The following is a 50,578-nucleotide window of genomic DNA, read 5'->3' on the forward strand; positions in this document are numbered from 1 at the left end:
GGGCGGGTTTGAGTGCCAGGGTCAGGGGCGGGCGAGAGCCTTGCGGCCGCACCCGCCTGCCGGTGCTACAGGTGCGCTGGCGCGCCGCGCCGGGCTTCGATTTCGCGCAGCACGCGCCGCTGGATCTTGCCGGTGGTGGTCATCGGCAACTGCGCGATGAATTCGATGACCTTGGGATACTCGTACGGCGCAAGCTGGCCGCGCACATGCTGCTGCAGCTCTGCGACCAGCGCGGCGTCGGCCTGCGCCGAACGCACGATCGATGGCACCAGCACGATGAACGCCTTGACCACCGCGCCGCGCTCCGGGTCCGGTGAGGGCACCACCGCGCAGTTCGACACGGCGGGATGCTTGAGCAGGCAGTTCTCGATCTCGCTCGGGCCAATGCGGTAGCCGGAGGATTTGAAGACATCGTCGGCGCGCCCCTGGTACCACAGGTAGCCGTCTTCGTCGATGCGCGCCAGGTCGCCCGTGCGGCACCAGTGCAGGCCGTCGCGCGCCAGGTACTTGCCGGCGGTGGCGTCGTCATTTCGCCAGTAGCCGAGGAAGAACACGGGGTCGGGATGGCCGTGGACGTCGGTGCTGCACACGGCCACCTCGCCGTCCTCGCCAGCCGCGCAGGGCCTGCCCTCGTCATCGACGACGGCGACGCGGTGCCCGGGGTAGGGCCTTCCCATCGAGCCCGGGCGCGCCGGCCAGCCTGGCTGGCCATCGTCGTTTTGCGCGGTGCAGTTGCCCACGATGTAGTTGATCTCGGTCTGGCCGAACATCTCGTTGACGACCACGCCGAGTGCGTCGCGGCACCAGGCGAACACGGTTTCTCCCACGGCCTCGCCCGCGCTCATCAGCGCGCGCAGGTGCAACTGGTAATGCGCGCGCGGGGCGGGGCAGGTCTTCATCATCTGCTTGAGCGCGGTGGGAAACAGGAAGGTATTGGTGACGCGATAACGCGCCATCAGCTCGAAGGCGGTTTGCGCGGAGAACCTGCCCTGGTAGCCCACGATGGTCTTGCCGAAGTACAGCGTGGGCATCAGCGCATCCCACAGCCCGCCGGTCCAGGCCCAGTCCGCCGGGCTCCAGAACACGTCGTCGGCATGGGGGAACCAGTTTTGCGAACAGACGAAGCCGGGGAGATTGCCTATCAGCGCGCGGTGCGGGATCAGGGCGCCCTTGGGCGGGCCGGTGGTGCCGCTGGTGTAGATCAGCACCGCAGCCTCATCGGCCTTGGTCACGACCGCGGTGAACGCCGGCAACTCGGCGGCCAGCAGCGCATCCCAGTCGTGCTCCGCGCGGCCCACGGCGGCACCGGCGCCGATCACCGTGGCCAGAGCCGGACACTCCGCGCGCGCGGCCAGCACGTTGTCGATTGAGGATTCGTCGGCAATCGCCACGCACGCCTCGCTGTGCTGGAGGCGGTACGCCAGGGCTTCCGGGCCGAACAGCATGGACAACGGCATGGCGATGGCGCCGAGCTGATAGATCGCCATATGCGCAATTACCGTCTCGATGCGCTGCGGCATGACGATGCCCACGCGGTCGCCCCGCGCCACACCCAGCGTGCGCAGCGCCCGGCAGAGGCGATCGGCCTCGGCCTGGATGAAGGCGTAGCTGTAGCTGGCGCGGCGCCCGTCCTCGTGCTCGGTGTGGACCGCGATGCGATCCATCGTGGCCGGGTCGCGTGCCCAGCGGCCGCAGCATGCTTCGGCCAGGTTGAAAAACTCGGGCACATGCCAGTGGAATTGCGAGTGTAGCGCGGGATAGTCGTCGCGCCGGCTTGCTGGCAGGGCAGGTGCGGCCATGCTGGGTCTCCTGGGTTGCGTTCGGGATGCGGGCCGGGCCGGCTTGCCGCTATAATCCGCAAACGAACGATCGTTCTATTTTTTTTGGCTTCCCCGTTGCCGCGGGTGAAAGCGTCTGCCACGATCAGGGAAAAGGCACCCGGGGAGACACCATGACAATTAGAGAAACCTCGCGCTCGGAATTTATCACGTTGCGCGGCCTCCATATGCACGTGCGCCACTGGGGCGAGCCCGGTGCGCCCACCTTGTTCCTGCTGCATGGCTGGATGGACGTGGCCGCCTCGTTCCAGTTCATGGTGGACGCGCTGGAACGCGATTGGCACGTGATCGCCCCGGACTGGCGCGGCTTTGGCCAGACCGACTGGCCTACGCGCTATCCCGGCACCGGGTCTTACTGGTTTCCCGACTATGTCGCCGATCTCGAGGCCGTGCTCGACCACTACCAGCCGGACGCGCCGGTGAACCTGGTGGGGCACAGCATGGGCGCCAATGTGGCCTGCTTCTACGCTGGCATCCGCCCCGAGCGGGTGCGCCGCGTGGTCGACCTGGAGGGGTTTGGCATGACCGGTACGCGCGCCGAGCAAGCACCCGGGCGCTATGCGCGCTGGCTCGACGAGTTGCGCGAGCGCCAGCCGTTGCGTTCCTATGACAGCGTAGAGGCGGTGGCGGCACGGCTGCAGAAGACCAATCCGCGCCTGCCCGACGACCGCGCCGCCTTCCTGGCCGAGCACTGGTCAGCGCGCAATGCGCAAGGCCGCTGGGAAATACTGGGCGATGCCGCGCACAAGATGGTCAATCCGGTGCTATACCGGCTCGACGAGGTCATGGCGATCTGGGCGCAGGCCACCGCGCCGGTGTTGCACGTGGAAGCGCGCAATTCGCAGACGCTCAGCCATATCGCAAAGGGCCAGCCGCTGGCGGAGTTCAAGCAGCGCTTCAAGGCGTTTCGCGATTTCCGCGAGGCCATTGTCGATGACGCCGGCCATATGCTGCATCACGACCAGCCGCGCGTGGTGGCCGGGCTGGTCGAGTCTTTCTGCGTCTGATGCTGTGGGCCGTGCATGCCGACGCGCTTTAGAGGCCATTTCAAAAAGATTCTGGCGTCGTTGCGCGGCCTTGCCGTACCAGTTGTACTGTCTGCGGCCGCGCGCCTAGCCAGAACCGCTTCGCTTCATGTTGAAACAGCCTCTTAGGCGCGCGTCAGCTTTTCCTTGAGCGTGGCGTTGTTGCTGGTGTGCACATGGACCAGTGCCTTTTCCGGGAAGGCATAGTGATAGGCGCGCCGCAGGGCCAGGGCTGCCTCGTGGAAGCCGGAGAGGATGAGTTTTTGCTTGTTGGGGTAGAAGGCGATGTCGCCCGCGGCGAAAATGCCGCGGCGGGATGTTTCGTAGGTGGTGGTATCCACCACGATGCGCCCGGCGCGCATGTCGAGATCCCACTGGGCGATCGGGCCGGGTTCGGAGACGAGGCCGTACAGCGCTACGAGTTCGTCGGCAGGCAGGCTGATCGTGTCTTCCCGGGTACGAATGTCGACCCCGGCCAGCGCGTCGCCTTCGGTCTTGAGCGCGCCGAGCATGCCCACCACGAAGTCCATCTCGCCGGCGGCCACGGCCGCGCGCATTTCGGCCACCGCCCCGTCGGCCGCGCGAAAGCCTTCCCGGCGGTGCAGCAACGTAACGCGCGCCGCGGTCTTGCGCAGCGCCAGCGCCCAGTCCAGGGCGGAGTCTCCGCCGCCGGCCACCACCACGCGCTTGCCGGCGAAGCGCGCGGTGTCGCGTACAGCGTAGTGCAGGTGGCGGTCTTCCAGCGCGGCGGCCTCGGGCAGCGCCACGCGTTGCGGGGCGAAAGCGCCGGCGCCGGCGCAGATCAGCACCGCGGCCACGTCGAAGCGCTTGCCGGTGTCGGTTGTGACCAGCAGGCGGTGCGGGTGCTCATGGCCGGCCGTGGCCTGAGGTTCGGGTGGGACCTCGGCCAGGCCGTTGGCGCGCTCGTTGAAATGCATGGGAAAAGCGAACGGCGCGCATTGCTCGAGCAGGCGGTCGACCAGGTCCTGCGCCAGGCAGCCCGGCACCGCGGGGATGTCATAGATCGGCTTTTCCGGGTAGAGCTCGGTGCACTGTCCGCCAGCGCGGTCCAGCACGTCGATGAGCTCGCACTTCAGCCCCAGCACGCCCGCCTGGAAGGCGGCAAACAGGCCGACCGGGCCGGCGCCGACGATCAGCACATCGGTGCGGATCACGTCGGCCGGGACGGTTGGGGTGCGGGAATCAGGCGTGGCGCAAGCAGGGGTTTGGATCGGCATGGCTTGGCGGGCGGCGCGCGTGGCGGCGCCCCGGCAGGAGGGTCATCAGGCCCCAACTATACCGCGCGGGGCCGGTCCCGCCGCCTACGCCAGCGTTGGCGGCAGGGCTATCGGCGCGGATGTGTGGGCCAGCCCACGCGGCGCGCATTGGCGCGGTATTAAAGTCGGATTGAAGGTGGATTAACGCGGAATTATCGCGAGAGTAGAATAGACGCATGCAAAATTCACACGCAATCAACGCAGATCTGCATTGCCATTCCACGGTGTCCGACGGCATGTTGTCCCCCGAGGACGTGGCCGCGCGCGCGCATGCCGGCGGCGTGGCGTTCTGGGCGCTGACGGACCATGACGAGGTCAAGGGCCAGGCCAGGGCGCGGGCCGCGGCCGAGGCGCTTGGCATGCGCTACGTGCCCGGGGTGGAGATCTCGGTGACGTGGGCCGGGCAGACCGTGCATATCGTTGGCTTGCAGATCGACCCCGGCAACCAGGTGCTGGTCAACGGCCTGGCGGCCACGCGCTCCGGGCGGGCCGCCAGGGCGCAGGACATCGGCGAAGCGCTGGCCGCGATCGGCATCGGGGGCGCCTATGAAGGCGCGCTGCGCCATGTCGGCAATCCCGACCTGATCTCGCGCACCCATTTCGCGCGCTGGCTGGTGGAACAAGGGCGGTGCAAGACCATTGGCGAAGTGTTCGACGACTACCTCGGCGAAGGCTGCCCGGGCTATGTCGGGCACCGCTGGGCCAAACTGGCCGATGCGGTGGGCTGGATCCAGGCGGCCGGCGGCATTCCGGTGATGGCACACCCGGGCCGCTACCACTACACGCAACTCCAGCACGATGCGCTGTTCGACGAGTTCAAGCAGCTTGGCGGGGCCGCGGTCGAGGTGGTCACCGGCAGCCATACGCCGGAGCAGTACCGCCAATATGCCAATGTCGCGCATCACTATGGCCTGCTGGGCTCGCGCGGCTCGGACTTCCACGGGCCGGGCGAGGGACGGATCGAGCTGGGCTCGCTGCCGCCGCTGCCGTCGTCGGTCACCCCGGTCTGGCATGACTGGTAAGCCGCGCCGGCCAACGGCCGCCCCGCGCCCAGCCGTCCCGAACCCGCCATGCGTTCCATTCGCTTCTCTCCATCGCAGAACTGGCCCGGAATGCGCGCGGCGTTTGCGCCCATCCCGCGGCCGGTCGCCCCAGGCCCGCACATGTCCCAATACTTCGATATCCATCCGCTCAACCCCCAATCCCGCCTGATCAAGCAGGCCGCGCAGATCATCGGGCAGGGCGGGCTGATTGCCTTGCCCACCGACTCCAGCTACGCGCTGGCCTGCCGCCTTGACGACAAGGCGGCGGTAGAGCGGCTGCGCCGCTTGCGCGGGATCGACGACAAGCACCATCTGACCCTGATGTGCAGCGATTTGTCGGAGCTTGGCAACTTCGCGCGGGTGGACAACCGGCAGTACCGCTGGCTCAAGGGCGCTACGCCCGGGCCCTACGTCTTCATCCTCGAGGCTACCAAGGAAGTGCCGCGCCGGCTTTCGCATCCCGCCCGCAAGACCATTGGCGTGCGGGTGCCCGATCATCCCATTCCGCTGGCGCTGCTGGCCGAAGTGGGCGAGCCGCTGATTTCGGCCACCCTGCAGCTGCCGGGCGACGAAGCCCCGCTCAACGAGCCTGAGGTGATCCGCGCCCGGCTGGAAAAACTGCTGGAACTGGTGATCTGCGGCGGCGCCGCGCCCGCGCAGCCGACCACGGTGATCGACCTGACCGCCGGCGAGCCAGAACTGGTGAGGCAGGGACGTGGTGATATCGAGCGTTTTGGACTGTGATTGCCACCGAACAGTCGCTTTGCCGCGGCCCCGGTACAATAGCGACCCATGGATTCTTCCCTGATTCAGACCCTAGCGGTCTACGCCCTGCCGGTCCTGTTCGCCATCACGCTGCATGAAGCCGCGCACGGCTACGTGGCCAAGCTGTTTGGCGACAACACCGCCTACTCGATGGGCCGCGTCAGCCTTAACCCGGCGCGCCATATCGATCCCATCGGCACCATCGCGGTGCCGCTGCTGCTCTATTTCATGACCAGCGGACAGTTCGTCTTCGGCTACGCCAAGCCGGTGCCGGTCGCCTTCGACCACCTGCGCAATCCGCGCTGGCATGGCATGTGGGTGGCGCTGGCGGGCCCGGGCAGCAATGTGTTGCAGGCCTTCCTGTGGGCGCTGGTGGCAGTCGGCCTGGTGGTCGCCAGGGTGCAGGAGCCCTTCTTCACCCAAATGGCGCAGGCCGGCGTGCTGGTCAACCTGGTGATGGCTGCGTTCAACCTGTTCCCCGTGCCGCCGCTCGACGGCGGCCGCGTCCTGACTGCGTTGTTGCCGCCGCGCATCGCGCAAGCGGTGTCGCGCATCGAGCCCTATGGCATCTTCGTGGTGCTGGCGCTGGTGGCGGCTGGCGTGATTACCAAAGTGTGGATGCAGCCGGTGATGGGGGCGCTCAGGAGCCTGGTGTTGCTGATGCTGCAACCCATCCTGGCGCTGGTGCAGTAAGCCGCGGCGCCGGCGCCCATGCCGGCGCAGACCTCGACCACGCGTACCCGTACCTGCACCGATTCCCACAAATACAGATAGACATGTTCCCCGATCGCGTTCTTTCCGGCATGCGGCCTACCGGCGCGCTGCACCTGGGCCATTATCACGGCGTACTCAAGAACTGGGTCCAGCTCCAGGCCGAATATCCCTGTTTCTTCTTCGTGGCAGACTGGCACGCGCTCACCACGCACTATGAATCGCCGGAGGTGATCGGCGAATCCGTGTGGGAGATGCTGATCGACTGGCTCGCCGCCGGCGTCGATCCTGAACGCGCCACGCTGTTCATCCAGAGCCGCGTGCCCGAGCATGCCGAGCTGTTCCTGCTGCTGTCGATGGGTACGCCGCTGGGCTGGCTGGAGCGGGTGCCGACCTACAAGGACCAGATCGAGAAGCTCAAGGACAAGGATCTCTCCACCTACGGTTTTCTCGGCTATCCGCTGCTGCAGGCCGCCGACATCCTGATCTACCGTGCCGGCCGTGTGCCCGTGGGCGAGGACCAGGTGCCGCACGTAGAGATCACGCGCGAGATCGCGCGCCGCTTCAACTATCTGTACGGGCGCCAGCCAGACTTCGAGGCGCAGGCGCAGGAAGCCGCCAAAAAGCTGGGCGGCAAGCGCACCAAGGCCTATCTGGAACTGCGCCGCGCCTATCAGGAGCAGGGCAAGGCAGAGGCGCTCGAGGAGGGCGGCGCGCTGGTGGCGCAGTCGCAGAGCCTGGCCGCCGAAGACCGCGAGTTGCTGCTGGGCTACCTGGGCGGCTCGCGCAAGACCATCCTGGTCGAGCCGCAGGCGCTGCTGACCGCGGCATCGCGCATGCCCGGGCTGGACGGCCAGAAGATGTCGAAGTCCTATGGCAACACCATCCGCATGCGCGAGGACAAGACGTCGGTGGAAAAGAAGGTGCGTACCATGCCGACCGATCCGGCACGCGTGCGCCGCACCGATGCCGGCGACCCGGCGCGTTGCCCGGTGTGGCAACTGCACCAGGTCTATACGGACGCGCCCACCCGCGAGTGGGTCGAGAAGGGTTGCCGCAGCGCCGGCATCGGCTGCATCGAATGCAAACAGCCGGTGATCGAGGGCATCCTGCGCGAGCAGCAGCCCATGCTGGAGCGGGCACAGAAATACATGGATGATCCCGCGCTGCTGCGCGCCATTGTCGACCACGGCTGCGACCAGGCCCGCCAGGTGGCGCGTGAGACGATGCGCGACGTGCGCGCCGTCATGGGCCTGGGGTACCGGTGAGCACGGCGGCGGGCATCCCCCACGCGCCGCTGGGCGCACCGTCGCCGTGGGTGGCGCGTTGGGCACATTTGGTGCGCCCGGGCGGCCGCGTGCTCGACCTGGCCTGCGGCAATGGCCGGCACGCCATCTGGTTCGCGTGCCGCGGCCATGCGGTGCTGGGCGTCGATCGCGATGCGGCGGCATTGGCCGCGCTGGCGGCTTTGCCCGAAGGCGTGGCCACGCGCCCGGTCGACCTGGAGCAGGGCACGTGGCCGCTGGCGGACGAGCCGGGCTTCGACGCGATCGTGGTCACCAATTACCTGCACAGGCCGCTTTGGGCGCATTTGTTCGCTGCGCTGGCGCCGGGCGGCGTGCTTCTTTATGAAACCTTCGCGGCTGGCAACGAGACCGTGGGCAAGCCTTCGAACCCGGATTTCCTGCTACGGCCGGGTGAGTTGCTGGATGCCGTGCACGGCATCTTGCGCGTGATCGCCTACGAAGATGGCGTGTTGAAAGCGCCTAAAACTGCCTTTGTGCAGCGTATTTGCGCGATTCGCGAAGATATAGGCAAAACGGGCGGCGGAGCGCCGCCGCGGTATCCTTTGCCGGGCTGAAGTGCGGCCCCGGTTATTTGCGGGCCCGGTCGGCGAGACCTGGGCTTCACGCGTTGAACTGCCTTGGGTTTTTCCCGGTCGAAGGTGCGGTCGGAAGGCCTTGGGTATCCGGTACAATCGCGGTATTCGTTTCTCGAATTCTCAAACGTTATGACACAGATTAACGGCAGCATCGTCGCTATCGTGACGCCGATGCAGGAAGATGGCAGCCTGGATTTCCCCGCGCTGCGCGCCCTGGTCGACTGGCACGTGGCCGAGGGCACCGATGGCATCGTGATCGTCGGCACCACCGGCGAGTCGCCCACGGTGAACGTGGATGAGCATTGCGAGCTGATCCGCGTCGCCGTGGAGCAGGCCGACAAGCGCATCCCGATCATCGCCGGCACCGGCGGCAACTCGACCAAGGAAGCAATCGAGCTGACCGCGTTTGCCAAGCAGGTCGGCGCCGATGCGTCGCTGCAGGTGGTGCCCTACTACAACAAGCCCACCCAGGAAGGCATGTATCGCCATTTCCGCACGATCGCGGAAGCGGTGGAGCTGCCTGTCGTGCTGTACAACGTGCCGGGCCGTACCGTGGCCGACATGCAGCACGACACCATCCTGCGCCTGGCGCAGGTGCCGGGCATCATCGGCGTCAAGGAAGCGACCGGCAACATCGACCGTGCCGCGCAACTGATCAAGGATGCGCCGCAGGGCTTCTCCATCTACAGTGGCGACGATCCCACGGCGATTGCCCTGATGCTGCTGGGTGGCCATGGCAATATCTCCGTCACGGCCAACGTGGCGCCGCGCAAGATGCACGAATTGTGCGTGGCTGCCTTGAAGGGCGACGCGATTACCGCGCGTCGCATCCATATGGAACTGGTTGCGCTGAACAAGGCGATGTTCGTCGAGGCCAACCCGATTCCCGTCAAGTGGGCGCTCCAGCAAATGGGCAGAATGCAGGGTGGCATCCGCCTCCCGCTTACTCCGCTGTCACCGGAATACCACGATGTGGTGCGCAAGGCGCTGTCGGCGGCCGGCCTGCTCGGCTGATCGCACTGTGTTTTGCCGTCATCCCTCAACTAGGATTGCGTGTCAATGAAACTCAAGCTTAACCGCCACGGTGCAACGCAAGTTGGCCGTGCCGCCCTGGTCTTGCCCGTGCTAGTGGCAAGCGCGTTGTCCGGTTGCAGCAGCATCAATGACGCGATGGCGCCCGACAAGATCGACTACAAGTCCGCTGCCAAGCGCACCTCCACGCTGGACGTGCCGCCGGACCTGACCAAGATCGAAGGCGACCGCCGCTACTCCGTGCCGGATCAGAACGGCACGTCCACCTTGTCGACCTACAACCAGTCGAACAAGGTCGTGCAGCAGCAGGTGGGCGCCGAGAACGTGCTGCCCTCCACGCAAGGCATCCGCATGGAGCGCGATGGCAACCAGCGCTGGCTGGTGATCAGCAACGGCATGCCGGCGGACAAGCTGTGGCAGTCGATGCGTGAATTCTGGCAGGAGAGCGGTTTCCTGCTGGTGCAGGACTCGCCAGAGACCGGCATCATGGAAACCGACTGGGCCGAGAACCGCGCCAAGATCCCGCAGGATTTCATCCGCAACACGATCGGCAAGGTTTTCGACGGGCTGTACTCGACGTCCGAGCGCGACAAGTTCCGCACGCGCTTGGAGCGCTCGCAGAACGGCAGCCTGGAAGTCTTCATCAGCCACCGTGGCGCGCAGGAGCAACTGACCGGCATCGACAAGTCGACCACGACCTGGACGCCGCGCCCCTCCGATCCCGAGCTGGAGGCCGAATTCCTTTCGCGCTTCGCGCAGCGCCTGGGGGTGCAGAAGGAGCAGGCCGACCGCATGGCCAAGAACCCCGCCTCGCCGGTAGCCGCCGCCGCCGCGGGCGCCACTGCCGCAAAGGGTGCAGCGCCTAGCGCCAATGCCAGCCTGACACAGGTCAATGGCAGCCAGGCACTGCAGTTGTCCGAGCCGTTCGACCGTGCCTGGCGCTCGGTCGGCCTGGCGCTGGACCGCGTGAACTTTACGGTGGAAGACCGGGACCGCGCGCAAGGCCTGTACTACGTGCGCTATGTCGATCCGCGCGACACCGTGGACAACCGCGGTTTCTTCTCCAAGCTGTTCACCAAGACCGGCACCGAGGACAGCAAGAAGGCGAAGAAGTATCGCGTGGCACTGAAGGGTGATGGCACCGGCACGACCGTGACGGTGCAGAACGATGCGGGCCAGCCGGAAGGCACCGAAGTCGGCAAACGCATTCTTTCGCTGCTCGACGAGCAACTGCGCTGACCGGCATGCGGGTCACGCAAACCACCCCGCGGCGCCCGGCCGCGAGGTGGCTCGCCGGGCTGCCAGGGGAGGCGGGCGCATGATGCGCTTTGCCTTCCTCGGTAGCGGCAGCGAGGGCAATTCCCTGTTGATCGAGTCGCAAGAGGGCACCACCACGACCAGGGTGTTGCTCGATTGCGGCTTCGGCATTCGCGAAACCGCGCGGCGGCTGGAGCGGCTCGGCATCACGCCGGATCAGCTCGATGCCGTGCTGGTTACCCACGAGCACGGCGATCATGTCGGCTCGGCTTACGCCTTTGCTTCCCGTCACGACCTGCCGGTACATACCAGCCACGGCACCTGGCTTGCCACCTCGCACATGCGCGGGGCGGACAAGGCCGACGTACGCGTGTGTGGTGCCGACCATCCGTTGGTGATCGGCGGCCTTCACATCCTCCCTTACACCGTGCCGCACGATGCGCGGGAGCCGTTGCAGTTCGTGCTAAGTGACGGCGACGCCCGTCTGGGCGTGCTGACCGATGCCGGCATGGAGACGCCTTACGTTACCGCGCGGCTGGCGGGGGTGCATGCCCTGGTGCTGGAATGTAACCACGATCGGGAGATGCTGCGCAATTCCGCCTACCCGTATTCACTCAAGCAGCGCATTGGCGGCGATTTTGGCCACCTTGCCAATGAAGTGGCGGCCGGCATCCTGGAGCGAGTGGCGCATGCCGGGCTGCAGCGCGTGGTGGCCGCGCACCTGAGCCAACAGAACAATACCCGGGAGCTGGCCACCCAGGCACTGGCCTCGGTGCTGGGGGTGTCGTCAGGCGACATCCTGGTGGCGGACCAGCACGAAGGGCTGGGCTGGCAGCCGGTCAGGGCCTGAGGCGGGGCCGGCAACACGCCGGCGAAGCCTGCAGGCGTAAAAGCTACGGACGTAAAAAAGCCGACCCGAAGGTCGGCTTTTTTATCGGTCGAGACCGATTACTGCTTAGCAGCCGGAGCCGATGCGTCAGCAGCCGGTGCCGAAGCGTCAGCGGCAGCAGCCGGAGCCGATGCGTCAGCAGCGGGAGCAGCAGCCGGAGCCGATGCTTCAGCCGGAGCGGCAGCAGCCGGAGCCGAAGCTTCCGGTGCCGGAGCAGCGGCTTCTTCTTTCTTGCCGCAAGCGGCGAGAGCAACGGCGGCGAGCAGCGATGCGATCAGGAGAGACTTCTTCATTGTTCGTCCTTTAACTTTAATAACAGAAAAACAGGCGATGAATAATTACCGGTAATTATCGCTCTTGAACTGCAAAATAGAGGCTCTCCCGGGTGCCGACAAATGCAGTGGTACACAGTACTAGCCAGCCGGTGATTATATCCGCGTTTTCCCGGCTTGTGTAGCGCTGTCTTTTCCTGTTTTTGGTTGTTACGGATTATTACAGCGAAGCGGGTCCGAATTGCAGCCAGCCCTCCAGCGCCCAGTGATGGAAAGTTTCCATCAGATCCGGCAGATCCGCGCAGGCAGTCACTTCCGCGGCGCTCAGGCAGCGCTGGTCCGCCAGCAGGCGCAGCCAGCGCGCCAGCGCCGAGGGCGGCTCGTATGCTTCGCCATTGATAAAGAAATGGGTGCGGTCATACAACGCAATCGATCCCGGCGCAAGCACGACGCCGTGAGACAGGGCGAGTTTGTTGTATTTCTTCAGCGCGATTTCGGATATTTCCGCAAACTCCACGCTTGGCTTGGGCTCGGAGAGATGCGCACCCAGAAACTCCGAGACCATGCTACCCGACCAACGGAGGGCACTGAGTTTCTCGGTCACCGCTCGCACCATCTGGGCCGGCAGTTGGGCCGGATGTGCCGTTGCCGGCTCACCGGCATCCGCGTAGCGCCCGTTCAGATCCTCGTTGTCCTCGACCGTTTCCGAGAGCCAGGCCAGGAAGTGCCCCGCCAGTTCGCGGTAGGCCGGTGCGCGAAAGCCGATCGAATACGTCATGCACTCGCCGTCAGCCACGCCGTCGTGGGCATACTGAGGTGGCAGGTAGAGCATATCGCCTGGTTCCAGCACCCATTCTTCTTCGGCCGTGAAGTCCGCCAGGATCTTGAGTGGCAGGTCAGGGACCAGATCGAGCTTGGTCTGGGACGAGATGCGCCAGCGGCGCCGGCCCGATACTTGCAACAGAAAAACGTCGTAAGAATCGAAGTGCGGACCCACGCCGCCGCCGTCGGTGGCATAGCTGACCATCAGGTCGTCCAGGCGCGCATCCGGGACGAAACGGAATTGCCCCAGCAAGTCTGCGGCTGCACTATCGTGGAGGTTAACGCCCTGCACCAGCAGCGACCATTGACGGGCTTTCAGCGAGGGCAGGTTATCGGCGGCGAAGGGACCTTGTTCGAGCTTCCAGCGGTTGCGAAAGTGCGACACCAGGCGCGACTCGACGTCGTCGCGGTCGGCCAGTTGGAAAAGCGACTCGCGCGATACCGGCGGCACGATTCCCGGTACGGCTTGTCGAACCAGCAGGGGTTTGCGGTGCCAGATATCGCGCATGAAAGCAGCTGGCGTCATGCCACCCAGGAGGGTGAGCGGCGCGTCAGGATCGACGGGGCCGGGGGGCAAGGCCTGCGCGTATAATGCGGAATCGTTCATGGAGTCAAGAATTGAAAATCGCTAAGAACACGGTGGTATCCGTGGTGTACAAGCTGTCGGATGCGCAGGGCAATCTGATCGAGGAGTCGGATGAGCCGATGGTTTACTTGCACGGCGGATATGATGGCACGTTCCCCAAGATCGAGGAAGCGCTCGAAGGCCATGAGGCCGGCTTCGAAACCCAGTTGCAGCTCGAGCCCGAGGAAGCCTTCGGCGATTACGACGCCGATATGGTCAAGGTAGAGCCGCGCGACCGTTTCCCCGAGCCGCTGGAAGTCGGCATGCAGTTCGAAGGCGTGCCCGAAGACGGCGACGACGAAGACTCGATCATCTACACCGTGACCGATGTGGCTGAAGACAAGGTGGTGCTGGATGGCAACCACCCGCTGGCCGGCATGGCGCTGCGTTTCTGGCTGCAGGTAGCGGAAGTCCGCGAAGCCACGGGTGACGAAGTGCAGCACGGCCACGCGCATGGCGCCTCGGGCATCGAAGTCGTGGACGAAGATGAGGACGACGAAGGCGACAGCAGCCGCACGCTGCACTGAGTGCGCCACGCGCGCGCGCCCTCGCGGAAGGTCCCACGAATAAAGCCGGCATCGCCGGCTTTTTCTTTGTGCTTGCGGAGTTGGGCTGACGCCATTTATTCCGCCTCGGGGCCATCCTTGAGCGTGACCTCGAACAGCGACGGCGACCCCGGCGTGATCACCAGTTCGGTGTACTGGCCGGGCGCACCGCTTGGCAACACCACGCGGGAGACGTTGCGCAGCGTCTTGCCGCTGGCGTCTTTCAGTGGCGTGTCGACGCCGAAGCCGCCCTGGCCGGTATGCACCAGCAGGACCTGGCCCCGGTAGCGCCCGGCCAGCTCGCGCAACTGGCGCTTGAACTCCAGGAAGCCATCGCGCGCGCGCCGGCGCAGGAAGCCGTCGAACAGGGAGGGCTTGCCACGCTGCTCCCAGCCGTTGCCGAACTGCGGGTCGGCATGCATGAGCAGCACGATGCCGGGCAGGTTCTGCTGCTGCGCCAGCGAAAACGCGCGCGCCAGCCATTGGCGGTTGGCCTCGCGGCGATCCTCGAACTCGCCGTTGCGCCCGCCCTCCGAGCGATAGTGATTGTTGTCGCCCGGCAGGTTCAACCCCACCAGCATGACGCGCCCGGCACGCCAGCGCACGTTTTCCCGATAGCTGCGAAAGGTAGCTTGTTCGGATTGCCGCATCAGCGGCAGCACCCGCTGGCCCAGCGTGGTATCGGCCGGATAGAACAGCTCGCGCAGGCGGTTCAGCCGCTCCACCGCATCGAAGCGCCCGTTGGCGGCGCGAGCGCATTCCGCCCAGTCGGTTTCGCCAGGCAGGTAGACGAGCGGCAGCGGCGACTGGTCGAGTAGCCGCTGGCGAGCGGAAAGCAGGGTGTCGCCGCAGGATTCGGTATCGCCCTTGATGCCGCCCAGATGGACGACAAACTCCAGCCGGCGCGCAGCCAGGAAATCGAGCAGGCGGGCAGTGCCGGCTTCGGCGGCCGGCCACTGCGGCTGGTCGGCGACCAGGGCCACGCGTGTCGTTTCGGTGGCTGGAACCGGAGCCGGAACCCGGGCGCGGTTCGCCTGCGCCTGGCCCGGCGGCGCAGGCAGCGCCAGCAGCACGCCCAGCATGGCCAGTGCGGCCAGGCGCCGCCTGCGCGGGTGCGCGATCCCGGTTGGTGTCATGCGGTGGCTACGGCATCCTTGGCGAGCGCGCGCAGCCGATAGAGCGCGTCGAGCGCGTCGCGCGGCGTCAGGCTGTCCGGGTCGAGCTCGGCCACCGCATCTAGCAAGGCGGCTTGCTGCACGGAAATCGCGTTGACGGGTTGGCCATTGCCTTCATTGCCTTCGCCTTCGCTTTGTTCCAGGTAGTCGTCGTCATCGTCCGAGGGCGAGGGCGGCGCGGCGAACAGGTCCAGTTGCGGCGTGGGCGTGGCGTGCGCCGACTGTTGCTCCAGCCAGGCCAGGTGTTTGCGCGCGGCACGGATCACCGGCTGCGGCACGCCTGCCAGCTGCGCCACCTGCAGGCCGTAGCTCTGGCTGGCGGGGCCGTCCTGCACCGCATGCAGGAAGACGATGCCGTCGCCATGCTCGACCGCGGACAGGTGGACATTGGCCGCCTGCGTGAACTCCTGCGGCAGTTGCGTCAGCTCGAAATAATGGGTGGCAAACAGCGTATGGCTGCGGTTATGCGCCAGCAGGTGCCGCGCGATCGCCCACGCCAGCGCGAGGCCGTCGAAGGTCGACGTGCCACGGCCGATCTCGTCCATCAGCACCAGGCTGGCCGGCGTGGCGTTGTGCAGGATGCTGGCGGCCTCGGTCATTTCCACCATGAAGGTGGAGCGCCCGCCCGCGAGGTCGTCGGCGGCGCCGATGCGGGTGAAGATGCGGTCGATCGGGCCGATCACCGCGCGCCGCGCCGGTACATAGGCGCCCACGCAGGCCAGCAGCACGATCAGCGCGGTCTGGCGCATGAAGGTCGATTTACCGCCCATGTTCGGGCCGGTGATCAGCAGCAGCTTGCGCGCTTCGGTCAACTGGCAATCATTGGCGATGAACGGCACGGATTCCGCGGCGAGCTGGCCCTCCACGACCGGATGGCGGCCCTGGGTCAGGTCGATCACGTTTTCCGCGACGCGCTCGGGCTGGGTCCAGTCCAGCGTCTGCGCGCGCTCGGCCAGCGCCGCGAGGACGTCCAGGCGCGCCAGCGCGCCGGCGACCCGCTGCAACTCGCCGATATGCGGCAGCAACTGCTGGAGCAATGCCTCGTACAGTTGCTTCTCGCGCACCAGCGCGCGGTCTTGCGCGGACAGGGCCTTGTCCTCGAAGACCTTGAGCTCGGGCGTGATGTAGCGCTCGGCGTTCTTCAGCGTCTGGCGGCGGCGGTAGTCGTCGGGGACCTTGTCGGCCTGGCCATTGGTCACCTCGATATAGAAGCCATGCACGCGGTTGTATTCCACGCGCAGGTTGGCGATGCCGGTGCGGGTGCGCTCGCGGGCTTCCAGGTCGACCAGGAACTGGCCGCAGTTCTCCGAGATATCGCGCAGCTCATCGAGCGTGGCATCGTAGCCACGGGCGATCACGCCGCCGTCGCGGATCACGGTGGCCGGCTCCGGCGCCACCGCGCTGGCCAGCAGGGCATGGCATTCCCAGGGCACCGCCAGTTCCGTCAGCGTCTGGTTGAGCAACGGCGCGGCATCGTCGGCGCGCAGGCAGGCCTGCACGTCGGGCAGGGCGCTCAGCGTGTCGCGCAGCGAGGACAGGTCGCGCGGGCGCGCATTCATCAGGGCCAGGCGTGCGGTAATGCGTTCCACGTCCGACAGCCGGCGCAGCGCCGCGCGCAGCGCATCGGTGCCTTGGTCGATCAGCGCGCCGATGGCCTGCTGGCGTGCCTGCGGGATGGCGCTGTCGCGCAGCGGATGGTGCAGCCAGTGGCGCAGCAGCCGGCTGCCCATGGCGGTGGCGCAGGTGTCCAGCAGCGAGAACAGCGTCGGCGACTCGCCGCCGCGCAGGGTCTCGGTCAGCTCCAGGTTGCGCCGCGTGGCGGTGTCCAGGCCAACGAATTCGGATTCGCGCTCGACCGTCACGCCCTTCACATGGCGCAGCGACTGCCCTTGGGTGGAGGCCGCGTAGTTCAGCAGCGCGCCGGCTGCGCCGAGCGCCGCGCCCAGCCCGGCACAGCCAAACGGATCGAGGCTGGCCACGCCGAGCTGCTCGCGCAGGCGGCGGGTGCCGGCTTCCTGGTCGAAATGCCATTCCGGCAGCCGGGTGCGCGCGCACTCCAGCGCAGGCAGCTCGATGCCATCGGCATACAGCAGCTCCGCCGGGCGGATCCGCTCCAGTTCGCGGCCGAGTTGCGCCACCTCGCACTCCATCAGGCGCAGCTCGCCGCTAGCCAGGTTGAGCCAGGCCAGCCCGGTCTTGCTCACGCCGCGGCGCGTGGTTTGCTGGTGCACCGCCATCAGGTAGGTATCGACCTTGTCCGGCAGCAGTGCCGCGTCGGTCAGCGTGCCCGGCGTGACGATGCGCACCACCTTGCGCTCCACCGGCCCCTTGCTGGTGGCCGGGTCACCGATCTGCTCGCAGATCGCCACCGATTCACCCAGCTTGACCAGCCGCGCGAGGTACTGGTCCACCGAATGAAAGGGGATACCGGCCATGCGGATTGGCACGCCGTTGGAGCTGCCGCGCGAAGTCAGGGTGATGTCGAGCAGGCGCGAAGCCTTTTCGGCATCGTCGTGGAAGAGCTCGTAGAAGTCGCCCATCCGGTAGAACAGCAAGGTGTCCGGATGGTCGGCTTTCAGGCCGAGGTACTGCGCCATCATGGGCGTGTGCTTTTCCGCGCTGCCGGCCTTGGGCTCGGTCTTGGCGGACTGTCGGGGTTCTACGGACATGCAATCCTCTCGGGCGGTTCTGGCGAAACCGCCTGTTTTCGGGTACTCCGGCGGCCCGCGGGCCTGGCGCGGCGTGCGCGGCAGGCACCGTGGATGGGCGGGCGCGGATAAAACCGGCATTTTACTGCGAGCCGGGCACCGAAGGGGGCTGAGGGGGCTGAGGGGGCAGGATGGGGGAGTGGCGCGGGAGGGACCGGGCAGGCCGCCAAGGCGGCTTTTCGGCTTTTGCCCCGCTGCGGGCTGTGCTGTGCTCAGGTGTCGACATAGCCGCCATGCGCCGCGCCGCAGCCCGTTCGACCGTGACGGATGTTTACAAAAAAAATACGCGGCCATCCGTCTCTTTACAGCATCTTTGCGGGATCCGAACTTATATGGAATCGTGATGACCGGCAGATACACGCCGGCGTTGAAACGATCGAAGATCGAGACAAGGGAAGGGGTTCGACATGCTGAGAGTTCTGGTACCCGTCAACGGCTCCGCGCACGCGCTGGATGCTGTGCGTCATGCTGCCTTCATGTTCCGGGACCGCTGTGTGTCCGAGGTAGTCCTGCTCAATGTCCAGCCGCCGCTGGAGTCCGGCCGCGCTTCGGCCTTTCACTCGCTGGCCGCCTTGCGCAAGCTGGAGGCGGCGAGCGGCGAGGCTGCGCTGCGCGATGCACGCAGCATCCTGGACGACGCCGGGGCCAGCTATGTGGCGCAGATCAAGGTGGGCGACGTGGCGCAGACCATTGCGCAGGCGGCGGCCGCGAACGACTGCGATGCTATCGTGATGGGCACTGCCGGGCGCACGGCGGTTGGCGCGCTGCTGGCGGGCCGGTTGACCAACAAGCTGATACGCATGTCACGTGTACCGGTGACGCTGGTCAAGTAGGCCGCGCGATCAAGCTACGTTCATCGGCAGCAGCACCATCTGCTTGCCTTGCAGGTGTAGCCGCTCCTGCAACTCGCCCGGCGTCTGGTTATGCAACCAGGCTGTCAGGAAATTGACGTGCTGGAAGATCAGCTTGCTGGCAAAGCAGACGCTGTTCGGGTACTCAGCCGTCACCGCATCGACCAGCGTCATGAACTCGAGCACCGGGTTCGTGCCGAATGCCGCGCGCGAATCGGCCGCCAGGCCGTGGCGCTGGCAATTGGCGACGTAATAGCGCAGTGACTCACCAATCGTCTGTTGAAGGCGGTGCAGCGTTTCCTGGCCCTCGTAGCTCTGCGCATCGACCTCTCCCACGGCGAGGAAGATCATGTTCTTGAAGTGTCCGGGAAACAGGCGCTCGACCCAGAGCAGCGCATGCATGCTGACGCCGCGGTGCTTGCCCACCAGGACGATGGCGGTGGGCAGGCTGCGATCGAGGGGCCGCACGCGGCTCGCATCGACCAGCGGCGGGCTGCCGGCGAAGAGGGCATCCGCCCGGGCCAGCTCGGCACGCGTTGTCGTGTAATGGCGCTTGATGAAGACGCACAGCGCAACCACCAAGCCTGTTACCAGCACGGTCAGCCAGCCGCCAGCGGTGAATTTCTCCACCAGCGTGATCACCAGGACCGTGGCGGTGACCGACAAGCCCAGCAGGGACAGGGCGAAGCGCGCGATCCAGCGCGGCTCGCCGCTATGGCGCCACCAGTAGATGCAAAGGCCGAGCAAGGAAAGGCTGAAGGTCAGAAAGACATTGATGCTGTACAGCACCACCAGCACCGCGACCTGGCCGTGCGTCCACAACAGGATCAGCAAGCTGGCCAGGCCCATGACGATGACGCCGTTCTGCCGCACCAGCCGGGCGGAGAGGTCGCGGAAATGCCGCGGCACCCAGTAGTCCGCCGCCATGTTCGACAGCACCGCCGGGCCGTCCAGGAAGCCGGTCTGCGCGCCCACCAGCAGCAGCCCAGCCTCGGAGGCCAGCAGCGCCGCGAGCAGCGCATGGCGGGACCATGCCGAGCCGAAGCCAAGATGGTCGATGATGCGGTCGAAGACCACGGCGTTCAGCGTCTTGCCTTCCACCGGCGCTGCGTTCCACAGCATGTAAAGCAGGATGATGCCACCCGCCGTGAAGGCCAGCGAGGTCGCCATGTAGAACATCGTCCACTTGCCGTTCGACACCCGCGGCTCGGCCAGCATGTTCACGTTGTTCGAGACCGCCTCCAGCCCGGTGTATGTACCGCCACCCAGCGAGAACGCGCGCATCAGCAGCGCCGCCACCACGATCGGACCCATCGCCTGGGACATGCCGGAGGCCTCGCCAATGGCGTTGGGCACGACCGCGCCGAGATGGTCGCCGTGTGCTGCAACGCCATAGACGATCAGCCCGAGATGCAGTACCACGAAGGCCAGGAAGATGGGCATCAGCACCAGGATCGACTCCTTCATGCCGCGGAAATTGAGCCCGGTCATCATGATGACGATCACCAGATCGGTGGCCAGCTTGAAGGCTTGGGCCTCTACCGGCAGCAAGCTGAAGAACGCGTCGACGCCACTGGCCAGCGACGTCGCGACGGTCAGCACGTAATCGACCAGCAACGCTGCGCCCGACACCAGTCCGGGACGCGGCCCCAGCAAGGCCGTGGCCACGCGGTAACCGCCGCCGCCGGTGGGGAACAGCTCGATGACCTGGTTGTAGCCGACCGCGATGATGAATACCGTGCTGGCGGTGGCCAGCGCAAGGAAGAGCGCCAGCGGCGTATGGGTGCCAAGCGCGAGGAATGCCTCCTCGGGCCCATAGCACGAAGAGGAAAGCCCGTCGGCGCCTAATCCCACCCAGGCCAGCACCGGCACCACGGCGATCGCGTGGCGGGTTTCCGGGGCGAGCGGATCGAGCGGTTTTCCGGCCAGGTGCCGCCACCACTTCGACCATGCCGTCATGTTCGCCACCCTGGACGCGACTGCGGCGCAGCGCACGAAAGCGCGGCGCCGGAATTTGCCGCCGGCGGCGCCCCTGCCCGCGCGCCAGCACCGGGAGCTCGGCACTCCCTGCAAGTAATGTAGGCGGCAAGCGGGCCGATTCGCAAGAACGGGTTCGAGGCCGCGCTATGACGCCAGCTCGCGCCGCAGCGTGTCGATCACCTGGGCCAGCCGCGCGATCAGCCCGTCGATGGCGCCGGCCGGCACGCCGGCGTAGCCGAACACGAAGCCGTTGTACTGCGCCAGCGGCGTGCCGGGCAAGCGGTAGGTGCTCAGCGGCCGCACGATCAGTCCCTGCGCACGCGCCGCGCGGGTGACCACGGTGTCGGCGAGCGGCAGTTCCAGGCGCGCGGACAGGTGCATGCCGCCAGCGCTGGCCGATACCGTCACGCTGTCGCGCAAGTGCTTCGCCAGTGCCGCCTCCAGGGCGTCGCGGCGCTGTCCGTAGCGCTGGCGCATGCGGCGCAGGTGGCGGGCGAACTGGCCACTGTCGATGAAGTCGGCCAGTGCGATCTGCTCGGCCACGTGGCCGCGCCGGGTGATTTCGCCAAGCGTGCCGGCGATGGTCGCGGCCAGGTAGCGCGGCACCACCATGAAGCCCAGGCGCAGCGCCGGGAACATGGTCTTGCTGAACGTGCCCAGGTAGATCACCGGCGCATCCTCGCTCAGCCCCTGCACGGCCGAGAGCGGCACGCCGCCGCGGCGGAACTCGCTGTCGTAGTCGTCCTCGACAATCCAGGCCCCGGCGGCGCGGGCATCTTCGATGAGCTTGAGGCGCCGTTCCAGGCTGAGAATGGAGCCCAGTGGATACTGATGGGATGGCGTGATGTAGATCAGCCGGGGCGGGGCGTCGCGCCACTGCTCCGGGCGGGGCGCCAGGCCGTCCGCATCCACCGCCACGGGCTCGAGTACGAGGCCGGCCGACTGGAAGGCGGCCCGCGCGCCACCGTAGCCGGGATTCTCGATCCAGGCCGTGTCGCCGGCATCGGCCAGGATGCGCGCGCACAGGTCCAGGCTGGTCTGCGTGCCGTCGGTGATGAAGACCTGGTCCATGTCGCAGCGCACCCCGCGCGAGACCTTCAGGTACTCGGCGATGGCGTGGCGCAGCGCGGGCTGCCCCTCGACCTTGCCGTAGCCAAGATGGCGCGGGCCGAGCTGGCGCCAGGCGCGCTCGATGCTGCGCCGCCACGCGGCCAGCGCAAAGCCATCCAGGTCGGGCACGCCGGGCACGAACGGCAGCAAGTCGTGCATGTCGTCGGCATCGCGCTGCAGCCCGCGCACCCGCCGCGACAACTCGGCGACACGCTTGACCGCCTCCGTGCCGTGGCCGGCCGGCACCAGGCCCACGCGCGCCACCGTGGTGCCGTGCCGCGTCGGTACCACGAAGCCTTCGGCCGCCAGGCTCTCGTAGGCGTAGATCACGGAGTTGCGTGCCATGCCGAGTTCCGCCGCCAGGGTGCGCGTGGCGATCAGCTGGCTGCCCTGGGCGATTCGCCCGTCGAGGATGGCGCCGCGCAAGCACTCGTACAAGAGCCGCTGCTGGGTGAGCTTGCGGCCATCGAGCTGGCGCTTGAAGGTAGAGACCAGCAGGCCGTAGTCCATGTCGTGGTTTCCGTGGTTTCGTGGTTCTAAAAACCGTATGCCGGCTGGGTCTAGCCATGGTGCCACGAAATCCCTATCTTGGCGGCATCGCCGTAACGCAACGAGATTGCCGGCCGGCACCCACAACCCCAGGACAAGGAGCCACCATGAGCCAGAAACCCATGCCGCCGAGCGAACGTACCCGAGTGCGGCGCGTCGCCGATCGCGGCCACTATGATCGCGCCACACTGCATGCGATTCTCGACGATGCTTACCTGTGCCACCTGGCCTTCACCGACGATCACGGCACCCACTGCATTCCCACCGCGTGCTGGCGCGAGGGCGAGCACCTCTACATCCATGGCTCCAATGGCAGCCGCATGCTGAAGCTGGCCGCGACAGGCAGCCAGGTCTGCGTCACCGTGACGCACCTCGACGGCCTGGTGATGGCGCGCTCGGCGTTTCATCATTCGATGAACTACCGCTCGGCGGTGATCTACGGCAGTTTTGAAGTGGTGGCTGGCGCAGCGAAGGCGGCGGCGATGGATGCCTTCCTGGAGCGCATTGCGCTGGGGCGTTCGGGCCAAGCCAGGCCGGGGGATGCCAATGAGCTGGCGGCGACCACGGTGTTGCGCATCGGGCTGGAGGAAGCCGCCACCAAGATCCGCAGCGGCGGGCCCAAGGATGACGAGGCCGATATGGCGCTGCCGGTATGGGCGGGCGTGCTGCCGCTGCGCCTCCAGGGGCAGCGGCCGGTGCCGGATGGCGTGCAGCCCAGCGTGCCGGACTATGTGCGAAGCTGGGGGCAGTGCGTTTGTGCTGAGGCGATGGCCGAGGCACCCGGCGAGACGATGCCGGGCAGGGCGGTCACGGTGGATGCTTGAGGCGGCAGCACGCCATGGCCATCGCAGCGCCTTCACGCCGCGACGCCATCGCGCTGCGTTGTTGCCGGGGTGCTTAGCGGGCCGGCTTGGCGTTGTCCACCGAGAACGGGGACAGCAGGCGCACCATCTGCGCGAACGCCTTGGGGTTGCCGGCCAGCACTTCGCCTTGTTCGAGCTGGCGCGCTTCGCCGGCGTAGTTGCCCACCAGGCCGCCGGCCTCGGTCACCAGCAGCATGCCGGCGGCCATGTCCCACGGGTGCAGGCCTTGCTCGAAGAAGCCATCGGTGCGGCCGCAGGCCACATAGGCCAGATCGAGCGCCGCGGCGCCAGGGCGGCGCAGGCCGGCGCAGCTTTGCGTCATCAGCGCGAACAGTTCCATGTACTGGTCCAGGCCTTCCATGTCGCGGTAGGGGAAGCCGGTGCCGATCAGGCAGTCGGCCAGCTTGTCGCGGCGCGACACGCGGATGCGGCGGTTGTTCAGGAACGCGCCGGCGCCCTTGCTGGCTGTGAAGAGTTCGTCACGCGCCGGGTCGTAGACGACGGCTTGTGCCGGCACGCCCTTGTGCAGCTGGGCGATCGAGACCGCGTACTGGGGAAAGCCGTGGATGAAGTTGGTGGTGCCGTCGAGCGGGTCGATGACCCAGACGTATTCGCTGGTGGGTTCTTCGCCTTCGGCCCAGGACTGGCCGGACTCTTCCGCTAGAATGGCGTGATCCGGATAGGCCGTGCGGATGATCTCGACGATCGCTGCCTCGGCGGCGCGGTCGACTTCGGTGACGAAATCGTTGTGCTGCTTGCGAGATACCTGAACCCGGTCGATGTCCATCGACGCGCGGTTGATGACGGAACCTGCCTTGCGGGCTGCCTTGACGGCAATATTTAGCATCGGATGCATGAATCTCTCCAGGCCGGCCAAGGGTGCGCGGCCTGGCGCAAAAGGCCGGCGCGCTGCCCTTTGGGGCGGCTGACAACACAACGGATTGTAGAAGAACGGGCGCGTCGCTACCGCATGAAACGGGCGGCGCACCGAAGATGAAGCGTGAATTGTATATGAACCCGCAGAACCAGACGAGCGCCGACGCCAACGGCGCCCCCGCCGCAGCCCCCGCCACCCAGGCCGGTCCGGACCTTGATCCGCCATCTGGCGCGCCTTGCCAGGGAGTTTCCGCTGCCGCTCCAGGGCCGGCAGCCGATGCGGCCCTGACGGCCCCCGCCGCGTTTGCCGCAGTGCGTTTCGTGCTGGTCGAGACCAGCCATCCCGGCAATGTCGGCGCCGTCGCGCGGGCCATGAAGACCATGGGCTTCGGCGCCGCGCCGGGCAGCCTGGTGCTGGTTTCGCCACGTGAGCCGGCGGTGCGCCAGCATCCGGATGCCATCGCCATGGCCAGCGGCGCCGACGACGTACTGGCAGGCGCGGTGATCGTCGACAACATCGAGGCCGCGCTGGCCGGTACCGCCTACGCAGTGGCGCTCACGGCACGCCAGCGCGAGTTCGGGCCGCCCCGTTTGCTGCCGCGCGACGCGGTGGCGCAGGCCGGTGCCCGCATTGCCGCCCTGCAAGCCGCCCTGCAAGCCACCCCGCAAGGCGCGCAAGCCGCCGGCGCCCACATTGCCTTTGTGTTCGGCAATGAGCGCTTCGGCCTGCCCAACGAGGTGGTCGACCGCTGCTCGGCAGTCACCCACATTCCCGCCAATCCCGCCTACACCTCGCTCAATCTTGCCCAGGCCGTGCAACTGGTGGCCTACGAGATGCGCCTGGCACTGCTGGAGGTGAGGGCGACGCCGCTCGCCGAGATCGGCTATGCTGGCGAACCGGCCACGGCCGAGCAGATCGAGGCCATGTTCGGCCACCTGCAGTCAGGGCTGGAAGCCATCGGCTTCCTGGATCCGGCTAGCCCGAAGAAGCTGATGCCGCGCTTGCGCCGGATGCTCGCGCGCAGCGGGCTGGAGCGCGAGGAGGTCAATATCCTGCGGGGCATTGCCAAGCACATGCTGGCAGCCACGCAAGGCCAAGACGCACGGGCGCCAACCAAACAGGAGAAGTGAGCAGGTGGAGATTCCGGCCTACTACATGCGTGGCGGCACCAGCAAAGGGGTCTTCTTCCTGGCTGACGACTTGCCCACCGATCCGGGCGACCGCGATGCCGTGCTGCTGCGCGTGATCGGCTCGCCCGATCCGCATGGCCGGCAGAGCGATGGCATGGGTGGCGCCACCGCCAACACCAGCCATGTCGTGCTGGTGCGCCCCTCGCAGCGTCCCGATTGCGATGTGGACTGCCTGTTCGGCGCGGTGGCCATCGGCGAGCCGCGGATCGACTGGGCCGGCAATGGCGGCGAGCTGCTGGCCGCGGCGGCGCCGTTCGCGATCTGGCGCGGTTTCGTGCCGGCGCGCGATAGCGTCACCACGGTGCGCATCTGGTTGCTGAGCGCGGGCCAGGCCGTCGTTGCCCGCGTGCCTTGCCGCAATGGCCATCCGCTCGAGGATGGCGATTTTGCCGAGGACGGCCTGCCGTTCGCGGCGGACGGGATCGTGCTCGACTATCTCGCGCCGGCCAGTGGGTCGTTGCCCTCCACCAGCGCGCGCCGCCTGATGACCGGCCTGGTGCACGTGCCCGAGCGATGTTGATGGCAGGCGCCGCCGGTCCCGCAGATCCCGCAGATCCAACATGCCTCACATGTCCGGCATGTTCCGCGGGGCGGCCGGCGCCATTGCAGCCAATGTCCATGACGGCAGCAGGGCAGCAAATCTCTTACACTCCCTGATCCCGTTTTCACCGGCCAATGACCATGCCGGCGATCGCGCCAGCCCTGGCCCAGGGCGCGCGGCGCACGGCGTGGCAACACGACACGACCAAGATGTTCACTCGCCTGAAGGAAGATATCGACGCCATCATGCGGCGCGACCCCGCCGCACGCAGCCGTCTGGAGGTACTGACCTGCTATCCCGGCTTTCACGCCGTGGTGTTCCATCGCTTCGCGCACGCCTGCTGGAATGCAGGGTTTCACTGGCTGGGCCGCTGGATCTCGCACTGGGCCCGCTTTTTCACCGGTATCGAGATCCACCCTGGCGCCAAGGTGGGGCGGCGCGTGTTCATTGACCACGGCATGGGGGTGGTGGTGGGCGAGACCGCCGAGATCGGCGACGACTGCACCATCTACCAGGGCGTGACCCTGGGCGGGACCTCGCTCTACAAGGGGGTGAAGCGCCATCCCACGCTAGGTGCGAACGTGGTGGTGAGCGCCGGTGCCAAGGTGCTCGGCGGCTACACCATCGGCGACGGCGCGCGCATCGGCTCCAACGCTGTGGTGCTCAAGCCGGTGCCGCCGGGCGCTACCGCGGTCGGCATCCCGGCGCGCATCATCCTGCCGGACGCACCCAGCGGGCAGCAGGGCGCCAAGCAGGAGTTCTCCGCCTATGGCATCACGCCGAACGCAGACGACCCGGTCTCGCTGGCGCTCAAGAGCCTGATCGACAACGCGGCGCAACAGCACGAGCGGCTGGAGACCGTGATGGCCGCGCTGGACCGGCTCGGCGAGCATCTCGAGAACACGCCGAACGACCGCTTCGATGCGAGCGAGCTGCGCAAGCTGATGAAGTAGTTTGATGAAGCAGGTCGATGAAGCTGGTCGATAAAGTCGGTCGATAAAGCGCAGCGGGAGATTCGGCGTCAGCTTACTTGTGGCAGCACGCTGAATCCGCCCGCGTCAAGTTGCAGCACGGCGGCGCGTGGCCGCTTGCCGTCGAGGTCCCAGTCGGTCAGCACCCAGCGCACGCCTTCCGGGCTCTCGTGCCGGGCGGGGCGGTGCGTATGGCCATGCACCAGGGCTGGGGCCTGGCTGGCGCGCAATAGCGCAGCCACGGCTTGCGGCGTGGTGTCGCCGTAGTCTGGCGGTGCGTCGCGGCGGGCTTGCGTGCGGCCCGCTTCGCTATCGGCGCGCAGGCGGCGCGCCACGCGCAGCCGCAGCGTCAACGGCAGCGACAGGAATACCCGCTGCACCCAGCGCTTGCGGGTCCAGTGGCGAAACCGCATATAGCGCTCGTCGTCGGTGCACAGCATGTCACCGTGGCTGAGCACCACGCGCTGGCCGGCGCAGTCGATCACGGTGGGGTCGGGCAGCAAGGTGGCGCCAGCGGCGCGCGCAAAACGCTGCCCCAGCAGGAAGTCGCGGTTGCCGTGCATCAGGTAGACCTGGACGCCGCGTTCGGCAAGCTGGCGCAGCCTGGCGGCCACCTGCGCCGCGAAGGGGCTGTCGGTTTCTTCGTCGCCAACCCAGAATTCGAAAAAATCACCCAGGATGAACAGGGCGCGCGCCTCTTGCGCCGCGCGTTCGAGCACGTGCTCGAAGGAGGCCAGCGTGCGCGGCATGCCGGGGGTGAGATGCAGGTCGGAAATGAACCACGCCGGCGCAGGCACCGCAAGGGCGCCGGCCGCCGGCGTGGATGGGGTCACAGTCATGCTGTTGGAAAGAGATGCTGGCCTGACGGCATGGAGCGACCCCGCGGGGCCCGGTGGAACGTGTCCCGGTGATGGCCCGTGGCTTATTCGACCACCACGGCCTTTTCGATGACCACGTCTTCGAGCGGCACGTCCTGGTGGAAGCCAGCGCTGCCGGTACGCACGCCCTTGATTTTCTCGACCACGTCGGAGCCGTCGGTCACCTTGCCGAACACGGCGTAGCCGAAGCCTTGCGGGGTCGGCGAGGTGAAGTTCAGGAAGTCATTGTCGACCGCGTTGATGAAGAACTGCGCGGTGGCCGAGTGCGGTGCGTTGGTACGCGCCATGGCAACCGTGTAGCGATCGTTCTTCAGGCCGTTGCCGGCTTCGTTCTCGATCGGGGCATCGGTGCCCTTTTGCTTCATGCCGGGCTCGAAGCCGCCGCCCTGGATCATGAAGTTCTTGATCACGCGGTGAAAAATGGTGTTGTCGTAGTGGCCCTTGCGCACATACGACAGGAAGTTCTCAACCGACTTCGGTGCCTTTTCAGCGTCGAGTTCGATGGTGATGACACCCTGGTTGGTGTGGAGTTCTACCTTGGACATTTGCGTTCCTTTGTTCGGTGTTTGTTCGGCGGTTATTTGACGACAGTAGCCGACTCGATCACGATCGGCGTGGCCGGCACATTACGCATCGGGCCATACGAGGTGGTGGGCGCGTTCTTCATCTTGTCGACGGTATCCATGCCTTCCACCACCTTGCCGAACACGGCATAGCCGTTACCGTCCGGCGACGGATAGTCGAGACTCGAATTATCCACCACATTGATGAAGAACTGGGCGGTGGCGGAGTTCGGATCGCTGGTGCGCGCCATGGCCACCGTGCCGGCCTTGTTCTTCAGCCCGTTCTGGGCTTCCAGCGGGATCGCCGCGCGCGTGGGCTTTTGCTTCATGTCGCGGTCAAAGCCACCGCCTTGCACCATGAAGCCATTGATCACGCGGTGGAAGATGGTACCGCTATAGAAGCCGCTCTTCACGTACTCCATGAAGTTCGCGACAGTCTTGGGCGCGGCGTCCGGATAAACCTCGAGCGTGAACTTGCCGGCGCTGGTGACGAACTGCACCCGTTCGGTTTTCGTCTGCTGTGCCTGCGCGGCCAGCGGCGAGAGCGCCATGGCTGCGGCGGCGATGCCGGCAAGGACTAGGCGACGCGAAAAGATCATGCTTGACTCCGTGGATCGGGGAAACGATAGGGCCTGGCAGGGTAGCGGCCCGGCCCGTTGGGCAAGGTATTTAAGGCTTGGGCGCCGTGGCCGGCTTGCTGGCTGCCGCGCCTGGCCCTCGGGCGCCGTCTGCCGGCGGCTGGATGGCCTCGACAGGCTGCAATTGCTTGAGGCTGGCAGCGGCGCCCGCATCCTTGGGATTGCGCCGCAGTGCATTGCGGTAGGCATTCTCGGCCAGGCGGCGGTAGACGTCGCCAAGGTTGGCATAGCCCACGGCGAAATCGGGTTTGACATCGATCGCGATCAGCAATTCCGCTTCGGCGCGCTTCAAGTCCCCGCGCTTGGCGTACAGCAGCGCCAGGTTGTTGTGCGGTTCGGGCAACTCAGGGAAGTCCTGGGCCATGGATTGCAGCGCCGCGATGGCCTCGTCCTCGCGCCCGGCCTGGGCCAGGGCCCAGGCCCGCTCGAAGCGTGCCTGGGCATTGCGCGGGTTGGTGGCCAGCACGCGGTCGAAGCGGTCGATGGCCTCGCCGTATTGCTGATGCGCCGCCGCCTTCTCGGCGTCCGCCATGCCAGGGTCGGCCGAGCGCACGCCGCCTGGTGTCGTGGCCGGCACCGCGAGCGATAGCGGACCGTTCTGCGCGCGCGCAGGCCCCGCTACGGCAAGGAGGCCTGCCAGGATCGCCGCCAGGGCGAATGAGGCGGCCGCAATGCGTTGGCGCGCGGGCTGGGATGACACGGTTGCTAGGGTGGGCAGGAACAGGCTCATGTAAGGGCGGTCCGTTATACTCCGCGGCATTCTAGCAAAGCGCGGCCATGCCGGCCCGGGTATCGGCGCGCCGGCCTGCGCTGGCCCGGCCCGAGCCGGCTTGGCCGTGGCGAGGTGCAAGGCGGGCGACGGCCTGCCGCGCTCGGGCGCTTCCGGTAAGATATGGGTCGCGCCAGGCTTTGCGTTGGCGCAAGTTGCCGGTCTCGCGAATGGCGCGACAATGGCGCCAATCCCTCATCCATTCACCTCGTTTCATGCATCCTCTGAATATCTACAACACGCTCGCGCGTGAAAAGCAGCCTTTCGTGCCAATCGAACCCGGCCGTGTACGCATGTATGTCTGCGGCATGACGGTGTACGACTATTGCCACGTCGGCCATGCGCGCGTGATGGTGGTATTCGACATGGTGCAGCGCTGGCTGCGCACCGCCGGCTACGACGTGACGTATGTACAGAACATCACCGACATCGATGACAAGATCATTCGCCGCGCCGCGGAGAATGGCGAGACCATCGGCGCGCTGACCGACCGCTTCATCCGCTACATGCACGAAGACGCCGACGCGCTCGGCATCCAGCGCCCGGACCATGAGCCGCGCGCCACCGACTACGTGCCGCAGATGCTCGACATCATCAGCAAGCTCGAAGCCCGCGGCCTGGCCTACCACGCCAGCGATGGCGACGTGAACTACGCCGTGCGCAAGTTTCCCAACTACGGCCGCCTGTCGGGCAAGTCGCTGGAGGACCTGCGCGCCGGCGAGCGCGTGGCCACCAACGAAGCCAAGCACGATCCGCTCGACTTCGTCCTGTGGAAGTCCGCCAAGGAAAGCGAGCCCGCCGAAAGCAAGTGGGATTCCAAGTGGGGCTCGGGCCGCCCGGGCTGGCATATCGAGTGCTCGGCGATGAGCTGCGCCTTGCTGGGCGAGCATTTCGACATCCACGGCGGTGGCGCCGACCTGCAGTTCCCGCACCACGAGAACGAGATCGCGCAGTCCGAGGGCGCGAGCGGCAAGACGTTCGTCAACCTGTGGATGCACAACGGCTTCGTGCGCATCAACGACGAGAAGATGTCGAAGTCGCTCGGCAACTTCTTCACCATCCGCGATGTGCTCAAGGAGTACGACGCCGAGGTGGTGCGCTTCTTCATCCTGCGCGCGCACTACCGCAGCCCGCTGCACTACAGCAATGTCCACCTGGAAGACGCTCGTCACTCGCTGACGCGCCTGTACACGGCGCTCAAGGACGTGCAGCCCGATGTCCTGCCGCTGGACTGGGAAGAGGCGCATGCGCGGCGCTTTGTCGATGCAATGGGCGATGACTTCAATACGCCAATCGCCATGGCCGTGCTGTTCGACCTGGCGGGCGAAGTCAATCGCACCGGCTCCGGCGCGATGGCGCGCCAGCTCAAGGGCCTGGCCGCCACGCTGGGCCTGCTCGGGCGCGACGCCCATGCGTTCCTGCAAGGCGGCAAGCCGGCCGATGGCCTGGAGCCGGAGCAGATCGAGGGGCTGATCGCGGCGCGCAAGCAGGCCAAGGCCGAGCGCAATTTTGCCGAAGCCGACCGCATCCGTGCCGAGTTGCTGGCGGGCGGCGTGGTTCTCGAGGACAAGCCCGGCGGTGCTACCGAGTGGAGGCGCGCTTGAACGCTGCCGTGCGCAAGACGGCGACGCCCGCGGCGCCGTCCAAGACTGCTGCGACCACCAAGGCCAAGCCCGCGGCCAAGCCGCCGGCGCCCGCGAAGCTGCCTGCAAAGTCGCCGAAGGCGAGCCCGGCGGCGAAAGTTGCCAGGCCTGTGAAAGCGGCCGCCAAGGCTGTCGGCAAGTCACCTGGCCCGGTGCTCAAGGCGGACGGCAAGCCCGCCCTCAAGACCGGCACGCGCGCGGCCAAGGCGCCCGTGCTGCCGCAAGCCGAGGCGCTGCCCCTGCCGGTCGAAACGGTGGTGGATGCCGTGCGTCCGGCTTATTGGGACGAGGCCTGCGCCGACCTGATGAAGCGCGACCGCATCCTGCGCAAGATGATCCCCACCTACGGCCCCGCGCACCTGATCTCGCGCGGCGACCCGTTCATCACGCTGGCCCGCTCCGTGGTGGGCCAGCAGATCTCGGTGAAGGCCGCGCAGACGGTGTGGGAGCGGCTGGTGGCGGTTTGTCCCAAGCTCACGCCGGCGCAGATGCTCAAGGCGGGGCACGACAACCTGGCCGCCTGCGGCCTGTCGCGCCGCAAGGCGGAATACATCGTCGACCTTGCCGAGCATTTCAAGGCAGGGCGCGTGCATGTGAATAGCTGGACCGAGATGGATGACGAAGCCGTCATCGCGGAGCTGACGCAGATCCGCGGCATTGGCCGCTGGACCGCCGAAATGTTCCTGATGTTCAACCTGATGCGGCCCAATGTGCTGCCGCTCGATGACGTCGGGTTGATCAACGCCATCTCGGCAAATTATTTCAGTGGCGAGCCCGTCACGCGCAGCGAGGCGCGCGAGGTGGCGGCCAACTGGGAGCCCTGGCGCACCGTCGCCACCTGGTACATGTGGCGCAGTCTTGATCCCCTGCCTGTGACGTATTAGGCTGGAAGGCAGCAAAATTTGCATGGAAGTGCGCGAGACTGCATCCGCAGACTTGCGGTTTAGTGGGCGAATTCCGGTAGAATGCGCTCCTTCACAGACAGGTACGCGAGTCTCATGAAAACCACCTTCCTAGATTTTGAGCAGCCGATTGCCGAACTCGAGGCAAAGATCGAAGAACTGCGATTTGTGCAGGACGATTCGGCTGTCGATATCTCCGAAGAGATTTCGCGGCTGGCCGGCAAGAGCCAGCAGCTTACCAAGGACATCTACGCCAACCTGACCCCATGGCAGGTGGCACAGATCGCCCGGCACCCGCAGCGTCCTTACACGCTGGACTATGTGCGGGAGATCTTCACCGACTTCCACGAACTGCACGGCGACCGCAACTTTGCCGACGATCTCTCCATCGTGGGCGGCCTGGCCCGCTTCAACGGGCAGGCGTGCATGGTGATCGGTCACCAGAAGGGACGCGACACCAAAGAGCGCGCGATGCGCAACTTTGGCATGCCCAAGCCCGAGGGCTACCGCAAGGCCAAGCGCCTGATGGAGTTGGCCGACAAGTTCAGCCTGCCGATCTTCACCTTCGTCGACACCCCGGGTGCATTCCCCGGCATCGACGCCGAAGAGCGCGGCCAGTCCGAAGCCATCGGTCACAATCTCTACGTGATGGCGGGCCTCAAGGTGCCCCTGATCGCCACCATCATCGGCGAAGGCGGCTCGGGCGGCGCACTGGCGATTGCCGTGGGTGACGTGGTGCAGATGCTGCAGTTCGCCACCTACGCCGTGATCTCGCCGGAAGGCTGCGCTTCCATCCTGTGGAAGACCGCCGAGAAGGCGCCGGAAGCTGCCGAAGCCCTCGGCCTGACCGCGCACCGTCTCAAGGCGCTTGGCCTGATCGACAAGATCGTCAGCGAGCCGCTGGGCGGCGCGCACCGCGACGTCAAGGGCATGGCCGCCATGCTCAAGCGTTCGCTGGCCGATTCGCTGCGCCAGTTCCAGGGCATGAGCGTGAAGGAGTTGCAAGCGCGTCGCAATGAGCGTCTGCTGGCTTATGGCAAGTTCAAGGAAACCGGCGCACCGGGCTGACCCGTCCGCCGGCTTGACCGACAAGGTCGCACAGGCGCTTCAGGCCGGTGCGGCCTTTGTTGTTTCTGGCGGCGGCGCACGGGCAGGCACGGTGGCGGTGGCACTCTCCGGCGGACGCGATTCGGTCGCGCTGCTGCACGCGCTGCGTGCGGCGGTGGTGGCGTCGTCGCTGCCGCTGCGCGTGGTGGCGCTGCATGTGCATCATGGCCTGCAGGCTGAGGCGGACAAGTGGGACGTGTTCTGCGCGACGCTGTGCGCCGACTGGCAACTGCCGTTTTACAGCCAGCGTGTCTCGGTCAGCCAGGGGCGGGGCGAAGGGCTGGAGGCGGCGGCGCGCCGCGCGCGCTACGCTGCGCTCGAAGCCATGTGCGACGAGGCCGGGGCGGAGTTGCTGCTGTTTGCCCATCACCTGGACGACCAGGTCGAGACGGTGCTGCTGCGCCTGTTCCGTGGCGCCGGGCTGGCCGGGCTTGGCGGCATGCCGAGCCTGCGCAGGCTCGGGGCGAGGCAGCAGATCGTCTTGCTGCGCCCGTGGCTCGACGTCGGTCGCGACGACATCGATGCGTACTGCGCCGTGAATGCGCTCCCCTGGATCGATGATCCTTCCAATGACGATTCCCGATTCGCCCGCAACGCGCTGCGGCAGCACATGCCCGCGCTGGCCGCGGCGTTTCCCGCGTTGCGCGCCAACGTGGCGCAAGCTGCTGCTCACCTGGCGCAGGCCGGCGAATTGCTCGACGCGCTGGCTACGCAATGGATGGCGGGGCTGGTGCGCACGCCACGCGATGCCAGCACGCTGGCTGAACTCGATCTTGCCGGACTGCGCGCGCTGCCGCCGGCCGAGGCCGACGCCGTGCTGCGGCTGTGGCTGCGCGAGCTTGGCACGCAGGCCCCGTCCACCGCGCGGCTGTCCGCCATGCGCGCGCAACTGATCGAGCATGAAGGCGGCGAGCCTGCCATCCAGCACGAGACCTTGATGTTGCATCGCTTCAGGGGGCGCGTGCTGGCCCGCCGCGCGGGGCCGGCCATCGAGTCTGAAGACCTGGCGCTGCACTGGCAGGGCGAGGCACGCCTGGCCGTGCCTGCCTGGCACGGTGAGTTGCGCTTTAGGCGCGACGATACCTTCGGCCTGCCGGAGGCGATGCTGCACCGGCCCCTGCGCCTCGCCGCGCGCCAAGGCGGCGAGCGCATCGTGCTGCGCCCGGGCGGACCCGCGCGCGCGCTCAAGCAGGCCTACCAGGAGGCTGGCGTGCCGATGGCGCGGCGTGCGCGGCTGCCGCTGCTGTGGTCGGGCGATCAGCTCGTGTTCGCGGCGGGCCTTGGCATGCACCGGCGCTGGCCGGATGCGCCGGCCGCGCCGCGCTGGCGTGTCGAATGGGTCGAGTGGGTCGAGCCGGTCGCATCGCCCGGGCAGGGCGCAGCCGCCGAGTAAGCCTCGGCAGGCCGCTTTCCGCCCGCAATATTCCTCGCGCGCCACTTGCGTGGCCGTCGTCCGAGCCGCCCACACCTTGCCTTGGGGCTCCCCTTCGTGTATTTTCAAGGGTTTGCACAATCGCTGGTGTCGACAAACAGATGGCTCTCATCGTTCACAAATACGGTGGCACTTCGATGGGTTCTCCGGAACGCATCAAGAATGTCGCCAAGCGCGTTGCCAAATGGCATCGTGCAGGTCACCGCGTAGTCGTGGTGCCTTCGGCCATGTCAGGCGAGACCAATCGCTTGCTTGGCCTTGCCAAGGAAATTTCGGCGCAGCCGAGCCCGCGCGAGCTGGATATGCTGGCCGCCACCGGCGAGCAAGCCAGTTCCGCGTTGCTCGCGATTGCGCTGCAAAGCGAGGGCGTCGACGCGATCAGCTACACCGGCTGGCAAGTGCCGGTGAAGACCGACTCGTCCCATACCAAGGCCCGCATCGAGTCCATCGATGACGAGCGCATCCTGGCCGATCTCGACGCCGGGCGCGTGGTGGTGGTCACGGGCTTCCAGGGCATCGACGACAACGGCAACATCACCACGCTTGGCCGCGGTGGTTCCGATACCTCGGCCGTGGCGATCGCCGCTGCCATCGAGGCTGAGGAATGCCTGATCTACACCGACGTGGACGGGGTCTACACCACCGATCCGCGCGTGGTGGAAGACGCTCGCCGCCTGGACCAGATCACCTTCGAGGAAATGCTGGAAATGGCCAGCCTGGGCTCCAAGGTGCTGCAGATCCGCTCGGTGGAATTCGCCGGCAAGTACCGCGTGAAGACCCGCGTGCTGTCGTCGCTCACCGACCCCCTGATGCCCCTCGAGCAAGAAATGCACTCGGGCACGCTGATCACTTTTGAGGAAAATTCTGAAATGGAAGCAGCCGTCATCTCCGGCATCGCCTTTGCCCGTGACGAGGCGAAGATCACCGTCCTGGGCGTGCCCGACAAGCCCGGCATCGCATACCAGATCCTGGGCCCGGTGGCCGACGCCAACATCGACGTCGACATGATCATCCAGAATCAGTCCGTCGACGGCAAGACCGACTTCACCTTCACCGTGCCGCGCGGCGAATACCAGCGCGCGCTTGCCATCCTCAACGATAGCGTGAAGGCGCACATCGGCGCCGCCAGCGTATCGGGCGACCCGAAGGTGTCGAAGGTCTCGGTCGTCGGCGTGGGCATGCGCTCGCACGTCGGCATCGCCAGCAAGATGTTCCGCACGCTGTCCGAAGAAGGCATCAACATCCAGATGATCTCCACGTCGGAAATCAAGATCTCGGTGCTGATCGACGAGAAGTACATGGAGCTCGCCGTGCGCGCGCTGCATAAGGTGTTCGAGCTGGATCAGGCGTGATCCATGCAAGGCAGGCCGCGTGCGGTCTGCGCTTCTAACGGGCTGTGCAAGTTTTTTCAATTAGTCATCGAATCACCGTTGACCAATTGAAATCTGACCGATAGAATACGCGCTTCGTTGTGTGGCCTCCCTCACACAACGGCAGATTTGGGAGACGTGGCCGAGAGGTCGAAGGCACTCCCCTGCTAAGGGAGCATCCGGGCCAAAACCTGGATCGAGGGTTCGAATCCCTCCGTCTCCGCCACTACATCAGTATTGGCGGCGGAACCCCGGAAGATTGCGGTCTTCCGGGGTTTTGTTTTTTGTGCTCCCCGTTTCATTGCTGCTCCCGCGTGTGTGCGCATGTGTATCTGACACAGACTGACCGGGAGCCAGCATGTACCTCGCCCGCCGAGACGGCATCCACGACCTGCGCAAGCGCGTGCCGATGGACCGCATGGCGTCGTTGGCAAGCGAGAGATCTTGCGCCGCTTCAGCGTCAAGGACCGGGCCATCGACCGCGCACGAATCGATCGCGCCGGTCAGTCAGGCTGCATCACGCCCATGATGCGCCGGCCGAGCGAGATGCCCCACTGGGCCAGGCGCCTGTCCACGGCCCACTGGCTTCGATCCCACACCGCGAGTGCGTCGTCGATGCGCTCCCCGCCGGCCTGCAGCGCGCGCGCCAGGGCCACGGCATTGGCTGCCGCCTTGCCCGCGCCCGCGCCGGTATGCGGACGCACCACGAAGGTGGCATCGCCTAGCAGCACGGCGCGGCCAAAGCGCATGCGGGGCGCTGCGTAGTCCTGGATCAGCTGCAGGAAGGGATCGGGAGTCGATGCCGGTTCATTGCGGGCATCCTTGTTTCGATAGATGCCCGAGGCGCGCACTCCATGCGTCGGGACCTTTGGCAGCGGCGGGTAGGCGCGGCTCAACTCGCATGGTAGGAGCCGTGTTGAGCGGCAACAATCAGACGGGTGGTCTGTGACGCCCAAACCAAAGTGTGAGAGGGTGGTGTGCCGGCGCGATGGCGAGGGCGGGAGGTGCGCGACCCGGCCGAGCGCGCCGTTCGCCTACCGGCCACCCGCATTCACGCCGCAGCTGGATAATCGGTGTAGCCTGCAGCACCGCCGCCGAAGAATGACGTGGCATCTGGTGCGGTCAAGGGCAGGCCGCCGCGCAGCCGGGCGGGCAGATCGGGATTGGCGATGAACGGGCGGCCGAAGGCAATGATGTCGGCGCGGCCGCTGGCGAGCGCGTGTTCGGCGGTGTCGCGGCCGTAGCCGCCCGCCAGCATCAGCACGCCGCGGTAGGCCGCGCGCAATTGCTGGATGATCGCGTCCCAGCGGGGATCGGCGTGCTCCTCCTTGACGGTGCCGACCATGGCCGGCTCGACCAGGTGCAGGTAGGCCAGGCCCCGGGTGTCGAGCTGGCGCACGATGTAGCCGAAGGTTTCTTCGGGCGACGCATCTCCCATGCCCATGAAGCGCCCCATGGGCGTCAGCCGCACGGCAACGCGCGCGGGCCCGACCTCCGCCGCGATTGCGTCCACCACCTCCAGCAGCAGCCGTGCCCTGTTCTTGATGCTGCCGCCGTAGGCGTCGTCGCGCTGGTTGCTGTTGGAGTTGATGAACTGGTCGAGCAGGTAGCCGTTGCCCGCGTGGATCTCCACGCCGTCCATGCCGGCAGCCATGGCGTTGCGGGCGGCGTGCCGGTAGTCGGACACGATATCGTGGATGCCGGCCAGGGTCAGCGCCTGTGGCACAGGCACGTCGCCCCAGGCGCCGTTGCCCTGCGCGTCGATAATGAAGGTCTTGCCGGGGACGGGCAGGGCGCTGGGCGCCACTGGCAGCGCGCCGCCGGGCTGGAACACCGGGTGCGAGACGCGGCCGACGTGCCACAGTTGCATGAAGATGACGCCGCCTTGCCCATGCACGGCGTCGCTGACCGCTTGCCATCCCTGGATTTGCGCCTCGCTATGGATGCCCGGTGTCCAGGCGTAGCCCTGCCCCTGCTGCGAGATCTGCGTGGCTTCGGTGACGATCAGCGCCGCGCCGGCACGCTGCCGGTAGTACTCGACATTCATGTCGGTGGGGACGTTACCGGGCTGGCCGGCGCGTGAGCGCGTCAGCGGCGCCATGGCAACGCGATGCGCCAGGGTATGGTTGCCGAGGCGAACGGGGGTGAAGAGATGGTGGGTCACGGTGGTTCTCCGTCAGGTGCGATGGGTCGGCGGCAGCAGGCTTGCCTTCGCGCTGCGCTGGCTGTCTCGAAAAGAGCTGACCTGAAGGTTAGGTGCTAACCCGTCGCCGGAGAATCGGGCTACAGCGCAACGTTGCGTTGCGCTGGCGGCAAGGGGATGGGGGACGGGGTGGAGGCGTCAGCCGCCTGCTTCGCTCCGGCCGGTCGGCCCGGGAATCCGCGAGAGAAAGTCGAGAAAGGCGGCGATGCGCCGCGAGCCGCGCTGGTTGGGCAGGTAAAGCGCGGAGATGGCCGAGCTGGCGCGGTTGGGGTTGACGGTCCAGTCTTCCAGGAGCGCGGTCAGCCGTCCGCTCTGGATATCGTCGTCGACCAGCCAGTCGGGCAGCAGGGCGATGCCGCCGTCGGCCAGCGCCAGTTCGCGCAGCACTTCGGCGTTGTTGCTCTTGAAGGTGCCCGGAACGGGCACCCGGATTTCCTCGGTGCCGCGCAGCAAGGTCCACATCTGCTGGCCCGCGCCGTACGTGAAGCGCAGGCACGCGTGCCCGGCCAGCTCCGCCGGCGCGGTGGGGATGCCGCGCTGCTGCAGATAGCCAGGACTTGCCACCACCCTGCGCCGGAACGTGCCGATCTGACGCGCCACCACTTCGTCGAGCGACGCGGCGCTGCCCAGGCGGATGGATAGATCGATGCGTTCGCCAAGCAGGTCGACAATCTCGTCGGTCAGCGTGACTTCCAGTTCCAGCTTCGGATACTGCGCGATCAGGCTGCCGAGGAACGGCGCAATGCAGCGGCGCCCGAACGCCACCGGCAGCGACACGCGAAGCTGGCCCACCGGCGTATCGCCACGGTCGGCGATCAGCGCGTCGGCTTCCGCCACCGCGTCGAGGATCTTGCGCGCCCGTTGGTAATAGGCCGCGCCGGCCTCGGACACCGTCACCTGCCGTGTCGACCGGTTCAGCAGCACGGTGCCCAGCTCCTCCTCCAGGCTGTCCATCATGCGGGTCACCGATGACGTGGCCAGGTTGACCCGGCGCGCGGCGGAGGAGAACCCCTTGGCGTCGACCGTCTCGACGAACAGCTTCAATGCCAGCAGCTTGTCCATAGGTAGGACTCCAGCGGTAAGAGTGCCGTCTATCCCTGCAGGGGCTCAGTTGCCGGGCTTGTCGGGCGCGCGCAGGGAGCGCATGACGGCAGGCGCACCGTGGAGAAACATGTCCACCTTGCGGCGGATCACGGCGCCGATGTCCGCGGGCACCTTGAGGCCATAGACCCATTTGCGCACGCCGAGATAGAAGATGGCCGCGTGCAGGCCCCAGATCAACTCGACCTCGGCTTCCAGCTCGGCCGCATTGCGCGGCTCCGGGATGCCGTACGCGGCGCGAACTTCGGCCAGCACGGGCAGGAAGACCTTGCTGCGCAGCTTGTTGAGGTACTTGTTGTTGATGCCTTCGCGCGTGAGGCCGGCAAAGATGAAAACCCGGATCCATTCCTCGCGCAGGATCACGGACGCATAGTCGAGGTAGAACGCATACAGCCGTTCGGTCAGCGGCGTGGCGCGATCGGCGATCTGGCGTTCCCAGTCGGGCCGCCATTGGAACACTTCGCTGTAGACGCGGTCGATCAGCGCCTCCTTGCTGGAGAAGTAGCGGTACAGCAAAGGCTGGGTGACGCCAATCTGCTTGGCGAGATCGCGTGTGCTGCCGGAGAAACCGTTGCGCGTGAAGTGCTCGATGGCCTTTTGCACGATCTGTTGCTCCCGCTCTTCGGGGAGCAGCCGTTTCGCGGTCTTGACCGGGGCTGGGGTCTCCGGCGGCGTTGCGTCTCGTTTCATTCGTTCACCTGTGACAGGCACGTCCCGTGCGGAGCGTTTGCGGCATTGTACCAATCGGGTGATAAATTGTGAGGCGCGGCCGGGCTGCCGGCCGTGGGGCCGGCAGCACAGGACACGGGACCTACTGCGGCTTGACCAGCCCGAGCTCGCAATCGACCAGCTGATTGTTGAAGGCGCCGCGTTCGCGCGCACCGCGCGCTGACCGGTCGGTGACCGAGAACACGTAAATGCCGGCAAAGGCCACCAGCATGGAGAACAGCGCCGGATATTCGTAGGGGTAGATGGCGCGCGCATGGCCAAGCACCTGCACCCACACGGTCGGGCTCAGCACCGTCAGCACCACCGCGCTCAGCAAACCAAGAGAGCCGCCCACCACAGCGCCCCGCGTGGTCAGTCCGCGCCAGTAGATCGACAGCAGCAGCACCGGGAAATTCGAGCTGGCGGCGATCGAAAAGGTCAGGCTGACGATAAAGGCAATGGTCTGCTTCTCGAACAGTATGCCCAGCAGGATAGACAGTACGCCCAGCACGAGCGTGGTCATCCGGGAGACGCGCATCTCCTCCTTGTCGGTGGCGTTGCCCTGGCGCAGAACCTTGGCATAGAGGTCGTGCGAGATGGCGGAGGAGCCGGCCAGCGTCAGCCCCGCCACCACGGCCAGGATGGTCGAGAACGCCACCGCGCAGATGAAGCCGAGGAACAGGTTGCCGCCGACGGCATGGGCCAGGTGCACGGCCACCATGTTGACGCCGCCGATCACCGCGCCGGCAGGTGTGTGGTAGGCCGGATCGCTGGCGACCAGCGCGATGGTGCCGAAGCCGATGATGATGATCAGCGCGTAGCCGATGCCGACGATGCCGGTGGCGTACAGGATGCTCTTGCGTGCCGCCTTGACGTCGCCAACGGTGAAGAAGCGCATCAGGATATGTGGCAGGCCGGCGGTGCCGAAGATCAGCGCCAGGCCGAGCGATACCGCCGAGACAGGATCGGAGACCAGACCGCCCGGGCGCATGATGGCCGCATGCTTGCCGTGGGCCTCGATGGCCTGCGCGAACAGCGCATTCAGGCTGAAGCCGAAGCGGCTCATGACCATGAATGCCATGAAAGCGGCGCCCGCCAGCAGCAGCACCGCCTTGATGATCTGGATCCAGGTGGTGGCCAGCATGCCGCCGAAGAACACATAGACCACCATCAACACGCCGACCAGCACGACCGCCGCCGTGTAGCTGAAGCCGAACAGCAGCTCCACCAGCTTGCCGGCCCCCACCATCTGCGACACCAGGTACAGCAGCACGATGACAATGGAGCTGGACGCGGAAAATGCGCGGATGGGGCGCTGCCGCAGGCGGTAGGAGACCACGTCCGCCAGCGTGAAGCGGCCCAGGTTGCGCAGTGGCTCGGCGATCAGGAACAGGATGATCGGCCAGCTGGCGAGAAAGCCGATGGAGTAGATCAGGCCGTCGTAGCCGCTGGTGAAGACCAGCGCGGAGATGCCCAGCAGGGAGGCCGCCGACATGTAATCGCCGGCAATCGCCCAGCCGTTCTGCAGGGCTGTGATCTTGCCGCCCGCCGCATAGTGGTCGGCCACGCTGTGGTTGCTCCTGGCCGCCCAGCGCGTGACCACGAGCGTGGCGGCGACGAACATCAGGAACATGGCGATGGCGATGACGTTCATGCCCTGGCCCACCGAGCCCGGCGCCGCAAAGGCTGGCAAGGAGGTGAGCAATAGTGCCGCGCCGATGGCGCAGAGGTTGGCTTGCTTCATTTTGCTGCCCCTTGCTTGATTTCGCTGATCCGCTGGTCGTACACGGTGTTGGTGCGATGCACATACACCGCAACCAGCAGGAAGGTCAGCGCGAACATGCCGAAGCCCACGGGAATGCCCACGCTCATGGGCTGGCCCAGGGTCAGTTGCCGGCCCAGCAGCGCGGGCCGGAAGGCGAGCGTGAGGATGTAGCCGAAGTACACCGCCAGCATGATGGCGGTCAGGGCCCACGCGAACCTGCGCCGCGCGCTTACCAGGGACTGGAATGCCGGATCGGCGAGCAGGGGATTCGGTGGGGGCGCAGCGAGCGCGGCGCTTTCGCGGGCGGCTGCGGCAAAGGTGGGGGCGGTGTGTTCCAAGGTTGTCTCCGTTGGGGGCGGTGGGTCTGGCGGGAGTGCGGCGGTGCGCTCAGAAGCGCGTCGACACCGCCGTCTCGCGCATCACGGCTTCCGGCGTGCGATAGCGCTCGGCCATATGGCGGTCGGTCTCGTTCTTGAGCTGCGCCTGCATGTAGGCGCCGAGGTGGCGCGCGTGCTGGACGATGGCCGCGCCCACCTGCACGCGCTCGGCGCTGTAGCTTTCCAGTGCGGCACTGACGCTGTCATGCGCTTGCAGTGCCTTGACCAGCGCGATGGCGTCGCCCGCGGCCTTGGTCACGCCCATGCCGCAGTGCGGGCGAGCCACGAAGGCGGCGTCGCCGAGCAGCGCCACGCGCCCGAAGGCCATGCGCGGCACCTCAAGGTCGAAGATGGGCTGGAACAGCGGCTGCGCGGCCTTGGTCACGACCTCGCCGAACTGTGGCGCCAGGTTGGCCAGCGCGGCTTGCTCCATGCTGGCAAGCACGTCCGGGCGGATCAGCGCCGGCGGGATGCCGCCGGACCAGCGCTTGCCGCTGGCGTCGGTCAGCAGGTCGGGCAGGTCCACGTCTTCGCTGGTGGCGCGGTACCACACGAAGTTGTAGCGGCGCTCGCCAACCCGGGTGCTGTTGCCCTGGCCCGCCACCGGGTAGCCGAGAATCTGCTCGCGCGGCGGCAGGCAGAAGGCGAACTTCTCGAACAGCATGTCGCGCGTGGCTTTGCTCAGGCTCGTCTCGTCCACCAGGCCGCGCCAGGCGATGTACCCTGCGTACTGGAGCCTGGCCCCGGGCAACAGGTCCTCGCGCATTGCGGAGCGCAAGCCGTCCGCGGCGATGACAAGATCGGCGTGATGGATCGAGCCGTCGTCCAGCATCACCACGGCGCGGCCGGGCTCGCTGCGCACCGACACCACATTGGCGCCCGTGTGGTAGGTGCCCCCGGTGAAGGCGGATCGCAGCACGTGGTACATCTTGCCCCAAGCCGTCAGCGTTTGCGGCAGCTCACGCTGCGACAGCACGCTGCCGTCCTGGCCCAGCGTCAGCCGGGACTTCACCTGCACACCGATGGCGTCGTCCACCTCGACCCCGGCGGCGGCCAGGGCCTCGAACAATTCCGGGTGCGTGACGATGCCTGCGCCGCGCCCGGCAAGGGCTTCGGGAACGCGCTCGCATACCTCCACTTCCCACCCGCCGCGGGCAAGCAGGTTGGCCGCGAACAGCCCGCCCAGCGAGCCGCCCACGATGATGGCCTTCGGCCTTGTCGATCGGGTTGTCATGATCAGTCTCCTGCCACTTCGGGGTGGGGCGCGCGCGCGCCGTTGCCCGGGATTTCAAGGCCCGCCACCTCGGCGGCGGGGTAGTTCAGTTCGATGGTGACGCCGGAAGGGTCCTCGATGAACACCTGATGCAGGCCCAGGCTGGGGACCGTGCGGTCGCGCCATGGGATGCCCTCGGCTTCCAGCTTCGCCCACATCTGCGCCACGCCCGTGGCCAGGAACGCGATGTGGTCGAGGGTGCCGGTGCCCGCCGCCGAGGGGGCGCGGTCGCCGAGGTAGGCGGACAGCCCGCCGGGGTTGCCGGGGTCGGCGCCGATGATGTGGACCGTGCCGAAGTCACCTTCATCCCCGCCCATGTACAGCCACGCGCCGGGGAAGTCGAAGGGCGGGCGATAGCCTTGCCTGAAGCCGAGAATGCGTTCGTAGAAAGCGCAGGATTGCTCGACGTCCGTGGTGCGGATCGAGAAGTGCGCGAGCTTGCGGATGGTCATGGTTGCCTCTGTTACTCTACTATTGATCGATCGATTAGTGATCGTGTGATAAATTGTAGGGCAGCTGAAGAGAACGGCCAAGAGCGAAAAAGGGGAGGGCTTACCCTGATCGGCACAATGCTGCATGCCGGCTGCGCCACTTCTATGCGTCGTGGGTGTTCATGTGTGGCTCCAGCGTACGTGTGTATGTGTTGCATCGTAGAAGCGTCGGGGCCAGCAGAGAACGCATGTCGGGGGCAAAGGAGCGTTGCATGGGCAGCAAAGCAGGTTTGCGCTGGCATGTCATTGCGCTGGTACGGGCCGCCATCTACGCTGGCTCCATCACTTAGGCAAGGAGCCGTCATGCATCCCGTCGACATCCAGATCACCTATGACTTCATTTGCCCGTGGTGCTGGATCGGCTATCGCAACCTGAAGACGGCCATCGGGCGCATGTCGACCGAGGTTGCCCCTGCGATTTCCTATGTGCCCTACGAGCTCAACCCGGCCATGCCGCTGGAAGGCGCCGACCGCAAGGCCTATCGCACTGCGAAGTTCGGCAGCTGGGCCCGCTCGCAGGCTATGGATGTGGAGGTGGCGATGATGGGCCGGCGCGCCGGACTGGATTTCAACTATGACCTGATCACGGTCACGCCCAACACCCGGCTTGCGCACCAGCTGATGGCTTTCGCCCAACAGACCGGCGGCGCAGCCATGGTGGAAGCGTTGTTCGATGCCATCTTCGCTGCGTACTTCTCCCGCGGCGAGCACATCGGCCTGATCGATGTACTCGTGCCGCTGGCCGTATCGGCTGGTTTCGATGCGCAAGCCGTACAGGACCACCTGTCTGGCACCGACGGCGAAGCGCAGGTCGAGGTGGCGCAGGCCAAGGCGCAGCGCGAGGGGGGGCGCTCCGTGCCCACGATCCGGATCGGCAATGCCGTCATAGCCGGGGCGCAGCCGCCTTCGATCATGGGGAAGGCGTTGCAGGCGGGCGTGGCAGAGGCCATTTGATAGTGAGCGCGCAGCGCGTGCCATCGAGCAGGACGGCAAGATTTCGAGACCGCGTCTCGGGCGGCATTTCGGGAAGCCGGCATTGTTCAAGCAGGCAATGGGGGAGGCTTTGGCGCAATGCGTGCGTGCTTCAGCGCAATTCAGGCACTTGGATTGACACCTTGCCCATGCGAATCACGCGACGCGGCGATGCAGGCAGCCAGCGGATTAGAATGCTCGAACCGGCGCGCTCCACGCTGACCCGGCGCCATCCGGGCGCCGCAGCGCGCGCTTGATTGGCGACTTTCCGTATCCAGGCTTCTATCGTGACCATTCGCAGCTTCCAGGGCAAGGCCCCCCAACTCGGCGACCGCGCGTTCGTCGACCCCAGTGCCGTCGTGATCGGCGACGTAGAGATCGGCGCGGACAGCTCCGTCTGGCCGCTGGTGACCATTCGTGGCGACATGCACCGCATTCGCATCGGCGCGCGCACCAGCGTGCAGGACGGCAGCGTGCTGCACATCACGCACGCCGGGCCGTTCAATCCCGATGGTTTTGCGCTCACCATCGGCGACGACGTGACGATCGGCCACAAGGCGCTGCTGCATGGCTGCACGATAGGCAGCCGCATCCTGATCGGCATGGGCACCATCGTGATGGACGGCGCGGTGATCGAGGATGAAGTGATCCTCGGCGCCGGCAGCCTGGTGCCTCCTGGCAAGGTGCTCAAGCGCGGGCATCTCTATGTCGGCAGTCCGGCGAAAGAGGCGAGGGCGTTGACGGAGAAGGAGCTTGGCTTCTTCCGCTATACGGCGGCCAACTACGTCAAGCTGAAGGACCAGCACGTGGCGGAGTTGACGGGCGGTTGAAAGGTTGCCCGCCTGGTTCGCGGGATAGCCCGGCCGCTCGTCTCTCCCAAGCAGATCGCCGATCGCCTGCTGCTGCGCCTGCAGGATGGCGCAGGCCTGGCTCAGGCTGGCTGGTTACCAGCAGTCCGAGATGAAGATCGGTACGTTCAAGCGCCTGGGTGGCCGCGTGTTCAAGGCCAACGTGGCCTTTGACGACCATCCCACTGAACTGCGCTTCTCCGATCGCATCAGGACCGTCACCGTCGATTCCGTGATGCGATTCCTGGCGGACCGCAACGAGGGTTGGCAGGTCGTGGAAATTCCGGCGGCGCGCTAAGCCACCGGCGGGCATTTCCTGTCAGATCACCTTGCCCGGATTCATCAAGCCCTGGGGATCGAGCGCCTGCTTGATCGCCCGCATCATCGCCAGCTCCACGCCGCTCTTGTAGCGGCGGTTCTCCTCGCGCTTGAGCTGTCCCAGCCCATGTTCGGCGGAGATCGAGCCGCGATGCGCATGCACGCTGTCATGCACGATCAGGTTGATGGCTTCCGAGTTGCCGAGGAAGGCATCGTGGCTTTCGCCCACGGGCGGCGACACGTTGTAGTGCAGGTTGCCGTCGCCGAGATGGCCGAAGGTGACCATGCGCGCGCCGGGGAAGGCTTGCTGGATCAGGGCGTCGGTGGTGTCGATGAAATCGGCGATGCGCGAGATCGGCACGGCGATGTCGTGCTTGATGTTCTTGCCATCGTCGACCTGGGCGAGCGGGATATGTTCGCGCAGGTTCCAGAAGTCGCGTGACTGCTGCACGGATTCGGCGACTACCGCGTCTTGCACCACGCCGGCTTCGAAGGCAGTTTCCATCAGCGCTTCGAAGATGGCGCGCGCATGGTCTTCGCTTTCGTTGTCGGACAGTTCCAGCAGCACGACTTGGGGGTGCGGGCGGTCGAACGGATAGCGCAGTTGCGGGTAATGCGTGGTGACCAGCGACAGGCACCGCTCGGACATCAGCTCAAAGCCGGTCAGCATGGCGCCCGCGCGCTGCTGGGCGATGGCCAGCAGGGCCAGCGCAGCGCGCGGGTTGGCCACGGCTGCCAGCGCGGTGACGCGAGCGCGCGGCAGCGGATAGAGCTTCATCACGGCGGCGGTGATGATGCCGAGCGTGCCTTCCGCCCCGATGAACAGGTCGCGCAGGTCATAGCCGGTGTTGTCCTTGCGCAGGCCGCGCAGGCCGTCCCAGATCTCGCCGGCAGGCGTTACCACCTCCAGCCCAAGGCAAAGCTCGCGCGTATTGCCATAGCGCAGCACGGCTGTGCCGCCCGCGTTGGTGGAGAGGTTGCCGCCGATAGTGCAGCTGCCTTCCGCGGCCAGGCTCAGCGGGAACAGCCGCGCATGCTCGCGCGCGGTGTCCTGCAGTTGCTGCAGGATCACGCCGGCTTCCACGGTGATGGTGTTGTTGAGCGGGTCCACCTGCCGCACGCGGTTCAAGCGTTGCAGCGAAATCACCACCGAAGCTTGGTCCGCCTGCGGCGTGGCGCCGCCGCATAGCCCAGTATTGCCGCCTTGCGGCACCACGGCGAGCTTGTGCGCGTGGCAGGCGTGCACGGCGGCGGCGACTTCCTCCGCTGAGCCCGGCCGCAGCACCGCCACTGCCTCGCCCGTGTAGCGCTTGCGCCAGTCAGTCAGGTAGGGGGCCTGATCGGCGGCGTCGGTCAGCACGTGCTGCTCGCCGAGCGCGGCGCGGCACAGGGCAAGGAAGGAGTCGAGGTGCGAGGCGTTCATGGCGGTGGGTCCGGGAGGGCGGCTGCTGCGAGAGCGGCCGCGCTGAGATGGATCGGTGCGGGCTGATGGCGAGCTCGCCGGCGTGGTCATTTGCCGGGCTTGGCCGGCTGCAGGGCCTTGGCGCGGCGCTTGTAAGGGCGCAGGTAGAGGATGGTGCCGAAGAAGAACAGCAGCGTCAGCGCCACTTCGGCCCACGCCAGTGTGGACGATGGCGCACGGTCGCTGGTGGCGCGCACGATGCCTTCGGTGAAGAACAGCAGGATCAGCATCGACGACCACTGCATGGTGTAGCGGTTGCGGGTCAGCACGCCGCGCAGCGGCAGCAGCAGAGGCAGGAACTTGAGGATCAGCCACGAGCCGCCCGGGCGCAGCGGCGCCAGGAACCATTCCCAGGCGATGCACAGCACGATCAGCGCAATCAGGCTGCCGGCGCTCACGCGCCACAGGGCGGCATTGTGCAGCGCGCCGTCGCTGGCGTTAGCGGTGGACGGCGCCGTGGCGTGCGACACGTCCGGGACTTTCGGGGCGGCGCTCATGCGCGGCTCCCGCCGGCCAGGCGCAGCGCGGTCTCGGCCAGGCGCTTGCCCATGGCGCGAGCGAGCGCGGCTTCCTCCTCGGACACCGGCGCGCTGTTGTCCACGCGCGCATGGTGGCTTGGGCCGTAGGGCGTGCCGCCGCCGGTGGTGGTCATCAGCGCGCTTTCCGAATAGGGCAGGCCCATGACCAGCATGCCGTGATGCAGCAGGGGCAGCATCATGGACAGCAAGGTGGTTTCCTGGCCCCCGTGCAGGCTGCCGGTGGCGGTAAACACGCAGGCGGGCTTGCCGGTGAGGGCGCCGGACAGCCACTGGGCCACCGTGCCGTCGAGGAAGTACTTCATCGGCGCGGCCATGTTGCCGAAACGCGTGGGGCTGCCCAGGGCCAGGCCCGCGCATTCCTCGAGGTCGCGCAGTTCGGCGTAGGGCGGGCCTTGCGGGGGGATATCCGGAGCGGTGGCTTCGCTCACCGTCGAGACCGGCGGCACCGTGCGCAGGCGCGCCTGGGCGCCGGGCACGCTGTCGATGCCGGTGGCGATGAGTTCGGCCAGCTTGCGGGTGCTGCCGTGGCGGCTGTAGTAGAGGACTAGGAGTTCGGTCATGGACGGGGCTACGGCGCCTGACGGTGTAACCGGGGTGGCGCCAGGATGGAGCGGTCCCGGGAGGCAGGCCGGGTTTGTGCCTTGCGCGGCGCGCGAGGGCAATGCGCGTATTATAGTTGCGGCCTCGCCACGGAATCCGGTAAGGAGTTTGCCCCCGCATGTTAGCCGCCCGCATCGTTCGCCTGCGCAGGGAATGGAATCTGCAAAAACTACGCGCGCTCACGCGCTACGCGCTGCGCCGCGCCGGCGAAGGACGCTTGCCGCAGGTCGCGGCCAGCCTGACATTCACCACGGTGCTGGCGGTGGTGCCGGTGCTGACGGTGGCCTTCGCCTTGCTGGCGGCCTTCCCGGTGTTCCGCGAGTTCCGCAGCGCGACCGAATCCTTCCTGTTCCAGAACCTGATTCCTGGCAACGTCAGTAATTCCATCACCAGCTACCTTGGCCAGTTCGCCAAGAATGCCAAGGGCCTCACGGCGGTGGGCCTGGGTGGCCTGATGGTGACTTCGGTGCTCACCATGCTGACGGTGGAGGACGCGCTCAACGCGATCTGGCGCGTCAAGCAACGCCGCCCGCTGGCACAGCGCGTGCTGGTGTTCTGGGCCGTGCTGACGCTGGGCCCCGTGCTGATTGGCGCCAGCCTGTCGATCAGCTCCTACCTGATCTCGGTCTCGGCTGGTTATGTCGGCACCATGCCGTTCGGGCTGGGACTGGTGGTCGGCCTGACGCCGGTGCTGCTGTCGGCGGTCGCTTTTGCCTTCCTTTACACGGCCGTGCCCAACGCCAACGTGGAGTGGCGCGACGCGATCGCCGCCGGGCTGGTGGCAGCGCTGGCCTTCGAGCTGGCCAAACGCGGCTTCGGCTACTTCGTCACCCATATCCCGACCTACACCGCGGTCTACGGCACCTTTGCCGCGCTGCCGATCTTCCTGCTGTGGATCTACCTGAGCTGGCTGGTGACGCTGCTGGGTGCCACCATCGCCGCCAACCTGCCGGTGATCCGGCAGGGCTACTGGCGCCGCCGCACCTTTGCTGGCAGCGAGTTCTTCGACGCGCTGGGCGTGCTCTACCTGCTCTATCGGGCGCGGGATGAAGTGCCGCGCAGCGTCGGCGAGCTCGACCTGGGGCGCAAGCTGCGGGTGGAGGCGGACTACCTGGCTGGCCTGCTCGGCAAGCTCAAGGGCATGCATCTGGTCGGCAGGCTGGCGCAGGATCGCGGCCAGGCGCACTGGGCGCTGCTGTGCGATCCGGGCCAGGTGACGCTGCGCACGCTGCACGACCGGCTGGTGCTGAACCTGCCGCGCTTGCCGCGCACGGCGCTGGCGCAGCAGTTGCGGGGTGCCGATGCGCTCAAGCAGGTGCTGGACAACCCGCGCCTGGACCAGCCGCTCGAGGCCGTGTTCCGGCGCCAGCAACAGGACCAGCAGGACCAACAGGCGCAAACGCAGACCGGGACGGCCGCCCAGGAACGCCCCGCCGATTCCGCGCGGCGCACCCTGGAGGTGGTACCGCCCGGCTGGCACGGCCAGGTCTGAAGGCCTCGCAGGCCTAGAAGGGAATCCTGCCGCGCCAGATATCGCCGTACATCACCCAGTCGCCCATCAGGCTGTAGAGCGGATGGCGGAAGGTGGCGGGCCGGTTTTTCTCGAAGCCGAAATGGCCGACCCAGGCGAAGGCATAGCCGGACACCGCGGCCGCTGCCAGCCACCACCAGTTGCCGCTGAGCAGGAGTGCAAGCAGGCACAGCAATGCCACGGTGGAGCCGGCGAAATGCAGGCGGCGGCAAGTGGGGTTGCGGTGCTCGTTCAGGTAGAAGGGGTAGAAGGCGGCGAAATTCTCGAACTCACGGGGGTGGGCCTGGGGC

Annotated in this window: 48 protein-coding genes, 1 tRNA gene and 1 pseudogene; 25 read left to right on the forward strand and 25 right to left on the reverse strand. The window is 66.7% G+C overall.

Translation table 11 applies throughout. From position 1 onward, the window contains the following. Positions 1-65: 65 nt before the first annotated feature. Positions 66-1,799, reverse strand: coding sequence for an acetate--CoA ligase (locus AC1RWI_RS24825; protein ID WP_492869381.1), 1,734 nt, complete (start codon positions 1,797-1,799; stop codon positions 66-68). Positions 1,800-1,951: 152 nt separating this feature from the next. On the opposite strand from AC1RWI_RS24825, the gene AC1RWI_RS24830 reads away from it, so the two are divergent. Then, complete coding sequence (locus AC1RWI_RS24830; protein ID WP_043344937.1) at positions 1,952-2,845, forward strand: alpha/beta fold hydrolase; 894 nt, start codon at positions 1,952-1,954, stop codon at positions 2,843-2,845. Positions 2,846-2,988: 143 nt separating this feature from the next. Here AC1RWI_RS24830 and AC1RWI_RS24835 read toward each other — a convergent pair whose 3' ends face one another. Further along, entirely contained in the window at positions 2,989-4,101 is a 1,113-nt protein-coding gene (locus AC1RWI_RS24835; RefSeq protein WP_492869383.1) for an NAD(P)/FAD-dependent oxidoreductase, read from the reverse strand. 215 nt (positions 4,102-4,316) lie between these two features. On the opposite strand from AC1RWI_RS24835, the gene AC1RWI_RS24840 reads away from it, so the two are divergent. The 8 genes from AC1RWI_RS24840 (at position 4,317) to AC1RWI_RS24875 (ending at position 11,680) form a co-directional block, all read left to right on the forward strand. Continuing rightward, positions 4,317-5,162: a 3',5'-nucleoside bisphosphate phosphatase gene (locus AC1RWI_RS24840; protein ID WP_043344939.1), complete on the forward strand. Its 846-nt coding sequence runs from the start codon at positions 4,317-4,319 to the stop codon at positions 5,160-5,162. 141 nt (positions 5,163-5,303) lie between these two features. Further along, positions 5,304-5,927 (forward strand): L-threonylcarbamoyladenylate synthase, encoded by a 624-nt coding sequence (locus tag AC1RWI_RS24845; RefSeq protein ID WP_043351481.1) that lies wholly within the window; start codon positions 5,304-5,306, stop codon positions 5,925-5,927. A 48-nt stretch (positions 5,928-5,975) separates the two neighbouring features. Then, positions 5,976-6,641 carry a site-2 protease family protein gene (locus AC1RWI_RS24850; protein WP_043344941.1) on the forward strand — a complete coding sequence of 222 codons (666 nt, stop codon included), beginning with the start codon at positions 5,976-5,978 and terminating at the stop codon, positions 6,639-6,641. Between the two features lie 83 nt (positions 6,642-6,724). Beyond that, on the forward strand, positions 6,725-7,927 hold the full coding sequence (locus AC1RWI_RS24855; protein ID WP_492869386.1) for a tryptophan--tRNA ligase: 1,203 nt from the start codon (positions 6,725-6,727) through the stop codon (positions 7,925-7,927). Further along, positions 7,924-8,520, forward strand: coding sequence for a class I SAM-dependent methyltransferase (locus AC1RWI_RS24860; RefSeq protein ID WP_082054811.1), 597 nt, complete (start codon positions 7,924-7,926; stop codon positions 8,518-8,520). Before AC1RWI_RS24855 ends, AC1RWI_RS24860 begins: the two co-directional genes overlap by 4 nt. 150 nt (positions 8,521-8,670) lie before the next feature. Next, complete coding sequence (gene dapA, locus AC1RWI_RS24865; RefSeq protein WP_006163130.1) at positions 8,671-9,555, forward strand: 4-hydroxy-tetrahydrodipicolinate synthase; 885 nt, start codon at positions 8,671-8,673, stop codon at positions 9,553-9,555. Between the two features lie 45 nt (positions 9,556-9,600). Beyond that, positions 9,601-10,812, forward strand: coding sequence for an NlpB/DapX family lipoprotein (gene bamC, locus AC1RWI_RS24870; RefSeq protein ID WP_492869389.1), 1,212 nt, complete (start codon positions 9,601-9,603; stop codon positions 10,810-10,812). Between the two features lie 79 nt (positions 10,813-10,891). Beyond that, positions 10,892-11,680 (forward strand): MBL fold metallo-hydrolase, encoded by a 789-nt coding sequence (locus AC1RWI_RS24875; protein ID WP_043344944.1) that lies wholly within the window; start codon positions 10,892-10,894, stop codon positions 11,678-11,680. A gap of 98 nt (positions 11,681-11,778) precedes the next feature. Here AC1RWI_RS24875 and AC1RWI_RS24880 read toward each other — a convergent pair whose 3' ends face one another. Continuing rightward, complete coding sequence (locus AC1RWI_RS24880) at positions 11,779-12,012, reverse strand: hypothetical protein (protein ID WP_082054812.1); 234 nt, start codon at positions 12,010-12,012, stop codon at positions 11,779-11,781. Between the two features lie 199 nt (positions 12,013-12,211). Continuing rightward, complete coding sequence (locus tag AC1RWI_RS24885; RefSeq protein ID WP_173430673.1) at positions 12,212-13,420, reverse strand: cupin domain-containing protein; 1,209 nt, start codon at positions 13,418-13,420, stop codon at positions 12,212-12,214. Between the two features lie 11 nt (positions 13,421-13,431). Here AC1RWI_RS24885 and AC1RWI_RS24890 point away from each other — a divergent pair, with 11 nt between their 5' ends. After that, positions 13,432-13,965: an FKBP-type peptidyl-prolyl cis-trans isomerase gene (locus tag AC1RWI_RS24890; protein WP_043344946.1), complete on the forward strand. Its 534-nt coding sequence runs from the start codon at positions 13,432-13,434 to the stop codon at positions 13,963-13,965. Between the two features lie 95 nt (positions 13,966-14,060). On the opposite strand, the gene AC1RWI_RS24895 is transcribed toward AC1RWI_RS24890, so the two are convergent. Both AC1RWI_RS24895 and mutS read right to left on the reverse strand, forming a co-directional pair. Then, positions 14,061-15,119 (reverse strand): hypothetical protein, encoded by a 1,059-nt coding sequence (locus AC1RWI_RS24895; protein WP_043344948.1) that lies wholly within the window; start codon positions 15,117-15,119, stop codon positions 14,061-14,063. Beyond that, positions 15,116-17,758 (reverse strand): DNA mismatch repair protein MutS, encoded by a 2,643-nt coding sequence (gene mutS / locus AC1RWI_RS24900; RefSeq protein ID WP_043351485.1) that lies wholly within the window; start codon positions 17,756-17,758, stop codon positions 15,116-15,118. Before mutS ends, AC1RWI_RS24895 begins: the two co-directional genes overlap by 4 nt. Positions 17,759-18,273: 515 nt before the next feature. Here mutS and AC1RWI_RS24905 point away from each other — a divergent pair. Then, positions 18,274-18,699 carry a universal stress protein gene (locus tag AC1RWI_RS24905; RefSeq protein ID WP_492869394.1) on the forward strand — a complete coding sequence of 142 codons (426 nt, stop codon included), beginning with the start codon at positions 18,274-18,276 and terminating at the stop codon, positions 18,697-18,699. Positions 18,700-18,708: 9 nt separating this feature from the next. Here AC1RWI_RS24905 and AC1RWI_RS24910 read toward each other — a convergent pair whose 3' ends face one another. Continuing rightward, on the reverse strand, positions 18,709-20,676 hold the full coding sequence (locus AC1RWI_RS24910; RefSeq protein WP_492869396.1) for an APC family permease: 1,968 nt from the start codon (positions 20,674-20,676) through the stop codon (positions 18,709-18,711). A gap of 165 nt (positions 20,677-20,841) precedes the next feature. Beyond that, entirely contained in the window at positions 20,842-22,317 is a 1,476-nt protein-coding gene (gene pdxR, locus AC1RWI_RS24915) for a MocR-like pyridoxine biosynthesis transcription factor PdxR (RefSeq protein ID WP_043344955.1), read from the reverse strand. 146 nt (positions 22,318-22,463) lie between these two features. Between pdxR and AC1RWI_RS24920 the strand changes: the two genes are divergently transcribed. Beyond that, positions 22,464-23,180 carry a pyridoxamine 5'-phosphate oxidase family protein gene (locus AC1RWI_RS24920; protein ID WP_082054814.1) on the forward strand — a complete coding sequence of 239 codons (717 nt, stop codon included), beginning with the start codon at positions 22,464-22,466 and terminating at the stop codon, positions 23,178-23,180. 73 nt (positions 23,181-23,253) lie between these two features. On the opposite strand, the gene AC1RWI_RS24925 is transcribed toward AC1RWI_RS24920, so the two are convergent. Next, positions 23,254-24,075: an inositol monophosphatase family protein gene (locus AC1RWI_RS24925; RefSeq protein ID WP_043344957.1), complete on the reverse strand. Its 822-nt coding sequence runs from the start codon at positions 24,073-24,075 to the stop codon at positions 23,254-23,256. 137 nt (positions 24,076-24,212) lie between these two features. On the opposite strand from AC1RWI_RS24925, the gene AC1RWI_RS24930 reads away from it, so the two are divergent. The 3 genes from AC1RWI_RS24930 to cysE all read left to right on the forward strand — a co-directional run bounded on the left by AC1RWI_RS24930 (position 24,213) and on the right by cysE (position 26,780). Then, on the forward strand, positions 24,213-25,226 hold the full coding sequence (locus AC1RWI_RS24930) for an RNA methyltransferase (RefSeq protein WP_492869399.1): 1,014 nt from the start codon (positions 24,213-24,215) through the stop codon (positions 25,224-25,226). Between the two features lie 4 nt (positions 25,227-25,230). Then, positions 25,231-25,806: a PrpF domain-containing protein gene (locus AC1RWI_RS24935; RefSeq protein WP_052494477.1), complete on the forward strand. Its 576-nt coding sequence runs from the start codon at positions 25,231-25,233 to the stop codon at positions 25,804-25,806. 230 nt (positions 25,807-26,036) lie between these two features. After that, the gene (gene cysE / locus AC1RWI_RS24940) at positions 26,037-26,780 is read left to right on the forward strand and encodes a serine O-acetyltransferase (RefSeq protein ID WP_006163142.1); all 744 of its coding nucleotides are present in this window, start codon (positions 26,037-26,039) and stop codon (positions 26,778-26,780) included. A 68-nt stretch (positions 26,781-26,848) separates the two neighbouring features. Here cysE and AC1RWI_RS24945 read toward each other — a convergent pair whose 3' ends face one another. From AC1RWI_RS24945 to AC1RWI_RS24960, 4 genes are all read right to left on the reverse strand, one after another. Then, a complete protein-coding gene (locus AC1RWI_RS24945; protein ID WP_043344960.1) occupies positions 26,849-27,637 on the reverse strand; it encodes a UDP-2,3-diacylglucosamine diphosphatase in 789 nt (262 codons plus the stop codon). A gap of 83 nt (positions 27,638-27,720) precedes the next feature. Beyond that, positions 27,721-28,221, reverse strand: coding sequence for a peptidylprolyl isomerase (locus tag AC1RWI_RS24950; RefSeq protein WP_006163144.1), 501 nt, complete (start codon positions 28,219-28,221; stop codon positions 27,721-27,723). Between the two features lie 32 nt (positions 28,222-28,253). Further along, the gene (locus tag AC1RWI_RS24955) at positions 28,254-28,838 is read right to left on the reverse strand and encodes a peptidylprolyl isomerase (protein WP_006163145.1); all 585 of its coding nucleotides are present in this window, start codon (positions 28,836-28,838) and stop codon (positions 28,254-28,256) included. 70 nt (positions 28,839-28,908) lie between these two features. After that, positions 28,909-29,607: a tetratricopeptide repeat protein gene (locus AC1RWI_RS24960; RefSeq protein ID WP_043344963.1), complete on the reverse strand. Its 699-nt coding sequence runs from the start codon at positions 29,605-29,607 to the stop codon at positions 28,909-28,911. Positions 29,608-29,861: 254 nt separating this feature from the next. Between AC1RWI_RS24960 and cysS the strand changes: the two genes are divergently transcribed. The 6 genes from cysS to AC1RWI_RS24990 all read left to right on the forward strand — a co-directional run bounded on the left by cysS (position 29,862) and on the right by AC1RWI_RS24990 (position 36,326). Beyond that, a complete protein-coding gene (gene cysS, locus AC1RWI_RS24965; RefSeq protein ID WP_043344964.1) occupies positions 29,862-31,250 on the forward strand; it encodes a cysteine--tRNA ligase in 1,389 nt (462 codons plus the stop codon). Next, positions 31,235-32,173 (forward strand): DNA-3-methyladenine glycosylase family protein, encoded by a 939-nt coding sequence (locus AC1RWI_RS24970; RefSeq protein ID WP_492869402.1) that lies wholly within the window; start codon positions 31,235-31,237, stop codon positions 32,171-32,173. The genes cysS and AC1RWI_RS24970 overlap by 16 nt, the downstream gene beginning before the upstream one ends. A 114-nt stretch (positions 32,174-32,287) precedes the next feature. After that, on the forward strand, positions 32,288-33,259 hold the full coding sequence (locus AC1RWI_RS24975; RefSeq protein WP_492869404.1) for an acetyl-CoA carboxylase carboxyltransferase subunit alpha: 972 nt from the start codon (positions 32,288-32,290) through the stop codon (positions 33,257-33,259). Continuing rightward, the gene (tilS, locus tag AC1RWI_RS24980) at positions 33,225-34,691 is read left to right on the forward strand and encodes a tRNA lysidine(34) synthetase TilS (RefSeq protein ID WP_492869406.1); all 1,467 of its coding nucleotides are present in this window, start codon (positions 33,225-33,227) and stop codon (positions 34,689-34,691) included. Before AC1RWI_RS24975 ends, tilS begins: the two co-directional genes overlap by 35 nt. A 140-nt stretch (positions 34,692-34,831) precedes the next feature. Continuing rightward, entirely contained in the window at positions 34,832-36,082 is a 1,251-nt protein-coding gene (locus AC1RWI_RS24985) for an aspartate kinase (RefSeq protein ID WP_043344971.1), read from the forward strand. A 150-nt stretch (positions 36,083-36,232) separates the two neighbouring features. Further along, positions 36,233-36,326: transfer RNA gene (locus AC1RWI_RS24990), tRNA-Ser, on the forward strand. A 277-nt stretch (positions 36,327-36,603) separates the two neighbouring features. Here AC1RWI_RS24990 and AC1RWI_RS24995 read toward each other — a convergent pair. From AC1RWI_RS24995 to AC1RWI_RS25030, 8 genes are all read right to left on the reverse strand, one after another. Further along, positions 36,604-36,996 carry a hypothetical protein gene (locus AC1RWI_RS24995; RefSeq protein ID WP_492869409.1) on the reverse strand — a complete coding sequence of 131 codons (393 nt, stop codon included), beginning with the start codon at positions 36,994-36,996 and terminating at the stop codon, positions 36,604-36,606. 155 nt (positions 36,997-37,151) lie between these two features. Then, entirely contained in the window at positions 37,152-38,264 is a 1,113-nt protein-coding gene (locus AC1RWI_RS25000; protein WP_492869411.1) for an alkene reductase, read from the reverse strand. 177 nt (positions 38,265-38,441) lie between these two features. Next, positions 38,442-39,365, reverse strand: a complete 924-nt coding sequence (locus AC1RWI_RS25005; RefSeq protein WP_492869413.1) for a LysR family transcriptional regulator — start codon at positions 39,363-39,365, stop codon at positions 38,442-38,444. Between the two features lie 45 nt (positions 39,366-39,410). After that, positions 39,411-40,007, reverse strand: coding sequence for a TetR/AcrR family transcriptional regulator (locus AC1RWI_RS25010; RefSeq protein WP_043344975.1), 597 nt, complete (start codon positions 40,005-40,007; stop codon positions 39,411-39,413). Between the two features lie 208 nt (positions 40,008-40,215). Further along, positions 40,216-41,856, reverse strand: coding sequence for a cation/acetate symporter ActP (gene actP, locus AC1RWI_RS25015; protein WP_492869415.1), 1,641 nt, complete (start codon positions 41,854-41,856; stop codon positions 40,216-40,218). Then, entirely contained in the window at positions 41,853-42,215 is a 363-nt protein-coding gene (locus AC1RWI_RS25020) for a DUF485 domain-containing protein (protein WP_043344978.1), read from the reverse strand. Before AC1RWI_RS25020 ends, actP begins: the two co-directional genes overlap by 4 nt. A 49-nt stretch (positions 42,216-42,264) precedes the next feature. Then, a complete protein-coding gene (locus tag AC1RWI_RS25025; RefSeq protein WP_043344980.1) occupies positions 42,265-43,488 on the reverse strand; it encodes an FAD binding domain-containing protein in 1,224 nt (407 codons plus the stop codon). Between the two features lie 2 nt (positions 43,489-43,490). Further along, positions 43,491-43,979 (reverse strand): VOC family protein, encoded by a 489-nt coding sequence (locus tag AC1RWI_RS25030; RefSeq protein ID WP_043344981.1) that lies wholly within the window; start codon positions 43,977-43,979, stop codon positions 43,491-43,493. Between the two features lie 342 nt (positions 43,980-44,321). Between AC1RWI_RS25030 and AC1RWI_RS25035 the strand changes: the two genes are divergently transcribed. The 3 genes and pseudogenes from AC1RWI_RS25035 to AC1RWI_RS25045 form a co-directional block, all read left to right on the forward strand. Next, complete coding sequence (locus AC1RWI_RS25035; protein ID WP_043344982.1) at positions 44,322-44,972, forward strand: DsbA family oxidoreductase; 651 nt, start codon at positions 44,322-44,324, stop codon at positions 44,970-44,972. Positions 44,973-45,277: 305 nt separating this feature from the next. Continuing rightward, entirely contained in the window at positions 45,278-45,820 is a 543-nt protein-coding gene (locus AC1RWI_RS25040; RefSeq protein ID WP_043344984.1) for a gamma carbonic anhydrase family protein, read from the forward strand. Positions 45,821-45,908: 88 nt separating this feature from the next. Next, a pseudogene (locus AC1RWI_RS25045) lies at positions 45,909-46,136 on the forward strand (DUF2145 domain-containing protein); the annotation flags it as partial. A 21-nt stretch (positions 46,137-46,157) separates the two neighbouring features. On the opposite strand, the gene AC1RWI_RS25050 reads toward AC1RWI_RS25045, so the two are convergent. The 3 genes from AC1RWI_RS25050 to wrbA form a co-directional block, all read right to left on the reverse strand. After that, entirely contained in the window at positions 46,158-47,579 is a 1,422-nt protein-coding gene (locus AC1RWI_RS25050) for an FAD-binding oxidoreductase (protein WP_492869419.1), read from the reverse strand. Positions 47,580-47,665: 86 nt separating this feature from the next. Beyond that, positions 47,666-48,115 carry a DUF2069 domain-containing protein gene (locus AC1RWI_RS25055; RefSeq protein WP_082054815.1) on the reverse strand — a complete coding sequence of 150 codons (450 nt, stop codon included), beginning with the start codon at positions 48,113-48,115 and terminating at the stop codon, positions 47,666-47,668. Next, positions 48,112-48,717, reverse strand: coding sequence for an NAD(P)H:quinone oxidoreductase (gene wrbA, locus AC1RWI_RS25060; protein WP_043344989.1), 606 nt, complete (start codon positions 48,715-48,717; stop codon positions 48,112-48,114). The genes AC1RWI_RS25055 and wrbA overlap by 4 nt, the downstream gene beginning before the upstream one ends. A 158-nt stretch (positions 48,718-48,875) precedes the next feature. Between wrbA and AC1RWI_RS25065 the strand changes: the two genes are divergently transcribed. Beyond that, the gene (locus tag AC1RWI_RS25065; protein ID WP_043344992.1) at positions 48,876-50,249 is read left to right on the forward strand and encodes a YihY family inner membrane protein; all 1,374 of its coding nucleotides are present in this window, start codon (positions 48,876-48,878) and stop codon (positions 50,247-50,249) included. Between the two features lie 13 nt (positions 50,250-50,262). On the opposite strand, the gene AC1RWI_RS25070 is transcribed toward AC1RWI_RS25065, so the two are convergent. Beyond that, the coding region (locus AC1RWI_RS25070; protein WP_492869422.1) for an Mpo1-like protein at positions 50,263-50,578 on the reverse strand (316 nt) is incomplete at its 5' end.

The organism is Cupriavidus sp. MPR-AND1C, assembly GCF_058809705.1.

Coding starts and splice junctions, on each gene's coding strand:
- AC1RWI_RS24850 (WP_043344941.1), top strand. CDS start 5,976: ATGGATTCTTCCCTGATTCAGACCCTAGCGGTCTACGCCCTGCCGGTC.
- AC1RWI_RS24825 (WP_492869381.1), bottom strand. CDS start 1,799: ATGGCCGCACCTGCCCTGCCAGCAAGCCGGCGCGACGACTATCCCGCG.
- AC1RWI_RS24945 (WP_043344960.1), bottom strand. CDS start 27,637: ATGACTGTGACCCCATCCACGCCGGCGGCCGGCGCCCTTGCGGTGCCT.
- AC1RWI_RS24835 (WP_492869383.1), bottom strand. CDS start 4,101: ATGCCGATCCAAACCCCTGCTTGCGCCACGCCTGATTCCCGCACCCCA.
- AC1RWI_RS24985 (WP_043344971.1), top strand. CDS start 34,832: ATGGCTCTCATCGTTCACAAATACGGTGGCACTTCGATGGGTTCTCCG.
- AC1RWI_RS25055 (WP_082054815.1), bottom strand. CDS start 48,115: ATGAGCGCCGCCCCGAAAGTCCCGGACGTGTCGCACGCCACGGCGCCG.
- AC1RWI_RS25030 (WP_043344981.1), bottom strand. CDS start 43,979: ATGACCATCCGCAAGCTCGCGCACTTCTCGATCCGCACCACGGACGTC.
- AC1RWI_RS24895 (WP_043344948.1), bottom strand. CDS start 15,119: ATGACACCAACCGGGATCGCGCACCCGCGCAGGCGGCGCCTGGCCGCA.
- AC1RWI_RS24840 (WP_043344939.1), top strand. CDS start 4,317: ATGCAAAATTCACACGCAATCAACGCAGATCTGCATTGCCATTCCACG.
- tilS (WP_492869406.1), top strand. CDS start 33,225: ATGGCAAGTTCAAGGAAACCGGCGCACCGGGCTGACCCGTCCGCCGGC.
- AC1RWI_RS24925 (WP_043344957.1), bottom strand. CDS start 24,075: ATGCATCCGATGCTAAATATTGCCGTCAAGGCAGCCCGCAAGGCAGGT.
- AC1RWI_RS24920 (WP_082054814.1), top strand. CDS start 22,464: ATGAGCCAGAAACCCATGCCGCCGAGCGAACGTACCCGAGTGCGGCGC.
- AC1RWI_RS25005 (WP_492869413.1), bottom strand. CDS start 39,365: ATGGACAAGCTGCTGGCATTGAAGCTGTTCGTCGAGACGGTCGACGCC.
- AC1RWI_RS25065 (WP_043344992.1), top strand. CDS start 48,876: ATGTTAGCCGCCCGCATCGTTCGCCTGCGCAGGGAATGGAATCTGCAA.
- AC1RWI_RS25050 (WP_492869419.1), bottom strand. CDS start 47,579: ATGAACGCCTCGCACCTCGACTCCTTCCTTGCCCTGTGCCGCGCCGCG.
- AC1RWI_RS24830 (WP_043344937.1), top strand. CDS start 1,952: ATGACAATTAGAGAAACCTCGCGCTCGGAATTTATCACGTTGCGCGGC.
- mutS (WP_043351485.1), bottom strand. CDS start 17,758: ATGATGGCGCAGTACCTCGGCCTGAAAGCCGACCATCCGGACACCTTG.
- cysS (WP_043344964.1), top strand. CDS start 29,862: ATGCATCCTCTGAATATCTACAACACGCTCGCGCGTGAAAAGCAGCCT.
- pdxR (WP_043344955.1), bottom strand. CDS start 22,317: ATGGACTACGGCCTGCTGGTCTCTACCTTCAAGCGCCAGCTCGATGGC.
- AC1RWI_RS24975 (WP_492869404.1), top strand. CDS start 32,288: ATGAAAACCACCTTCCTAGATTTTGAGCAGCCGATTGCCGAACTCGAG.
- AC1RWI_RS24845 (WP_043351481.1), top strand. CDS start 5,304: ATGTCCCAATACTTCGATATCCATCCGCTCAACCCCCAATCCCGCCTG.
- bamC (WP_492869389.1), top strand. CDS start 9,601: ATGAAACTCAAGCTTAACCGCCACGGTGCAACGCAAGTTGGCCGTGCC.
- AC1RWI_RS24885 (WP_173430673.1), bottom strand. CDS start 13,420: ATGAACGATTCCGCATTATACGCGCAGGCCTTGCCCCCCGGCCCCGTC.
- AC1RWI_RS24950 (WP_006163144.1), bottom strand. CDS start 28,221: ATGTCCAAGGTAGAACTCCACACCAACCAGGGTGTCATCACCATCGAA.
- wrbA (WP_043344989.1), bottom strand. CDS start 48,717: ATGACCGAACTCCTAGTCCTCTACTACAGCCGCCACGGCAGCACCCGC.
- AC1RWI_RS25025 (WP_043344980.1), bottom strand. CDS start 43,488: ATGACAACCCGATCGACAAGGCCGAAGGCCATCATCGTGGGCGGCTCG.
- AC1RWI_RS24905 (WP_492869394.1), top strand. CDS start 18,274: ATGCTGAGAGTTCTGGTACCCGTCAACGGCTCCGCGCACGCGCTGGAT.
- actP (WP_492869415.1), bottom strand. CDS start 41,856: ATGAAGCAAGCCAACCTCTGCGCCATCGGCGCGGCACTATTGCTCACC.
- dapA (WP_006163130.1), top strand. CDS start 8,671: ATGACACAGATTAACGGCAGCATCGTCGCTATCGTGACGCCGATGCAG.
- cysE (WP_006163142.1), top strand. CDS start 26,037: ATGTTCACTCGCCTGAAGGAAGATATCGACGCCATCATGCGGCGCGAC.
- AC1RWI_RS24875 (WP_043344944.1), top strand. CDS start 10,892: ATGATGCGCTTTGCCTTCCTCGGTAGCGGCAGCGAGGGCAATTCCCTG.
- AC1RWI_RS25035 (WP_043344982.1), top strand. CDS start 44,322: ATGCATCCCGTCGACATCCAGATCACCTATGACTTCATTTGCCCGTGG.
- AC1RWI_RS24910 (WP_492869396.1), bottom strand. CDS start 20,676: ATGACGGCATGGTCGAAGTGGTGGCGGCACCTGGCCGGAAAACCGCTC.
- AC1RWI_RS24955 (WP_006163145.1), bottom strand. CDS start 28,838: ATGATCTTTTCGCGTCGCCTAGTCCTTGCCGGCATCGCCGCCGCAGCC.
- AC1RWI_RS24930 (WP_492869399.1), top strand. CDS start 24,213: ATGAAGCGTGAATTGTATATGAACCCGCAGAACCAGACGAGCGCCGAC.
- AC1RWI_RS24855 (WP_492869386.1), top strand. CDS start 6,725: ATGTTCCCCGATCGCGTTCTTTCCGGCATGCGGCCTACCGGCGCGCTG.
- AC1RWI_RS24960 (WP_043344963.1), bottom strand. CDS start 29,607: ATGAGCCTGTTCCTGCCCACCCTAGCAACCGTGTCATCCCAGCCCGCG.
- AC1RWI_RS24880 (WP_082054812.1), bottom strand. CDS start 12,012: ATGAAGAAGTCTCTCCTGATCGCATCGCTGCTCGCCGCCGTTGCTCTC.